The following is a 55101-nucleotide window of genomic DNA, read 5'->3' as shown; positions in this document are numbered from 1 at the left end:
CGCACCAGCGGCTCGCCATCGGGCGAGTGCAGCGTCAGCTGCCCGAGGACCTCGTCGTCGATCCGCGCCAGTGACGCGGCGAGGACATCGGCGTCGGCGGCGACACGCACGGGACGCAGCAGCTCGATGACGACCCGGACCCGGTCGAACGCGGCATCCGCGTCGGCATCCGCATCAGGGCGTTGGGGAAGCACGGCAGCGCGGCCCGAGGCTGCGCCGAGTGCCGCCAACGTGCTGTCCAGAGCGAGGAACCGCTGCCCGGCGCTCGCATCAGACGGCGCGACGACGGCGATGTCGGGGTGCGTCGGACGCAGGCCGCGGCCGGCGGACCCCACGACGGGGATGAGATCGCTCAGTCGGATCGTCTCGGCGTTCCGGCGCGCGACCGCCCCTTCATCGCGCCCGGCCGCATCCGGTCCGTCGTGCCAGGCGACCGCTGCGGGCACGTGGGCGAGCAGCGCACCGTGCAGCCACGCGCGATAGGTCCACTCCCAGTCCTCGCCGCCGTACGTCGTGAAGGTCTCGTCGAAGCCCCCCGTCGCGTCGAACAAGACGCGCGAACACGCGATGACCGCGCCGATGACATGGCGGTAACTGCGGTCGTCGGCGAGCAGGAGGTTCTCGGTGCGGCGATATTCCGCGGCGAGCCAGCCGGGTTCGGGCAACGCCCGCTGCTCCGCCTGCTCGGCGAGTCGGGCGGCATCGACCCCCGACAGGTCGGCGTGCCGCCGCCTCCCGACCGTGACACAGTCGGGTGCGAGTGCGGGCAGGCGGGTCAGCTCGCGCACGAAGGCGGGCTCGGGGGCGGTGTCGGCATCGAGGAACACGAGCACGTCGCCGTGCGCCGCCGCGGCTCCGAGGTTGCGGACGGCGGCGAGCCGGAAGCCCCGGTCCTCGTGGCGCACGAGCTCGACGCCCGCCGGGACGGCGGGAGGCTCGGGCGAGCCGTCGTCGGCGACGATGATCTGCAGCCGGTCGGCCGGATGATCCTGCAACCGCAGGGCGGCGAGAGTACGGGCGAGCTGTTCGGGCTGGCGATAGTGCGCGACGATCACCGACACCGTCGGCGGCTCGTCGGGCCAGCGGCCGTCGAGGAGATCCCACCGGTTACCGGGCAGCGGGGTACCGGCGGGAGTGGCCGCAGTCACCGCGACATCCCCCGCCACCAGGCGAGGTACGACCCGGCCGCATCGGCGAGATCGGGACGCAGCGGGTGGCCGGGTTCGAGGCGCGTCGTGGCCGGGTCCTCCCACGCCGCCGCGAGGAGACCGGCGAGTTCGGCCGGATCGAACAGGATCGACGTGCCGGGCCGCAACCGGTCCATCTCGTCGCTGTACCGCGATCGGACGACGAGTGGTCGGCGTCCCGCCTCGATCCAGTCGAGCATCGACCGAGACGCCGAGACGTGCTCATGCGCGGCGACGGGGATGCCGGGCTCGTGCAACCGAGCGCTGAAGTCGTCGTCGCCGAGGAACCCGGTGATCTCGAATCTGCCGCCGAGGTCGGCGGCGAGGCGGTGAAGAGCCGCGACGTCGTCGTCGTGGCCCGGCGAAGCGGCGCCCAGGGCGCGGACGACGGCGTCGCCGACCGGCCGGCCCGACGCGCGCAGCGCGTCCACCGCCGCGGCGGCGGCGCGGAGGGCGGGCTCGTGGCCCTTTCCGGGGTAGACGAACCCGGCGATGAGGACGACGAGGTCGGCCACGGTGGCCGGAACGTCGACCACCGGAGCTGCACCGACGCGGGTTCCGAGCGGAATCACGTGGGGCCGCAGCCCGTCGCCGAGGTGCTCCGACACGAGCAGACGCTCATGGTCGCTGTTGACGGCCACGGCGGCGGCGGCGTCGAAGAAGCGGCGGTAGGCCGAGACGCGGCGGTCGTACTTCGTGCCGTCGGACGGTTGCGGCAGATCATGCAGCGTGAGACTCAGCCGGCAGACGCGGCTGAGCGCCTCGACCGCGGCGGCGGCGGCCTCGAGGCTCGAGCCGAGCAGTCGATCGGTCGCGTGGAGGTGCACGTGCTCTCTCGGCGCGATCGCCCCCAGCGCGCCGTCGAGATCGGACACAGCGACGCTGCGCAGTCTCGGGTCGAGCCGGGCGGCGGCGGCGACGACGTCGGAGCCGTAATCGGTGACCCCGTGTCCGGCGGGACCCCAGACGAGGCAGAGAGGAGGGGCGGCGGCGGGCATCCGGTCATCGTTACCGGTCGTCTGAGGTTCGCGCAAGTGCGAAGCGCCGTGGGATGCGCTGGGCTAGCGTCCGACTCGGATCGCCTCGTTTCGGCGGTTCCAGCAAGGAGAACCGTGACCATCGTGACCGCGAGCGCGCCTCTGGACGAGATGTCCGGTGCACCCGACGTGCGTGTCGTGGCGGTGCCCGCCGGGCATCCGTATGTGCGGCGTGTGACGGATGCCGCGGGCATCGACCTGTTGCCCGATCCGCCGGTGCCGGGGGCGGCGGAGGGGGTCTGGTGGCCTCCCGTGGCTCTCGACCCCGACTGGATCCGTCGGAACGCCGACCGCGCCGACATCCTGCACGTCCACTTCGGCACCGAGTCGTTCCCGGCCGGGCATCTGACGGCCTGCGTCGAGGAAGCGCACGCGGCGGGATGGGCCGTCGTGTTCACCGTTCATGACCTGACGCATCCGCAGCTCTCGGACCAGAGCACCTACGCCGCGCAGCTCGACGAGCTCGTGCCGCTGGCCGATGCGCTCGTCACCCTGACACCGGGGGCCGCCGCCGAGGTGCGGGATCGCTGGGGGCGCGATGCGCTCGTGCTGCCGCACCCGGCGATCCTCCACGAGGGCGAGAGCCCCTCCGTCGTGGCCGTGAGCGAGGAGCTCCGGGTCGGGATGCACCTGAAGGACCTCCGCCCCGGAACCGATGGACCCACGAGCACCCGGACGCTGGTCGCGGCGATCGAGCGCCTGCGTGCCGAAGGACACCACGCCGTCGCTGAGATCCGCATGCACCGGTCTGTGCGCGACCAGGACGCGCGAGATGAAGTCCGTTCCGCGGTGGCGGGTCACCCTCACGCCGTCCTCGTGGAGCAGGGCCGGCTTCCCGACGCCGCCTTGAACGCTGCGCTCAGCGGGCTCGACGTCTGCGTGCTGCCCTACCGTTACGGCAGCCACTCGGGGTGGCTGGAGCTGTGCTGGGACCTGGGGGTGCCCGTCGCGGTGCCCGACGTCGGTCACTTCGCCGATCAGCACGACGACGCCTCGACCGCGAGCTTCCGTCCGGGCGACGTCGAGACTCTGACGGCGGCGCTGCGGTCACTGCTGTCGTGCGACGACGCGGCACGGCCCGGTTCGATCGCGCGCGCCGAGCTGATCGAACAGCGTCGCACGCGACGCCGGGAGCAGGATGCCGCGACGGCGTCAGCGCACGCCGGACTGTACCGCCGGCTGCGCAGCGAGCGTGCCTCGTGACGGGGCGTCCGCTGCGCATCGCCGTCATCGCCCCGCTGCGTTTCCCGATCCGGAGGCCCCACGCCGGCGGGCTCGAGGCCGCGGTGTGGTCGGAGGTCGAGGCCCTGCGCGCTCGTGGCCATGAGGTGACGGTCGTCGCGGTGACCGGGTCGGACCACGTCGAGCCCGGAAGCGTGTGGGAGATGCCCGAGCTGGGCTGGGATGCCGACGCGGTGCGCACCGACAAGACGTATCCGCCCGCCTACGAGACCCTCAGCGTGCCGAAGCTCCGCCGCGCCCTCGAGACCCTCGGGTCGCGCGCCGCCGATGTCGACGTGATCTCGAACCACTGCTTGCATGCTCTGCCGCTGCAGATGGCCCCGCAGCTCGATGTGCCGATGGTCACGACCCTGCACACTCCGGTGGACGACGATTTCGTGCGCGCGCATCGTGCTGCTGCGGGCCGCGGCAGCACGTTCCTCTCCGTCAGCGAGCACACCCGCCGCGAATGGCAGCACGCGGGAGTCGCCTCGACTCTGCTGGCCAACGGGGTGGACCCCCGAGTGTGGACGATCGGTCCGGGCGGCGACGACCTCGTCTGGTTCGGCCGCATCGTGCCTGAGAAGGCCCCGCACCTGGCGGTGGCCGTCGCCCGCGCGCTCGGGAGACGCCTGACGATCGCGGGTCGCGTGGGTGATCGCGCGTACGCCGACGGGGTGCTCGCCCCGCTGCTCGATGATGACGTGACCCTCGTCGGCGAGCTCACGCCGCGCGAGCTCGCCGTGCTCGTCGGCCGGTCCGCGGTCGCGCTCGCCACACCGGCATGGGCCGAGCCGTTCGGGCTCGTGGGGCCCGAAGCCCTCATGTGCGGAACGCCGGTCGTCGGCTTCGCGGTGGGCGGCGTGCCCGAGATCGCCGCTGCGAGCATCGGTATGCGTCTGGTCGGTGCCGGGGACGTCGCGGCGATGGCGGATGCCGTCGAGGCGATGTGGGGGCACGGCCGTGATCCGCACTTCCGTCGAGCCGTCCGCGCGCGTGCGGTCGATCGGTTCTCCCTCGATGCGCGGACGACCGCCCTGGAGGAGATCTTCGCGTCGCTCAGCACGGAAGCCGCGCCCGCCGAGCTGCCGGCATGACGGGGCGCATCGGCTGGTACGTCCATCATCACGGCCGCGGGCACCTCACGCGGATGCGGGCGATCGCGCCCCATCTCGATGCCCACGTCGTCTGCTTCAGCTCGCTGCCCGCTCCCGACGACCTACCTGCGAACGTCTCGTGGGTCGGCCTCGCGCGCGATGACCAGCCGGCCCCGGCTCTCCCCGGCGACGATCCGACGGCGGGCGGCCTCCTGCACTGGGCGCCCCTGCGCCACGCCGGCCATCGGTCTCGGCTCGCCGTCATCGCGGCGGCGGTCGCGACGGGAGACGTCGATGCCTTCGTCGTCGACGTCTCTGCCGAGGTGACGCTCTTCCTCCGACTCCTCGGCGTCCCGGTGATCGTCGTCACGCAGCCCGGCGACCGCATCGACGAGCCCCACCGGCTGGCCTTCGCGGCGGCACGGCGCGTCATCGCGCCGTGGCCGGTCGAGCTCTACGCGCCCCGGCATCTGACCTCGTTGGGTGACCGTGTCGCGTTCGTGGGCGGGATATCGCGGTTCGCGGGCCGCGCACGCCCGGCCCGCCCACGCGGTGGTGAGGTCGTCCTGCTCGGGGGCGGTGGCGGAGCCGACGTCTCCGCTGACGACATCGCGGCGGCGGAGAGCGCGTCGGGGCGTCCGTGGCGCGTGCTCGGCGCCGGGTCGGGTTCATGGACGGCCGATCCGTGGGAGGCGCTGTCGACGGCATCCGTCGTCGTGTCGTGGTGCGGCCAGAACGCCGTCGCCGACCTCGCTGCGGCGGGCGCGCCCGCCGTCGTCATCCCGCAGGAACGCCCGTTCGCCGAGCAGCACGCGACGGCGTCGGCGCTCGGACGCTCGGGCCTCGCGGTCGCCCTGACCGGGTGGCCCGAGCCGGCGCGGTGGCCGGACCTGCTGGGGCAGGCATCCGCCCGCGGCGGCGAGGCCTGGGCTGCGTGGCGCACCGAAGGAGCGGCGCAGCGCGCTGCCGCGGTCATCAGCGCCGAGCTGCGGACGGGAGAGGCTCGATGAGCGATGTCGCGATCGTGACGCTCTGTTCGGCGCCTCGCCTCGGGCACCTGCGCAATCAGCTGCGTGCGACGGCGGGCCTGGCGCGCGTCGTCGTGTGGATCGGCGACGACGATGCGCCGGACCTCGATGCCGAGCGCGTCGTGCGCGTCGCTCCGGGAGCGGCCGGCCTGCGGCTCGCGGCGGCGCGCAATGCCGGCGCCCGCGCCGCGGAGGCCCTCGGGGCGAGACTGCTCATCTTCCTCGACGCCGATTGCATTCCCGGGCCCGAGCTCGTCGGTCGCTACCGCGATGCGGCGGGTCAGCACCCCGATGCGGTCCTGTGCGGGCCGGTGACGTATCTGCCCGCCGAAGCCGCACTCGATGCGGCTTCCCTCCGCGCGGCCACCGCGCCCCACGCGGCGCGCCCGGCTCCGGCGGCGGGCGCCCTGCAACGCGCCGCCCCGGAGGAGTACCCGCTGTTCTGGTCGCTGTCGTTCGCGACCACGCCCGCCGTGTGGCGGGCCGTCGGCGGCTTCGACGAGAGGTACGAGGGATACGGGGGTGAGGACACCGACTTCGCGTTCTCCCTGCGGCGTGCATCGATCCCGATGATCTGGGTGGGCGGTGCCGACGCGTACCACCAGTATCACGAGACGTCCTCGCCGCCGTGGCAGCACCTCGACGACATCCTGCGCAACGGTGCCCTCTTCGCCCGGAAGTGGGGCGAGTGGCCCATGACGGGCTGGCTGGAAGCCTTCGAGCGGGCCGGAGCGATCGTCAGCGGGGGCGACGGCTGGCGTCGAGCCTCGGCCTGATCGCGCCGGCGAGGAGGTCGGTCGCGGCGCCGATCAGGTCGCGGGCGACGGGGTCGGGGGCGAAGTCGGCGACCTGAGCGCGGGCGTGTTCGGCGAGGGTGCGTGCCCACGCCGGATGGCGCACCGCGACGTCGATGGCGGCGGCGAGGCGTTCGGGATCCGCGGGCGGCACGCTCTGGCAGTCCTGTCCGTCGGTGCAGAATTCGTCGTACCCGCTGCCGGAGGTGACGATGAGCGGGGTTCCGATGGTCTTGACCTCGAGGGCGACATTGCCGAATCCCTCCCAGCGCGAGGGGCAGATGACGACGTCGGCGCGAGCGATGGCCCCGTAGAGCTCGTCACCGGGCACGTGCCCGAGCCAGGTCACGCGGTCGCGCGCCGACGGCGGCAGCATCTCGACGAGCGCGGCACGCGTCGGCTCGTAGCGGGCATCGCCGCCGGCCCCGGCGACGACCAGCCGCGCCCGCGGTAGCTCCTCGTGCACGCGCCGGAAGGCCGAGAATGCGTCTTCGATGCCCTTGCGACGTTCGGACCGTCCGAGGAACAGCACGACCGGCGCCTCATCGTCCGGCCAGCCCTGCGGGACCCCGGCGCGTGCCGCGGCGGCGGCCACGGCGTCGACGTCGATGCAGTTGCGCACGACGCGAGCCGGGGGCAATCCCGGGTAGAGGTCGCTCGTGCGCTCGAGCATCGCGCGGGAGATGGAGATGAGACCCGCGGAGCGATACAGCTGGCGCCGTTCGGCGGCGGCCTGCCGCGCACGCACGACACGCTGCCCGATCGGCAGGTCGGCAGGACGGAACCCGGAGACCTCGTCGGCGAGCCGGACCCCGGTCGCGAGGTTCGTCAATAGCGGCGCCGTGCGGGGGAGCATGGCCGCGAGGCCTCGCCACTCGGGTGCGAAGACGACGTCATGGCGGCGTGATCGGTAGGCGCGCCGCACGCCGCCGCCGATCAGGCGGATGCCGTCGCCCGCGTCGTCGGACACGAGCTCGTCGTTCGTCTCGATCGCGAGATCGACCGCGATCCCCTGGCGCGCGAGGGCCGGAAGGAGGGCAGCGTAGTGGCGGCCGATCCCGCCGGTGTAAGCGGTGACACCGGCGTACTCGGGAGTCGCGACGAGCCAGCGGGCGTCGGCGTGCGACGTCAGGATCCCGGTCATGAGGCCTCGGAAGGCAGCGTGCCGAGCGAAAGCCCGGTGACCGCAGCGGCCTCGGTGATCATTGCCCGCACACGTCGCGGGTCAGTGACGACCGGGTGCGGCGATGCGAAGTCGAATCGGAGCGGGATCGAGCGCTCGAACCACAGCGTGCTCCGCCCCTGTCCGTCGCCGTGTCGCCAGCTCACCGTGAAACCTTCGCCTGCGCCGAGCTTGGCCGTGACCACGAGCTGAAGATGAGCGAGCACATCGTCGGGCATGACGATGGGGATCAGGTCCGACCCGTATCTCAGTACGCCCATCGCGGTGCTCGCCTCCCCTCGTGCCACGACAGGGTGCACCACCCGCTCGCCGTTCCGAGTGGCCCTTGACGAGCCGGTCGTGGGCGAGCTAACGGCGCGAGGGACGCAGGCGTCGTCGCAGCGCGCCCGTCATCCGGCGTGCGGTCGCCGCGAGGCGACGCAGTCCACCTCGCGTCCGCCGGCGGCGGCGCGCCGTCCGGAGGACGCTCGCCCAGCGGCTGCGGATGCGCGCGTCGCTGTAGGCGGATGCCGTCGCTCGCGCGCTCCGCCGCATCGCGGCTCGTCGGGCGGGGTCGAGCGCCGCTGCGGCCCGGATGGCGTCGGCGAGTGCGTCGACGTCGCCGTCGGGCACGAGCCAGCCGTTCTCGCCGTGGCGGATGAGCTCGGCCGGCCCGTAGGCGATGTCGTACGCGATGGGAAGGCAGCCCGCGGCCATCGCTTCGAGCAGGACGAGGCCGAACGCCTCGGACCGGCTCGTGAGCAGGAGCAGGCTCGCCGTGGCCATCGCCGAGGCGGGGTCGTCCGTGTGACCGTGGAAGCGGATGCCGTCGTCGTCGGCAGCCAGCGCGACGAGCTGGTCGGCCTGGGACCCGGTGCCGTAGACGTCGAGGCGCATCGCGGTGCGGCCGCGGGTGTCACCGTGGACCCGGCGCATCGCGGCGATGGCATCCTCGACGCGCTTGATGGGTTCGAGGCGGGCGATGACGACGGCGTCCTCGCGTTCGGACTCCTGCGGCAGCGCGGAGACGTCGACGGGGGCGACCGGGTGGGCGACGCTGGTGAGGAACGGGTGTGGCCCGACGATCGCGCGGACGTCGGCGGCTTGGGCCTCGGTCGCGAACGCGACGGCGTCGAAATCGGTGAGCCGCGAGAACACCGGCTGCCGGGATGCGCGTACCGAGCCGGGTGTCGGGCCGCGGTGCGAGCCGTGCACGACGTGGACGGTCGTGACGCGGCGACGGCGGTAGCCTGCGGCGAAGGGGGCGACGGTCTTGCTGTCGACGATCAGGAACGCTTCGTCCTCGCCCACGATGTGGTCGAGCCAGTCCGCGTAGAAGTCGTATCGCCGACGCCAGGCCCGGATGGGCCGGCCGGCGGCGTCGCGTGCGAGGAGGACGCGGCCGCGCGCCCCGACACGTCGCTCCGACAGCGCGATCGTGCCGTCGGGGCGGAGGTGGTCGATATCGACGGGTTTGCCGTCCTCGCCGAGCCGCAGCCGGCGGAGGAGCACGCCGCCGGCCTCATCGCAGACGATGTCGTCGCCGTCGGGGTCGAGCGGCGCCGGGGCGCCGGGCAGCCCGGAGCCGGTCGGAACCTCACCCGTGCGCGGCCAGTCGTAGAGGTTGCGGATGGTCACGGACGTCTCGACTCCGACGCCCGGGATGGGCGGGAGGGGGAAGGCGCGGTCGTCGAGGGTCAGGACGTCGACCGGTGTTCCCGCGTCGGCGAACAGGCGACTGCGGTCGAGCATCGCGGTCGTCATACCGCCGTAGGGAATGGCGATGCCCCAGGTCAGCGCGAGGTGACGTCCGGGAGGAAGATCGGAGACGGGCACGGCGTGGTCACCGCGGTCCGGGACGCACGGACACGTCCGGAACCTGGGCGTCCCGGGGGAGGTCGAGTGCGGCGAGCACGGTCGTCGCGACCGACTCGGGGTCGATGAACGCGGCGGGGTCGTAGTCGCGGCCCTCCTGACGGTGCACCTCCGCCTGCATCGGGGTGGCGGTCCGCCCCGGGTACACCGTCGTCACCCGGATTCCGTTCGCGGCCTCCTCGCCGCGGAGCGCGTCGGCGAGGGCCTTGAGGCCGTGCTTCGACGCGGCGTACGCGCTCCAGGAGGGGTGCGCCGTGAGGCCTGCGCCGGAATTGACGAACAGGATCTGACCGCGCGCGGCGCGCACCGCGGGCAGGGCGATGCGGGTGAGCTCCGCGGCGGCGATGAGGTTGACGGTGAGCTGGTCGACCCACGCGGTGACCGGCAGGTCGGCGACGGGGCCGAGCTCGACGATGCCCGCGCCGTGGATCACCGTGTCGATCGCGTCGGGCACGCGATCGACGAGAGCCGCCGCGAGCTCGGCGGGCTCGCTCAGGTTTGCCGCGACGCCGACGGCGCCCGGAAAGAGGTCCGCGAGCTCGGACGCTCGGGGTTCGTCGCGGCCGAGGAGCACGAGCCGGTCGCCGCGGTCGGCGAGCCGGCGGGCGATCGCGAGGCCGATGCCCGAACCCGCCCCCGTGATGAGATGCGTCTTCGTCATGCACCCATCGTCCCATCCGCACGCTCCGCGGCCGCGTCCGTTTGCACCCCGCCGCCGAACGTGCGACGATCATCTCGGACATGTGACTGGTCATGCAGGCAGGATCCGAACGTACGTGCATCGCACGACGCTCGGGTCCTTTTTTTGTTGCCTCCGACCGGGTCCGGAGCGGAGCCGCTCCGGCGGCACGGTCCGGGATTCCACAGGAGGAAAACGAAGATGACCACCACGAAGGATGCCGCGGGCGCGATCCTCGAGCATGTCGGCGGACCCGAGAACATCGCCGCGCTGCAGCATTGCTCGACGCGGCTCCGGTTCAATCTCGTCGACGATGCCCGCGCCGACGAGGCGGCCCTGAAAGCGGTGCCCGGCGTCATCGGCGTCGTGCGCGGCCCCCAGACGCAGATCATCGTCGGGTCGAAGGTGAGCGACTACTTCGCCGAGATCGAGCGACTGCGCGGCGGCCGCGCGGCCGGTCGTGCGGCGGGGCGGACCCGGCAGAAGCTGACGTGGAAGCGCGCGGGCTCGGCGATCATGGACTTCGTCGTGGCCGTCTTCACCCCGATCATCCCCGCGATCGCCGGCGCGGGCATCTTCAAGTCGTTCTTGATCCTCGCCTCCGCGCTCGGGTGGATGCAGACCACCGATCCCAGCTATCAGGTACTCTCGGCGATCCCCGACGCGGTGTTCTTCTTCCTGCCGCTGCTGGTGACCTACACCGCCGCGAAGAAGCTCGGCGTCAACATCCCCCTCGCCCTCGGCATCGTCGGTCTGCTGGTGTTCCCGGCCTTCTCCGGGCTGCTGACCCAGGAGGGCGGTGTCGCGCTGTTCGGCCTGCCGATCCCGGCGATCGCCTACAACGCCCAGGTGTTCCCGCCGATCCTCGCTGTGCTGCTGCTGTGGCCCATCGAGAAGCTGGCGACGAAGATCACGCCCGGGCCCATCCGCACCTTCTTCGTGCCGCTCCTGTGCTTCATCGTGGTCTCCCCGATCATGATCTTCGCCCTGGGGCCGCTCGGCTACGGACTCGGGTCGCTGCTGACCGGCGGAATGCTCTGGCTGTACGGCACTCTCGGCTGGGTCGCCATCGCACTGCTCGCCGTCGTGCTGCCCTTCATCATCTCGGTCGGGATGCACAAGGCGTTCATCCCGCCCACGATCGCGACCGTCGCGCAGCAGGGACGTGACCCCTTCTACCTCGTGGCCTCACTCGCCCACAACATCGCCGAGTCGGGCTCGAGCCTGGCCGTCGCGATCCGCACCCGCAACAAGACGCTGCGCGGCACGGCCATCTCGTCGGGCATCTCCGCGTTCTTCGGCATCACCGAGCCCGCGCTCTACGGCGTGACGCTGCAGAACCGCCGAGCACTGTTCGCGGTGATCGCCGGGTCGCTGACCGGCGGCGTCTACCTCGGCATCGCTGCTGTCGGAGCCTTCGCCCTCGTCAGCCCCGGAGCGGCGAGCATCTCGATGTTCATCGACGTGCTGAACCCGTGGAACCTCATCCACGCCGTCATCGGGGCCCTCGTCGCCTTCGCGACCGCCTTCGTCGTCGCGCTCGTCATCTGGACGGACTCCGACTCGGGCACGATCCGCGCGCTCGAGGCTCAGGCCGGCAGCGCGGGCGACATCGCGGCCGAACCGGTCGCCGACGGCAGGCTCGTCGCCCCCGTCGCCGGCGAGGTCGTGCCGCTCGACCGCGTCGACGATCCGGTGTTCGGTGGCGGCATCCTCGGCGACGGCGTCGCGATCCGTCCCAGCGCCGGTTCGGTGTACGCGCCGCTGTCGGGGGTGGTCTCGAGCCTGCTGCCCTCGAAGCACGCCTTCGGTATCACCGGCGACGACGGCGTCGAGGTCCTCGTCCACGTCGGGCTCGACACCGTCAAGCTCGACGGTGCCCCCTTCGTCGCCCACGTCGCGCAGGGCGATCGCGTCGAGCGTGGTCAGCTCGTCCTCGAGGCCGACCTCGAGGCGATCCATCTCGCCGGGTTCGACACGATCACCCCGGTCGTCGTCCTCAACGGCGACGCGTTCGACGTGGTCGAGGCTCTCACCGGCCCCGTCGAGGCGGGCACCGGCATCTTCACCGCACGCACCAAGGAGGCCGCTCGTGGCACTGTCTGAATCGTTCCTGTGGGGCGGCGCGCTCGCCGCCAACCAAGCCGAGGGCGCGTGGCGCGCGGGCGGCCGCGGGCCGGCCGTCTCGGACATCGCGAAGTACCGCCCGAACGTCGATCCTCGCGAGTACGCGATCCATCACGCGCACACAGTCGAGAGCATCACGGCGGCGATGGCCGATGACGACGAGACCTACTACCCCAAGCGCCGCGGGATCGACTTCTACCACCGGTACCCCGAAGACCTCGCGCTGTTCGCCGAGATGGGCTTCACGGTGCTGCGCGTGTCGATCGCCTGGACGCGGCTGTACCCGACGGGTGAGGAGACCGAGCCGAACGAGGCGGGCATCGCCTTCTACGAGGGGCTGTTCACCGAGATGCGGCGGCTGGGCATCGAGCCGCTCGTCACGCTCTCGCACTACGACCCGCCGCTCGCTCTCGCCCTGAAGAACAACTGCTGGGTCGATCGCAGCACGATCGCCCTGTTCGAGCGTTTCGCGCGCACGTGCTTCGAACGCTTCGGGCATCTCGTGAAGCTGTGGCTGTCGTTCAACGAGATCGACGGCATCGTGCGGCACCCCCTCACCTCGGGCGGCATCATCGAGGAGACCGTCGAGGGCAGCGTCCTGCAGGCCTGCTACACGGCCCTCCACCACCAGTTCGTGGCCTCGGCCTCGGTGACCCGGATGCTGCACGAGATGTGGCCGGAGTCGCAGATGGGGTGCATGCTGACGATGCTGAAGACCTACCCGCTGACGTGCCACCCCGACGACATCGCCGCGACGCAGGCGAAGGACCGGCTGCTCTATCTGTGCACGGACGTCCAGGCCGGCGGTGCCTACCCCCGGCTCGCCCTGAACGCGCTCGCGCGACAGGGCGTCGAGATCCCGTTCGCCCCGGGGGATGCCGAGTTGCTGCGCGAGCACCCGGTCGACTTCATCTCGCTGTCGTACTACATGACCCTCGCCGAGTCGGTCGACCCGAATGCCGAGCGGACGCCGGGCAACACGGTGCTCGGGGTCAAGAACCCCTACCTCGAGTCCAGCGAATGGGGGTGGCAGATCGACCCGGTCGGACTGCGGATCTCGCTCATCGATCTGTACGACCGCTACGGCAAGCCGCTGTTCATCGTCGAGAACGGACTCGGCATGCGCGACGAGCTGACCGCAGACGGGCGCATCCACGACCCGTACCGCATCGACTACTTCCGCGCGCACTTCCGCGAGATGATCCGGGCGGTCGATGAGGGCGTCGAGCTGATGGGGTACACCAGCTGGGCACCGATCGACATCATCAGCGCGTCGTCGTCGCAGATCTCCAAGCGATACGGTTTCATTCACGTCGACCTCGACGACCTCGGTCAGGGCAGCGGTGAGCGTCGACGCAAGGATTCGTTCTGGTGGTACCAGCGGGTGATCGCCACGAACGGTGCAGATCTCGGGTGACCCCACTGCTCCACGAGCGTGAGGCCGGGTCGATGAGGACGGGCATGCAGATCATCAAGAAGGTGCTCAACTCGAGCGTCGTGCTCGTCGACGACGAGCGCGGCGTCGAGCGGGTGCTGCTGGGCAAGGGCATCGGCTTCGGTGCCAAGCCCGGCGACGTCGTCGACGAGGGCGCGACCGACCGGGTGTTCGTCGCGCTCGACGACGCGGATCAGCGCAACCTCGTCGAACTGCTCGCGCAGATCCCGGGTGAGTTCGTCGAGCTCACCCGGGAGATCGTGCGAGACGCGGTGGCGTCGGGTCTCGACCTCGACCCGCACATCTACCTCACGCTCACCGACCATCTCCACTTCGCCGTCGAACGGCACCGCCGCGGTCTCGTCGTGGTGAACCGGCTCGCCTGGGAACTGCGCACCGTCTACCCCGACGAGTACGCCGTCGGATCGCGGGGCGTCGACCTGCTCCGGGAGCGCATGCGCGTGGCGGTGCCCGACGAGGAGGCGGCGAACATCGCGTTCCACCTCGCCAACGCGGCCAACGGGCGGGCCGGTGCCGACACGATGCATGTCGTGCGGCTCATCTCGGCGGCGACCACGATCGTGTCGAACTCCACGGGGATCGCCTTCGGCGACGACCTGCATTCGTCGCGCTTCCTCGTGCACCTGCAGTTCTTCGCCGAGCGGGTGTTCTCGGGTCGCATGCTCGAGAGCGACGACGGTTTCCTCTTCGAGAGCATGAGCCGGCGGCATCCGAGAGCGACGGCGACGGCCGAGCGCGTACGCGCGCTCGTGCGGACTCAGCACGACATCGAGATCTCCGACGAGGAAGTGGCCTACCTCGCCCTGCACGTCGCGCGGGCGGTGCCGGGCTGATCGCGCGTCAGTACCCGGCGCGAGCGGTGCGGTCGGCCTCGGGAACCCAGGCCGTGGCGAGCGCTTCCGAGCCGCGGGCCAGCAGCGCCACGTCCGCGCCGACGAGCAGGAAGTCCGCCCCGGCCTCGGCGTAGTCGCGGGCGAGCGCGGGGTCGAAGGCGTTGACGCCCACCGGTGTGCCCGACGCTCGGGCCTGGGTGAAGACCCGTCGGACGGCGGCGACGACGTCGGGATGGGTCTGCTGTCCGAGCAGTCCCATCGAGGCGGCGAGATCGCTCGGGCCGACGAAGACGCCGTCCACTCCGTCGACGGCAGCGATGGCCGCGGCGGCCTCGACCCCCGCGGCGGTTTCGATCTGCACGACGAGCGACACGTGCTGCTCGGCCTCGGCCAGGTAGTCGTCGACGCGGTTCCAGCGGGCCGAACGGGCGAGGGCGGAACCCACACCGCGGATGCCGCGCGGCGGATAGTGCACCGCGCGCACGATCGCCTCTGCTTCGGCGGCCGACGACACCATCGGCACGAGGAGGTTCTGCGCGCCGAGGTCGAGCACCTGCTTGATGATGACCGGGTCGGCGGTCGGGACGCGGACGAGGGTGGTGACCGGCGCCGCGGCAGCGGCGTGCAGCTGCGCGAGGACGGACTCGAGTCCGTTGGGGGAATGCTCCATGTCGATGAGCAGCCAGTCGAGTCCCGCGCCGGCGCAGATCTCGGCGATCAGCGGCGACCCCGAGCACACCCACATGCCCGCGAGCGGGCGATCCGCGCGGGCGAGCGCGTCGCGGAAGGTCGGCTTCAGACGAAACGGCATGCGATCTCTCCCATCGGGCCATAGTCGCAGCGGACCTCGTCGCCGCGCGACACCCACATCGGGCGGGTGAACGATCCGGCGAGGATCAGCTCGCCAGCCTCCAGGCGTGCACCGTGCTGCGAGACCTTGTTGGCGAGCCACGCGACTCCCGTCGCGGGGTGTCCGAGCACGCCCGCCGCCACGCCGGTCTCCTCGATCTCGCCGTTGCGCGAGAGCAGCGCGGGCACCCACCGCAGGTCGATCTCGTCGGGGCGCCGCCGCTCGGCGCCGAGCACCATCGCGCCATAGGCGGCGTTGTCGGCGATCGTGTCGACGATCGTGCGGCCCTCGAGCTCGATGTGCGAGTTCAGGATCTCGAGGGCCGGGACGGCGTAGTCGATCGCATCGAGTGCGTCGTCGAGTGTGCAGTCGGGTCCCGCGAGCGGGCGGGCGAGCGCGAAGGCGAGCTCGACTTCGACGCGAACGTTCGAGAACCTCTCGGTCGCTATCTCGACGCCGGAGTCGAAGACGGTGTCGTCGAACATGACGCCGTAGTCGGGCTCGGTGATGCCGGTCGCCTGCTGCATCGCTCTCGAGGTCAGGCCGATCTTGCGTCCGACCAGGCGTCTGCCTGAAGCGATCATCCGATCGCGCCAGACGCCCTGGATCGCGTACGAGTCCTCGATCGTGGCGCCGGGATAGCGCGCCGTGATGCGCGGGATGACGCCGTGCGTGCGATCGGCTTCGGCCAGTTCGTCCGCGATGGCGGTGACGATGTCGGGGGAGAGCATGGGCGTCCTCTCAGAGCTGGTAGGAGATCAGAGCTGGTGGCCGAGCTTGTACTCGCCCTGCTTGTCCTCGGGCAGCCCGTCGTCGCCGGGCCGGGTGTACGAGAACCCGTCCGCCCCGATCGTCACGGCCATCTCGGAGTCGTCGGTGCGGGCGCGAAGCGGCTGGGGCTTCCCGTCGAGGTCGAGGACGAGGGAGGCCTCGGTGTACCAGGACGGCACGACGGGGTTGCCCCACCAGTCGCGGCGCTGGTTGTCGTGGACGTCCCATGTGATGACGGGATTGTCGGGGTCGCCCGTGTAATAGTCCTGCGTGTAGATCTCGACGCGGTGCCCGTCGGGGTCGCGCAGGTAGAGGTAGAACGCGTTCGAGACGCCGTGACGGCCCGGACCGCGCTCGATGGCGTCCGACCGGCGGAGTGCGCCGAGCTTGTCGCAGATCGCGAGGATGTTGTGCTTCTCGTGGGTCGCGAAAGCCACGTGGTGCATGCGGGGCCCGTCGCCGCCGGTCATCGCGGTGTCGTGGACGGTGGGCTTCCGCCGCATCCACGCCGCATACACGGTGCCCGCGTCGTCTTGGATGTCCTCGGTCACCCGGAACCCGAGCGACTGCATGAACTGCACGGCACGCGGGACGTCGGGCGTCACCTGGTTGAAGTGATCCAGACGAACGAGCTCGCCCGGTGTGTGCAGGTCGTAGCGCCAGGAGAGGCGCTCGACGTGCTCGGTCTGGAAGAAGAACTCGTACGGGAAGCCGAGGGGGTCCTCGACGCGCACTGCGTCGCCGATACCCCGGACGAAGCCGTCCGGCCGCCGTTCGACCCGGCAGCCGAGCTCGGTGTAGAACGCGACGGCGCGGTCGAGGTCTTCGGCTGATCGCACCCGGTACGAGAACGCTGCGACGGCGGCCACCGGCCCCTGACGCAGGATGAGGTTGTGGTGGATGAACTCCTCGGTCGAGCGGAGGTAGATCGCCGCGTCGTCCTCCTCGGTGACGTACAGGCCGAGCACGTCGACGTAGAACTCGCGTGAGGCGGCGAGGTCGGTGACGACGAGCTCCATGTAGGCGCAGCGGAGGATGTCGGGCGCCGGTGCGGCCGGCGTGGGGATCGGGTCGTCGCAGGCGATCGGCGCCTCTGGGCTGACGAAGTATCCCGACGATGTGCGGGTCATCTGTTCGCGGTGGGTCATGACAGCGTCCTTGCTCTCGATGCGGGTGGGGCCGGCGGTTCCGGGCGGCGGCTCAGCTTCTGCCGAAGGTCGGGTTGTGGACCGCGCCGAGGGTGATGTGCACCGCCTGCTGGTTCGTGTAGAAGTCGATCGACCGGTAGCCGCCCTCGTGGCCGAGGCCCGACGCCTTGACACCGCCGAACGGGGTGCGGAGGTCGCGCACGTTGTTGGAGTTGAGCCACACCATCCCCGCCTCCACGGCCTGCGAGAAGGTGTGCGCCCGCTTCAGGTCGTTGGTCCACACGTAGGCGGCCAGCCCGTACTTCGTGTCGTTGGCGAGGGCGAGGGCCTCCGCGTCCGTGTCGAACGGGGTGATCGCGACGACCGGGCCGAAGATCTCCTCCTGGAAGATCCGCGCGGTGGGGGCCACGTCGGCGAATACCGTCGGGGCGACGAACGTGCCGCTCTCGAACCCCTCGGGGCGGCCGCCGCCGGCGACGAGACGGCCCTCGCTCTTTCCGAGCTCGACATACGACATGACCTTGGCGAAGTGCTCGGGGTGCACGAGCGCGCCCACTTCGGTCGCCGGATCATGGGGATAGCCGACTCTGACTCGCTTCGCCTGAGCGGCGTAGCGCTCGACGAACTCGTCGTATACCGAGCGCTCGACCAGGATGCGGCTGCCGGCCGTGCAGCGCTCGCCGTTGAGCGAGAAGACCCCGAAGATCGTGGCGTCGATCGCGGCGTCGAGGTCGGCGTCGGCGAAGACGATCGCCGGGCTCTTGCCGCCCAGCTCCATCGACAGGCCTTTCAGGTGCGGCGCCGCGTTGGCGAAGATCAGCTGCCCCGTCGAGCTCTCGCCGGTGAAGGAGATGAGGGGCACGTCGGGGTGCTTCACGAGGGCGTCGCCCGCGTCTTCGCCGAGGCCGTTGACGAGGTTGAACACTCCGGGCGGCAGTCCCGCCTCCTCGAAGATGCCCGCCCACAGCGATGCGGACAGGGGAGTGAACTCGGCGGGCTTGAGAACGACCGTGTTGCCGGTGGCGAGCGCGGGCGCGAGCTTCCACGACTCGAGCATGAACGGCGTGTTCCACGGCGTGATGAGTCCGGCCACGCCGATCGGCTTGCGGTTGACGTAGTTGATCTGACGCCCGGGCACCTTGTAGGTGTCGTCGGCCTGAGCGACGATCAGGTCGGCGAAGAAGCGGAAGTTCTCGGCCGCGCGCCGGGCCTGCCCGAGCGCCTGGGTGATGGGGAGCCCGGAGTCGAACGACTCGAGCTCGGCGAGGCGGGCGTCGCGCGACTCGACGAGCTCGGCGATGCGGTGCAGCACGCGCGACCGCTCGCGCGGCAGCATCCGCGGCCACGGGCCATCGGCGAATGCGCGCCGGGCTGCTGCGACGGCCGCGTCGACGTCGGCCTTCTTGCCGGCGGCCGCCTGCAGGTACACGCGCCCGGTGACGGGGTCGAGCACGTCGAAGGTGCCGCCGTCGACCGAGTCGACGAGCGACCCGTCGATGTAGTGGCGGATGGCGCCGGGCAGGTCCGCGGGCGTGTGGGGGGCGGTGAGCGTCGTGTCGGTCATCTCGTGCGTCCTTGCAACGGGGGCGGTCAGAAATTGGGCAGGCCGAGCGCCTGATCGGGGTGCTCGTGGGTCATATAGGCGTCGAGAGTCGCGGAGCGGTGGCGTCGTGCGGCGTGCTCGATCTCCGTCAGCGGTGCTCCGCGTTCGATGAGCGCGACGATGTGCTCGTGCTCGCGCACCGACTCCTGCGCGCGGCCCGGCACGAAGCTGAACGTCGAGTCGCGCAGGTGTCCGAGCCGCGCCCACTCGGTCTGCACGAGCTCGAGCATCCGCGGGTTCGCGCACCGCTCGAACAGCACGGCGTGGAACTCCTGGTTCAGGCGCGTGAACGACCGCGGGTCGAAGTGGTCGAGCGATTCGGTCATCAGGTCGTTGATCTCGCGCGCGCGTCGGATGTCGTCGACGTCGAGCGCACGCGCGGCGAGCGCCGTCGCCGCGCCCTCGAGGATCGACAGCGCCTGCATGCTGAACCGGTACTGAGAGTCATCGACCATCGCGACGCGGGCACCGATGTTGCGCTCGAAGGTCACGAGCCCTTCGGCCTCGAGCTGCCGGATCGCTTCGCGCACCGGTACGACGCTCATGTCGAGCTCGCCGGCGATCGTCCCGAGCACGAGCCGGTAACCGGGGGTGAACTCCTGTTCGGCGATGCGCTCGCGGATCCACTGGTACGCACGCTGCGACTTGCTCTGCGTCTCGGGCAGGGGAGGCGTCGACGGTGTCATGCGCCGCGCTCGCCGTCGTACCGGGCTCGCCAGGCCGCGTTCATCGGGAACAGGCCGTCGACGGATGCGCCCTCCGCGACGCGCGCGGCGATCCAGGCGTCCTCGTCCTCTTGGGCGAGCGCGGCATCGACGACCTCGGCCACGAGAGCGGGCGGGATGACGATCACGCCGTCCGCGTCGCCCACGATGACATCGCCGGGCTGGACGGTCGCGCCGCCGCAGGCGATGGTGCCGCCCGCCTCCCACGGGACGTGCCTGCGGCCCAGCACGGCCGGGTGCGGTCCCGCCGTGTAGACCGGGAGTCCGATCTCGGCGACGGCGGCGTAGTCGCGCACGCCGCCGTCGGTCACCACGCCGGCGGCTCCCCGGGTCTGGGCGCGGAGGGCGAGGATGTCGCCGAGCGTGCCCGACCCGGTCTCGCCCCGCGCCTCGATGATGATCACCTCGCCGGGCGAGACCGAGTCGAAGGCCTGCTTCTGCGCGTTGAAGCCACCGCCGTGACGGGCGAAGAGGTCGGCGCGGAAGGGCACGAATCGCAACGTGGCGGCGGTTCCGACGAGCGTGCGGCCCGGGTGCATCGGGTGCACACCGTCGATCGAGACGTCATCGAGACCGCGCTTGCGCAGCTGCTGAGAAAGCGCGGCGACGGGGACGCGCTCGAGCTTGGCGCGGAGGTCCGCGGTGAGAACGGATGCCGGTGCCTCGGGCAGCCCGGCCGCGGCACGCGACCCCCAGGCCTCTTCGCGCTGGACGTCGTCGACAGCGGGCAGCGACCCGAGCGCGGGGTCGAAGCTGACATCGGAGCCGGCGGCGACAGTGGTGACCAGACGCCCGGAGGTGGCGCCGGTGTCGAGCGCGTCGACCTCGACCTCGACGACGTCGCCGGGTCCGATGACCGACGATCCGGCCGGCGTCCCCGTCAGGATGACGTCTCCGGTCTCGAGGGTCAGGTGCTGGGAGAGGTCGGCGACGATCTGCGCCAGGGGGAACAGCATCCTCGCGCTCGTGTCGTCCTGCACGAGGGCGCCGTTGACCCAGGTGCGGACCCGCAGCCGGTACGGGTCGACGGTGCGCGCGTCGATGAGGTCCGGACCGAGGGGCGTGAAGCCGTCGCGGCTCTTCGAGCGGAGGTTCGACCCCTTGTCGGCGGAGCGCAGGTCGTAGACGCCGAGGTCGTTGGCCGCGGTGATCGCGGCGACGTGGTTCCACGCCTCGGCGAGGCCGATACGAAAGGTGTCGCGGCCGATGATCAGCGCGATCTCGCCCTCGAAGGCGAGCAGCTCGGTGCCGGCGGGGCGCTCGACCGTGCCGCCGGTGGTGGTGATCGAGCTCGCCGCCTTCAGGAAGTACGAGGGGGCGGCGGGCGTGCGTCCGCGCTGGGCCGCCCGGGATGCGTAGCTCAGGTGGACCGCGATGATCTTTCCCGGCCGACCGGAGCTTCCTCGCTCTTGTCTCATATTCGAAATCGTATATGATCATCGCCAGCAGAACAACGTCTGCAGACAACGTCGTCGACACCTCGGGAGCACGAAGATGAGCACCCCCACATCCACACCCGGTCCGGCCGCACGCAGCGGATTCACCCCGACCGGGACCATCGCCACCACCGCCGACCGCCGCCGCGTGGTCTTCGCCACCGTCGTCGGGACGACGGTCGAGTGGTACGACTTCTTCATCTATGCCACGGCGGTCGGGCTGGTCTTCGGCCAGCTCTTCTTCGCCCCGCTCGGCGCCAACAGCGCTTTGATCGGATTCGCCACCGTCGGCGTGAGCTTCCTCTTCCGCCCCCTCGGGGCGTTCCTCGCCGGTCACCTCGGCGACCGGCTCGGACGCAAGCTCGTGCTGATGTGGACGCTCATCCTCATGGGGGTCGCCACCGCTCTCATCGGCCTGCTGCCCACGTACGAGACGATCGGTCTCGCCGCGCCCGTCATCCTCGTGCTGCTGCGCATCGTCCAGGGCATCTCAGCGGGCGGGGAATGGGGCGGCGCGGTGCTCATGGCCGTCGAGCACGCCCCGAAGACGCGCCGTGGTGCGTTCGGGGCGTCGCCGCAGATCGGCGTGCCGCTCGGGCTGCTCCTCGCATCGGGAGTCATGGCGCTCATGGCCATGATCGCTCCGGGAGACGCGTTCCTCGCCTGGGGCTGGCGGGTGCCGTTCCTCCTGAGCGTGGTGCTCATCCTCGTCGGCTGGTACGTGCGTCGCCGCGTCGAGGAGAGCCCCGTGTTCACCGAGCTCGCCGAACGCCGCGAGAAGGCGCAGATGCCGATCGTGCAGCTGTTCCGCAAGCACGCCGCCCTTGTGATCATCGCGGCGTTCGTCTTCGCGGGCAACAACGCCGTCGGCTACATGACCACCGGCGGTTACATCCAGAACTACGCCACGAACCCCGACGGCCCCCTCGCCTTCGACCGCGAACCGGTGCTGTGGGCGGTCGCCGGCTCGGCGGTCACCTGGCTCATCACGACCCTCATCGCCGGCTTCCTCTCCGACCGGATCGGTCGCCGGACGACCTACATCGCCGGCTGGATCCTCCAGCTCGCGGGCGTGTTCGCCCTCTTCCCGCTCGTGAACACCGGGAGCATCGGTCTCCTCTTCACCGGGCTGGCGATCCTGACGATCGGGCTGGGCCTGACGTACGGCCCGCAGGCCGCGCTGTACGCCGAGCTCTTCCCGGCATCCATCCGGTTCTCGGGGGTCTCGATCTCATACGCCATCGGCGCCATTCTCGGCGGCGCGTTCGCGCCGACCATCGCCACGGCGCTCGTGCAGGCGACGGGCTCGACGATGTCGGTGACGTGGTACCTGGCCGGGATGACGGTCCTCGGGCTCGTCGCGACGCTGCTCCTGCGCGATCGCAGCGGCATCCCGCTCGACCCCGACCACGAGGCCGAGCAGTCGGTCAGCCCGATCGTCGGCATCGGTCGACGCTGAGCGCGGCGGCGAGGAGGGGGCACGATGCAGTTCCACCATCACGGCTACGTCTCGGGGGATCCCCGCGTGCAGCCCGCTGCCGGTCGCGGGCTGCACCGCTCGGCTGAGCTGCCCGATGAGACCGACGTCCTGATCGTCGGCTCGGGACCGGCGGGGATGCTGCTGGCGGCGCAGCTGTCGCAGTTCCCCGACGTCGACGTCCGCCTGATCGAGCGCCGGGTCGGGCGACTCGAGCTGGGGCAGGCCGACGGCATCCAGCCGCGCAGCGTCGAGACCTTCCAAGCCTTCGGGTTCGCCGAGCGCATCATGGCCGAGGCCTACAACATCGGCTGGATGAACTTCTGGGCGCCCGACCCCGCCGACCCGGTGCGCATCGTGCGCACCATGCGCACCGAGGACTACGCGCTGCGAATGAGCGAGTTCCCGCACCTGATCGTCAATCAAGCGCGCGTGCTCGACTACTTCGCCGAGGCTGCGGCGCAGGGCCCGGGGCGCGTCGTGCCGGACTACGGCGTCGAGTTCCTCGGGCTGACGGTCCGTGACGAGGGCGACTTCCCCGTCGAGGCGCGCGTCCGTCATCTCACGGGAGAGCGGGCGGGGGAGGAGCGCACGATCCGCGCGAAGTACGTCGCGGGGTGCGACGGTGCGCGCAGCCGCGTGCGCGACGCGATCGGGCGGGTCCACGTCGGTGAGGCATCCGCTCACGCGTGGGGCGTCATGGATGTGCTGGTGAACACCGACTTCCCCGACTGGCGGATCAAGTGCGCGATCAACTCGGCCGCCGGCAACATCCTGCACATCCCGCGGGAGGGCGGTTACCTCAGCCGCATGTACATCGATCTCGGCGCGGTGGCCCCCGACGACGACCACCGTGTGCGGCAGACGCCGATCGACGAGATCATCCGGCGAGCTAACGCGATCCTGCATCCGTACTCGATCGACGTGAAGGAAGTCGCCTGGCACAGCGTCTACGAGGTCGGACACCGTGTCACAGACGGCTTCGACGACGTCCCGGCGGGGGCCGAGCGTGCGCCGCGCGTGTTCCTCACCGGTGATGCCTGCCACACCCACAGCGCGAAAGCCGGTCAGGGGATGAACGTCTCGATGCAGGACGGGTTCAACCTCGGGTGGAAGCTCGGTCATGTCCTGACGGGGTTGGCTGCGCCGTCGCTGCTGTCCACGTACTCAGCGGAGCGGCGCCCCGTCGCGCAGCAGCTCATCGACTTCGACCGGGAGTGGTCGGCCCTCATGGCGCGAAAGCCCGAGGAGATCACTGATCCGCAAGACCTCGCGACGCACTACCTGGCGACGGCCGAGTTCCCCTCGGGCTTCCGAACGCGCTACGCACCGTCGGTGATCGTCGCCGACGGTGCCCACCAGGAGCTCGCTTCGGGGTTCCCGATCGGCATGCGCTTCGCCTCGGTCGAGGTCGCGCGCGTCGCCGACGGCAACGCGGTCCACCTCGGTCACCATGCCCGCGCCGACGGGCGGTGGCGCATCTACGCGTTCGCCGACGCCCCGTTGCCTGGCGCGCCCTCGGCCCTCGACGACTTCGCGCGGTGGCTGGCGTCGCCGGTGTCGCCGGTGTCCGTGCACACCCCCGCGGGCGCCGACGTCGATGCGGTGTTCGACGTCAAGGTCGTGTACCAGCAGCGGTACGACGAGATCGAGCTGCCGCTCGTGCCCGACGTCTTCCGTCCGAGCACGGGCCCGCTCGGCCTGACGGACTGGGAGAAGGTGTTCGCCGCGGCGCCGAGCGCGTGGCACGATTCCGACATCTTCGACGAGCGGGGGCTCTCGCGAGACGGGGTCGTCGTGGTCGTCCGCCCCGACCAGTACGTGGCCGCCGTGCTGCCGCTGACCGCGACGGACGAGCTCGCCCGCTTCTTCGCGGCAGCACTGCTGCCGCGCTAGGAGTTCACGCGCAGGATCTCCTCCTGGTACGGCGCGCGGATCTGCGCCGACACCCGCAGGTCGAGCAGGAGGAACGGCCGCTCATCGGCGGGGCGATCGCGCCACCGGGCGAGGGCCTCGAGATCGTCGAGTGCGCGCACGACGACGCCCTCACCGCCGACAGCGCGGCACAGCGCGGCGAAGTCGACCTCGGGGATGAGCATGGGGGCGGGCGCGAGGCCTTGTGCGCCGTAGAGGTGCACCTCGGCGCCGTACGCGCGATCGTTCCACACGACGGCGAGGCCGCGGCCGCCCGCGACCCGCACCGCGGACTCGAGGTCGCTGACGGCCATGAGTCCGCCGCCATCACCGGTCGTCAGCACGATCGTCGCGTCGGGGCGGGCGCGAGCCGCGCCGGGGACGGAGGGGAAGCCGAGTCCGATCGACTGATACGCCGTGCCCACCATCATCATCCGGTCGGGCGACGACACGGGCCAGTACATGTTCGCCCACCCGATGAAGTGTCCGCCGTCCGACACGACGACGCGGTCCTCGGGCAGCAGCTCTCCGATCCGCCGCGCGGCGGACCGGGGGTCGAGGCGCCCATCGGGGGCGAGAGCCTCGCCGGGGTGGTGGTCGCGCAGGTCGGCGATGTCGAGCGATTCGCGCCAGCCGCTCGCGGGAGCACCGATAGCGGTGAGCTCGTCGGCGATCGCCCGGGCGGCGAGGGCCGCGTCGGCGCGCACGTAGAGCCCGACATGCGGATGCGTCGCCGTGGGGGCCGTGTCGATCTGTGCGACGGTCGTCCCGGGTGAGAACAGGGCGCCGAACCGCATCGTGAACTGATTCAGCGACGCGCCCACGACGACCACGACATCGGCTTCGCGGATGAGGTGCATCGCGCCCTCGGCGCCGAAGCCGCCCGTGACTCCGAGGTCGAACTCCGGGCGGGGGAAGAGGCCGCGTCCGAGCGCGGTGGTCGCGGTCACGGCGCCGGTGGCGTCGGCGATGTCTCCGAGTGCTCGTCCCGCTCCCGCGAGCCAGGCGCCCCGGCCGGCCAGGATGAGGGGGCGCTGCGACGTCGCGAGCGCGCGGGCGATCTGTGCGACCGTGCCCGCCGCGAACGGTGTGGTCGGAGCCGGTGCTGCGCTGTGCCGCGGCTCGGGCGTGTCGGTCAGCGGCCCGGCGTCGGCCTTCGCGACGTCGTAGGGGATCGCCAGGACGACGGGGGCGGAGTACGCGAGGGCGTGCTCGATCGCGATGATGGTCGTGGCGGCGGCATCCGTTCGGCCGACCGTGTACGTGCGGACCCCGACCGCCGAGGCGAGGGCGATCTGGTCGACGTCCCACGGGCGCGGTCCCGACGTCGGAGCGTCGCCGACGACCAGTACCAGCGGGGTGCGTGCCTGAGCCGCCTCGGCGAGCGGCGTCAGGGTGTTCGTGAAGCCCGCGCCGTACGTCGCGGTCGCTGCCGCGAGGCCGCCTCCGGCACGGTAGTGGGCATCGGCGGCGACCACGCCGCCGGCTTCATGGCGAAGCGCGGTGAAGGTGACGCCGGGCGAACGCTCGAGTGCATCGAGCAGATGGGCGTTGCCGTTGCCCATCACGCCGAAGACGTGCGATACGTGTCGGGCGAGGACTGCGGAGACATGCGCGGAGACGGAGGGCATGGCGATGCCTTTCGAGACGGGACGGTGATGGAGGCCGTATGTGTCTCACGCGCGGATGCCGCTTCGTGCCCATTTTTCGAGCACCGACGGCAACGCCGCCGCCGGACGTTCCGATTATAGGAACGACCGACGACGGCGTGAAGTGTGCGGTGCGGTGCGGGTCAGGCCGGGACCTTCAGCCGCGGCACTCCGGCGGTCACGGGGCGCAGCTCCCGCTGCGGGGCCTCGGGGATCTCCTGATCGAGAGCCACGATGAGACCGGCGGACGACGTCGCGGCGTTGGCCATGTCGCGGACAGCGGCCGGGTTGAGGACCTCCATGTCGGCGCTTCCGAAGACGAAGCGCAGGGGGATCGACGGCTGCAGCCAGATCGACGAACGACCTCCGTCGCCGGTCCACGACATCATGAAGCTCTCGTTGCGCCGGAGCTTGGTCGCGATGACGACCTTCAGGTGCGCGAGCAGGCGGTCCGGGATCTCGATGCGGGTGTCGGAGTTTCCGTAGTGGAGCTGTCCCATGCTGTCCTCCTGAGATCGTCGATGAGAGAGGAAAGTGTTGGTTCCCTCGTTAAGTATCTAGCCAGACAAGACACTTCCTGTCAATTCTTAGATCTTATGTATCTCACGATCTGTGAAAGACGGAATCTGTCAAGCCGGACTAGTGTTCTAGGATGCTGTTCGTGAGGAGGTGGCAACCCGATGCCTCAGAACGTCGTCCGTCATGAAGGACTTCATCTCTACGCGGACCAACCCCGCGATGAGGTCGGCCGTCGGTTGAGCGATGCCGTGCTGCGCCTGCGGCGCGCCGAGCAGGTGCAGGCGGGTCTCGCCGTGCGGGCGTCCGAGCTGTCGGCGATCGACCTGACGGCGCTGCGGTACCTCGTCCAGGGTCACCGGGACGGCCGCGACCTGGGCCCGAAGGACCTCATCGTCATGCTCGCCACCTCGAGCGCGACCGTGACCAACGTCGTCGAGCGCCTCGCATCGAAGGGCCTGGTCGAACGCGTCCAGCACCCCAGCGACCGCCGCGCGCACTACCTCGTTCCCACGGAGGCGGCGATCGAGCGGGTGGATGCCGCCTTCGCCGCCCATCACCGCGCGATCGTCACCGTCATCGATGAGCTCGACGCCGACCGGGCCGCCATCGCCGCCGAGGTCATGGACCTGCTCGCCGCAGCCCTCGACGACGTCGCCGGACGCAGCGCCTGACGAGCCTGAACATGCCGGGGGCCGGCTCCACCTCGGTGGATGCCGGCCCCCGGCTCATTGCGTTCAGCTGATCTCGTGGTCAGCTGTCTTCGCCCTCGGCCTGCGAGGGGTGTCCCGTCGCCTCCTCCGGGGCTTCGCCCGTGTCGGGGTGTTCGGGGTCGGCACCTTCGGCCTGACTGGGCTTCGCGTCGTGTCGCGACATCGACGGTCTCCTTCCGGGATGGGCTTGTCGTCCCCTGGCTATCACGCTTGCCAGGTCGTCGCCATCCCCTCGCCCCGGTCGGGGCGACGTGCTTACGGTCGGCCCATGTCCGACTCATCTGAACCCCTGACCGACGAGAACGACCGCCGTGAAGAGCTGCTGCGCGCCGGCGGCTCGACCGAGGCCGACGCGGCACCGCGTATCGAGACGAGCGAGCACGATGGTGTGACGCGCATCGACATCGCCGAGACCGCCGCCGTGCGCCCCGGCCCCGGCCCCGGCACGCCCGAAGCCGACGGCGACGGATCGGAGGAGGCGCGATGAAGGCACTCACCTGGCAGGGGCGCCGCAACGTCTCGGTCGAGAACGTGCCCGATCCCGAGATCCTCGAGCCGACGGACGCGATCGTGCGGATCACGTCGACGGCGATCTGCGGGTCGGATCTGCACCTCTACGAGATCTTCGGGCCGTTCATCGACCGCGGCGACGTGCTCGGCCACGAGCCGATGGGCGTCGTCGTCGAGGTCGGCTCGGCGGTGACGAACCTCGCGGTCGGCGACCGGGTCGTGGTGCCGTTCAACATCTCATGCGGCCACTGCTTCATGTGCCGGAGGGGACTGCAGTCCCAGTGCGAGACGACCCAGGTGACGGAGTACGGCAGCGGTGCGTCGCTGTTCGGCTACACGAAGCTGTACGGTCAGGTTGCGGGAGGGCAGGCCGAGTACCTCCGCGTGCCGCTCGCCGACTACAACCACATCCGGGTCGGTTCCGACCTGCCCGACGACCGTTACCTGTTCCTCAGCGACATCCTCCCGACCGCATGGCAGGGCGTCGAGTATGCCGACGTGCCCGACGGCGGGACGCTCGCCGTCATGGGCCTCGGTCCCGTGGGGCAGTTCGTCGCTCGCGTCGGCGCGCATCGCGGCTACCGGGTGCTCGCGGTCGATCCTGTCGCCGAGCGGCGTGCGATGGCCGAACGACACGGCGCGGAGGTGTTCGACCTGACCGACTCGGTGGTCGACGAGCTCCGTGATCTCACCGACGGACGTGGCGCGGACGCCGTCGTCGACGCGGTCGGCATGGAGGCGCACGGCAACCCGGCCGTCTCGACCGTGCACAAGGCGTTGGGCCTGCTGCCCGACGCCCTGGCGCAGAAAGTCATGGAGACCGGCGGACTCGACCGGCTCGCCGCGCTCCACTCGTCGATCGACCTGGTGCGCCGCGGCGGCACCGTGTCGATCAGCGGCGTGTACGCGGGCGAGGCCGACATGATGCCGATGAAGACGATGTTCGACAAGCAGCTGAGCCTGCGGATGGGACAGTGCAACGTCAAGCGCTGGATCGATGACCTGCTGCCCCTCGTGGAAGATCCCGCCGACCCGCTCGGGGTCATGGATCTGACGACCCACCGCGCGCCGCTGGCCGACGCGCCGGACCTCTACGAAACTTTCCAGAAGAAGGAGGACGGCTGCATCAAGGTGGTGCTGCAGCCGTGACCTCGCCCCGGAGAGGAGACCGCCGTGTCGCGTAACGTCCGGCTCATGCACTGTGCACCCGAGGATGTCTTCGCGGTCCTGAACGACGGCTGGCTCTTCCCGGCCTGGGTCGTCGGCGCGTCGCGCATGAGAGACGTCGGCGAAGCGTGGCCGCAGAAGGGCTCGAAGCTGCACCATTCCTTCGGAGTGTGGCCCTTCGTGATCGACGACAGCACCTCGGTGCTCGAGTTCGACCCGCCCCGACGCATGGTGCTCCAGGCGCGAGGGTGGCCGGTCGGCGAGGCCCACATCACCATCGACGTCAAGCCGCGGGCCGACGACTGCGTCGTGCGGCTGCAGGAGGTCGCCGCGGAGGGGCCGGGCTCCCTCATCCCGCAGCCGCTCCTCGATCTGCCCCTCCACGTGCGCAACGCCGAGACGCTCCGGCGGCTCGCGCACCTGGCGGAGGGCGGCGCGGGACGGTGACGACCGAGTACGACGCCGTCATCGTCGGCTCGGGGCCGAACGGACTGGCGGCGGCCGTCACCCTCGCCCGCTCGGGACTGAGGGTGGCCGTCTTCGAAGCGGAGGACCACTTCGGCGGCGGCGCGGCGACGGGTGAGATCACCCTTCCGGGGTACCGGCACGACCTCTGCTCGGCGGTGCACCCGCTCGCGTTCGAATCAGCGTTCTTCCGCGAGTTCGGACTCCGTCGGCGGGTCGAGTTCGTCGTGCCCGAGGTGTCGTACGCGCACCCGCTCGACGGTGGGGCGGCCCTGGCCTATCGCGACCTCGACCGCACCGCCGACGGCCTGGGCGTCGACGGCCGCGCATACGCACGACTGATGGCCCCCCTCGTCGACCGCGTGCGGGGGATCGCCGATTTCACGAGTGGCTCGCTGCTGCGCGTGCCCGGTGATCCGATCGCCGCGGCCTGGTTCGGGGCTCGCACCCTCGAACAGGGGACGGCGGCATGGAACCTGCGGTTCCGCGAGCAGGCCGCACCGGCGCTCGTGTCGGGGGTCGCGGCCCACACGATCCTGGGTCTGCCCACGCTCGCGGCGGCCGGTGGCGGACTCGCGCTCGCGACCTACGGCCACGCTCGGGGGTGGCCGATCCCGGTGGGCGGCAGTGGCGCCATCGTCGCGGCGATGGTCAACGACATCCGCGCCCACGGCGGCCAGCTCTTCGCGAGTCGCCGCATCAGCTCGCTCGACGAGCTGCCCTCCGCGCGTGCGCTTCTGCTGGATGTCACCCCGCGAGCCCTCATCGGGATGTCGGGTGAGCGGATGCCGGCGCGCTACCGCCACCGCCTCGAGCGCTTCCGCTATGGCGACGCCGTCGCGAAGGTCGATTTCGCGCTCTCGGCGCCCGTGCCGTGGCGCGATCCGGACATCGCGCGCAGTGGCACGGTGCACGTGGGCGGCATGCGGTCGGAGATCGCGGCCTCGGAGAACGCGGTGCGGGCGGGTCGCCTGCCCGATGCGCCATACGTGCTGGTCGCCCAGCCATCGCTGTTCGACGAGAGCCGCGCGCCGGCCGGCCACCACACGTTGTGGGCGTACACGCACGTCCCCGCGGGCAGCGACGTCGACCGCACGGAGGCGATCGTGCGTCAGATCGAACGCTTCGCGCCGGGCTTCCGCGACACGATCCTCGGCACACGCTCCGAGACCGCGCGGCAGGTGGCGACCCGTAACCTGAACTACCCTGACGGCGACATCTCCGCCGGTGTGCCGTCGCTCGACCAGCTGATCGCGCGGCCCGTGCTCGCCCGCGACCCGTGGCGGACGCCGATGACGGGGGTGTACCTCTGCTCGTCGTCGACGAGTCCGGGGCCGGGTGTGCACGGCCTGGCGGGGTGGTGGGCGGCGCTGAGCGCGTTGCGGCACGAGTTCGGTGTGCGCACCCGGCCCGACCTGTCGCCGCGTCTCTAGGGTCGCGATGTGTCCGAGTCAAGCGGAAGTGCGTCGATCCGCCGCGCTCTTACAGTGGACGGATCATCGTCGTCTGCGGGAGGTTCCATGGTGAGCGGTTCGTCCGAGCCCGAATCCGTCGCGCGTGCGGTCGAGCGTCTGCGGTTGGCCGAAGCCAGTCTGGCTCGGCGTCGGCAGAGCGACTGCGGTCCGAGTGAGACCGCGCGCGCCGCGATGCGCGTCGTCTACGACAGTGCGGATGCCGGCAAGCGCGTCACTCCGACCGATATCGCGGCGACGCTCGGCATCTCGACGCCGACGGCCACCACGATGCTGAAGCGACTCCACGACGGGGGGCTCGTCGCGTTTCAGCGGAACCCCGACGACGGCCGGAGCAAGTACGTCGTCCCGACCGACCGCAACGCCGACGTCGAGGGCGTCGATCCGCTCACGGTCCGTGTCCGCGACATCGCGCGCGGGCTCGACGAGGAGACCGCCGCCAAGCTGGCGACCCTTCTCGACGCGATCGCGGAGGCCGTCGACGAGGAGTGCCGCTGAGGCACGCGGGTCGTCAGGCGTCGGCGGTCGCCGGCTCCGGGATCACACGGAGGCCGTTCGCCCCGCCCGCCTCGAGCATGAGCGCCTCGACCCAGTGCCGGTTGATCGTCGGCGGTCGGCTGCCGCTGAAGAGGAACACCATCGGCACCGCCGGATGCACCCAGACGCTGAACAGCCCACTGTCGGTCGAGCGATGGAACATGAAGGGCTCGTTGCGTCGCAACTTGTTCATGAAGACCACCCGCAGGTGCGCGAGCAGACGGTCCTCGACGTCGAACGTCCGCCCCTGGCTTCCGTAAACGAGTGTTCCCACGGACGCGAGGCTAATCGCGGGTTCCGGCCTAACTAATTCCGGTTAGTTAGGCGAACTAGTTAGGCCGTGTTGCTCGTGCGTAAACCCCGCGTGAACTTCTGTCAAGCGGCTAGGTGCGGCGGGCCCGGGGCGCGACACTCGGTGAAGAGCGACAGGAGTGGTCATGGTTCTGGATATGTCACCGATCGCCCGCAAGCCCAGCGCGGTGCGCCTGGCCACATCGGGAGCGCTTCGTCAGCTACCCACTCGGCGCCCCGAGCCCGCGAGCGCGCAGGCGGATGTCCGCTGGGAGCTCGTCGACGTCGACCGCTACGAGGTGCGCGAGGGCGAGGTCGTCCTCGGATTCATCGACGTCGTCGGCGCCGTCTTCGTCGCGCTCGGCGGCCCGTGGTACTCGGCCGCGGTCGAATTGCGGCAGACGCTGCGTTTCGACGAAGCGGTGCAGACGCTGCGTTCGACCCGGCGCCACTGACGGCGCTCGGAGCCGAGGCCGCGGCCTTCTAGGCTGAAGGCATGATCCGGATCGCGACCGTCGGCACGAGCGTCATCACCGACGCGTTCATCGGCGCGGCATCCCGCACCCCCGGCATCGAGGTCGCCGCGGTCTCCTCGCGCGACGGTGCGAAGGCGCGCTCGTACGCGGATCGTCTGGGCGTGGCCGGGGCGTTCGCGGGCCTGGACGCGGTCCTGGCCGACCCCGGTATCGACGCGGTCTACATCGGGTCGCCCAACTCGGCGCACGCACCGCAGGTCGCAGCCGCCATCGCAGCCGGAAAGCACGTGCTCGTCGAGAAGCCCGCGGTCGCCTCCGCCGCCGAGTGGGACGACCTCGTCGACCGCGCCCGGCGTGCCGGGGTGGTGCTGATCGAGGCGATGCGCACGGCATATGATCCGGGCATCGGGGCTGTTCGCGAGCAGCTGGGATCGCTCGGAGTCCTCCGTCGCGCTTCGTTCCATTACGCCAAGCGGTCCTCGCGCTACGACGCTGTGCTGGCCGGAGAGACGCCGAACATCTTCGACCCCGCGATGGGCGGAGGTGCGCTCGCCGACCTCGGCGTCTACGGCGTGCATGCGGCCATCTTGCTCTTCGGCGAGCCCGCAGAGGTCTCCGCGTCGGCGGTGACGATCGCCACCGGCGCGGACGGCGCCGGTCTCGCGGTGCTGCGGTACCCGGGACTGATCGTCGACGTCGGATACTCGAAGATCACGACCGCGGTCCGGCCGAGCGAGATCCAGGGCGAGAGCGCGACGCTCCTGATCGATCATCTGGCCAGCCCGCGCCGCGTGACGCGCGTCGGGGCCGGCGGCCCCGAGTCGGAGTGGACGTCCGAGGCGCCCGTCGACACTCTCGACGGTGAGGTCGCTCGTTTCGTGGAGCTCGTCGGCGATGGCGCCGCCCCCGACGACGACCAGGTTCGGACATCGGCTACGTTGCGCACCCTCGAGCGCATTCGTCAGGCGGCCGCCGCCTGACGCATCCGTCGAGCGTGGTGTCAAGGCCCTGGGGTTCCGTGGCCGCTCGACGCAGGCTCGAATCATGCAACACTCGGGACTGCGCTGGGATGAGATCGCTGAGGATGCCTGGCGGGTATGCGATCCCGCTCGCCCGGCCTCGGATGCCGACGCCGTCGTCGCCTACGTCGAACGGCGCCGCGACGGTGTCTACGAGGTCGTGTGGCTCTGCGGGACCGCGGGGACGGAGACGTTCGTCGCGATCGGTGAGGCGGCGTTCGCCATCGCCGCCCGCCATGCCGCGTCGCGCCGGGCGGGATCGCCGCTGGCGACCAAGCCGTTGCCCATCGCGCACCGGCCTCCGCTTTCGCCGGCGTGAGGCGCGACCGCGGTCAATCTCGCATCCGATCGATGAGCAGTCCCACGGCCGCGTTCACGCTGTCGTCGATGACCTGCTCGGGTTCGCCGTCGAGCTCGAGCAGCACGTGCCCGGTGTCGTCGCCGGCGCTCCACCCGAGGTAGACCGTCCCCGGCTCATGTCCGTCGTGGGGCTCCGGTCCGCCGACGCCGGTCGCCGACACTGCGAGGTCGGCTCCCGTGAGCTCGCGGACGGCCCGCGCCAGCTGTTCGGCGCACTCGGGGGAGCAGGGATCGATGCCCTCGGCCAGATCCAGGACCCGGTGCTTCGTCTCGAGTCGGTAGGCGACGACCCCGCCGGCGAACCAGTCGCCGGCGCCCTCGGCGGCGCCGATCGTCGCGGCGAGGTTGCCCGAGGTCAGTGATTCCGCCACGGCGATCACGGTGCCGGTCTCCTGCGCGCGGCGGGCGAGTTCGTCGATGTGTGTCATGTCTCCTCCTGGGGCGACCCTAAGCACCGCGCGGCGCCGGGGGCGCGGGGATTGTCCGGAATCCGGTGCGGTGATACGTGCGCCGCACCTGCATGCAGAGTCGGGACTTTAGTCCTAGTTCGTCGGGGAGCAAACGCGAGATAGTTATGTGGTCAGACCACATACGATGAAGGAGACAGAAATGACCACGCACGCGGTCCACGCAGCCATTCCCCGTACGGAGGCTCGGACCCGCACCCAGGCGATCGCCCGCCAGGACGAGATCGTGACCTCGCTCACCGGACGCCGCACCCTCGCTGCGCTGCGCTATGCGACCGGCTTCATCTTCCTCTGGGCGTTCCTCGACAAGCTGCTCGGCCTCGGTTTCTCGACGCCGTTCGAGCGGGCGTGGATCAACGGCGGCACGCCGGCGCAGGGCTTCCTCAACAGCCCCGCCGTCACCGGCCCGCTCCAGCCGTGGTTCCAGGGCATGGCGAGCCCGCTCGCCGACGTCCTGTTCATGGGCGGCATGCTCGCCATCGGTGTCGCGGTGATGTCCGGGATCGGACTCCGCGTCGCCGCGGTCGCCGGAAGCCTCGTCATGCTCCTGATGTATCTCGCCGAGTGGCCGTTCGCCTGGGGTGCCGCATCCACCAACCCCCTCGTCGACTACCACATCGTCTACGCGCTCGCGCTGATCGTGATCGCCGTGCTCCACGCCGGCGACACCTGGGGCCTCGGCGCCATGTGGAAGAAGCTGCCTCTCGTGCAGCGCTTCCGGTGGCTCGTCTGACATCGAGTCGCCCCAGCGAAGGCACGGACCCCACCCGGGTCCGTGCCTTCGTTCATTCGCGTCCGGGGTGCCTGGCGCGCAGCGCGGCCTGCGTGCGGCTCGTGACACCCAGCGTGCGCATGATGCCGGTCAGGTGGTTCTTGACCGTCTTCTCGGCGACGCCGAGCTCGGCCGCGATCGCGCGATTCGACAGCCCGCGCGCGACCAGCGCCAAGACCTCGCGCTGCCGGCGGGGAAGGGCCTCCCCGGGCGGCACCGGCGCCGCCGCCGTGTGCAGGGTCGCGCTCAGCGGGTGCCCCGAGCCGACGCGGCGCACCGCGTCGATGAGCTCACTCGCCGCGAGGTCTTCGAGGAGGAATGCCGAGGCCCCCGCCGACGCGCTCGCGCTGCGGGCCTCATCGTCGTCGGCGGCGCTCAGGACGATGCACCTCACGCGCGGATTCATCGCCCGGAGTGCGCGACACGCGTCTGCCCCGGTGCCGTCCGCGAGTCGATAGCCGAGGACTGCGACATCCGGTCGTGTCACCTCGGCGCGTGCGGTGGCCTGTCGGGCGGTGGCCGCCTCGGCGACGACCTGCATGCCCGTGGCCGCATCGATCAGGTCGGCGACGCCGCGACGGACCAGGTCGTGGTCGGCCAGGACGAGCACGGCGAGCATGGGCTCCACCGTAGCGTCCGGCTCGTTACGGTGGAGGGATGGAGGAGCATCGCGCCGGTCCGCGCCGCAGCGAGCAGGCTCGTCTGGCGGTGCTCACGGCAGCGGCCGAGCTGATCGCCCGGAGCGGCTACCAGAACCTCACCATCGAGGCCATCGCCCGGCACGCGGCCGTGGGCAAGCAGACGATCTATCGGTGGTGGCCCTCACGCGCCGCCATCCTCAGTGAGGCGCTGCTGGAGGGGATGATCTTCCGGCATCAGCTCGCGGTGCGCGACACCGGCGACCTGCGGGGCGACCTCACGGAGTGGATGTCGCGGGTATGGACGGTGCTCGATGCCCCGCAGGGGCGCCTGCTGCTGCGATCGCTCGTCGCAGCGGCCACCGAGCACCCGCCGATCGGCGAGCTCATGCGTGATCGCCTGAGCGCCGACGGGGGCATTCGGGCGCGCGTGGTCGCTCACGGTGATCCCGCGCTCGCGGCGGTCGAGATCGGCGACGCGGTGGCGGGGTGGATGATGATGCAGGCGCTCCTGGGCGCGGCTCCCACGCCCGACAGCATCCGAGCGATCGTCCACGTCCTCGTGCCGGGTTAGGGTTGACGAGACGTCGCGTCTCGTCAAGGCGTCCGCACCGCGAAGGAGTCGCCGATGGCCGAGCTGCTGTACCGCCTGAGCAAGGGAGCCGCGCGCCGCGCCTGGCTCGTCGTCGTCGCCTGGATCGCGGTGCTGGGGATCGCCGGCGGTGCCTTCGCACTCGGATTCGGCGGGCTGTCGTCGAGCTTCGACATCCCGGGCACCGCCTCGTCGAAGGTCACCGACCAGCTCGCCGACGAGCTGCCCGACTTCGCCGGAGCCGCGGGAACCGTGGTGTTCCACGCCGAGGACGGTGCGCTCACCGACGATCAGCGCGCGGCGATCTCCGACCTCGTCGCCTCGGCCACCGACCTGCCCGACGTCGCGACCGTCAACGATCCGTTCCAGGCGGAGGCACAGCGGGCGACACAGGCTCAGCAGCTGGCCGACGGCCGGGCGCAGCTGTCGGCCGCGCGTGACCAGCTCGACGCCGGACAAGCGCAGCTCGACCAGGGGACGGCCCAGCTCGAGGCGGGGCAGGCCCAGCTCGACGCCGCACGGGCTCAGCTCGAGGCTGCCGGCGCCCCCACTCAGCAGCTCGCCGCGCTCGATGCCCAGCAGGCACAGCTCGACGCCGGCCGCGCCGAGCTGGAACGGCAACAGGCGACCCTCGACTCGGGCCGCGCCGAGCTCGAGGCGCAGGCCGAGACCGCCGACCTCGGCGGTCGTCTGCTCGACCTGGCCGACGGGATCGCGCTGGTCTCGCCCGACGGCTCGACCGCGACGGTCAACGTCGCCTTCACCCTGCCGCGCCTCGAACTGCCGCAGGACGCGAAGGACGCCGTCGTCGAGCACTTCACCGCCGAGCCGATCGACGGTGTCGAGGTGGGCTTCTCGACCGAGATCTCGCAGGGCGTGCCGAAGATCCTCGGTGTCGGCGAGGCCGTCGGCGTCGGCGTCGCCGCCGTCGTCCTGCTCGTCATGCTCGGAAGCCTGATCGCGGCCGCGCTTCCCCTGGTCACCGCCATCGTCGGCGTGGGGGTCGGCGTGCTCGGGGTGCTCTCGCTGTCGGGAGTCGTGCAGATGGCGTCGGTGACCCCCGTGCTCGGCGTGATGCTCGGGCTCGCGGTCGGCATCGACTACGCGCTGTTCGTGCTCAATCGGCACCGCAAGCAGCTGCTGCGCGGCATCGACCTGCACGAGTCGATCGGCCTCGCCGGCGGCACCGCCGGCAACGCCGTGGTCTTCGCCGGCTCGACGGTCGTCGTCGCCCTCCTCGCCCTCAACATCACCGGCATCCCGTTCCTCGGTCTCATGGGAACGGCCGGGGCCGTGTGCGTCGCCATCGCCGTCCTGATCGCGATCACGCTGCTTCCGGCGCTCCTCGGGCTGCTCGGGATGCGCGTGCTCGGCCGCCGGGCGCGCACCCGTGTCGGAGCGCCCGACGCCGTGTCGACGCCGACGCGCGCCATGCCGACCTGGCGCGCCGTCACGACCGCCGTCGTCTCGGTCGGGCTCCTGCTCGTCCTGGCGGTGCCGGCGCTGTCGATGCGGGTCGGCCTTCCCGATGGGGCATCCGAGCCGGAGGGGTCGTACGGACAGCGTGCGTTCCAGCTCACCGAAGACGCTTTCGGTCCCGGCACGAACTCGCCGCTGCTGGTGACCGCGAGCCTCCCGGAAGGCCTCGACGACGCCGGGCGTCTGCAGGCGCAGGTCGCGGTGGCCGAGGCGATCGCCGGCCGGGAGCACGTGAGCGCCGTCGCCCCGATCGCCGTCTCCGACAGCGGTGCCATCGCCGCGTTCCAGGTGATCCCCACCGAAGGCCCGAGCAGCGTCGCGACCGAAGACCTGGTGCGCGACCTGCGCTCACTGCCGCCCGTCGACGGCGAGTACGCGCTCGGTGTCGCCGGTCAGGCCGCCATCAACATCGACATCTCCGAGGGTCTCGTCGGCATCCTGCCGATCTACCTCGCGGTCGTGGTGGGGCTCTCGCTGGTGATCATGATCGTCGTGTTCCGGTCGCTCGTCGTGCCGCTCATCGCCACCGGCGGCTTCATCCTGTCGCTGTTCGCGACCTACGGCGCCGTCGTCGCGGTGTTCCAGTGGGGGTGGGGCGCCGAGCTCATCGGTCTGCATACGACCGGTCCGATCCTGAACTTCCTCCCCGTGATCCTCGTGGGCATCCTGTTCGGGCTCGCCATGGACTACCAGCTGTTCCTCGCATCGGGCATGCGTGAAGCGTTCGTGCACGGCTCCGAAGCGAGGCTCGCCGTCATGCAGGGGTTCCGCGCCGGCCGCTCGGTCGTCGTGGCGGCGGCGCTGATCATGGTGTCCGTCTTCGGCGGCTTCATCTTCGCCGAGGCGACGATCATCCGCTCGATGGGCTTCGGTCTGGCCTTCGGCATCCTGGTCGACGCGCTCGTGGTGCGCATGCTGCTGATGCCGGCGCTCATGCACCTCATCGGCCGCGGCGCGTGGTGGCTGCCCCGGTGGCTCGACCGCATCCTGCCCGATGTCGACGTCGAGGGCGCCAAGCTCGAGCGGACGCACCCGCACGTCTGAGGGGCAGGGTCTCAGAAGGCGTCGAGGTCGGCACGCAGGCCCTGACCGGTGTGCTCGGTGCGCAGGATGCCGCGCCGCCGGAGCACCGGAACGAGCTCGTCGAGCGCTCGGTGCAGTGTGACGGGGTGGAAGTCTCCCGAGAAGATCAGACCGTCGTTGTCGGCGTCGTCGCCGAGCGCCTGGATGACGTCGGCGATCTCCTCCGCGGTCCCCACCGTTCCTCCGGCGCCGTCGGTCACGCGACCGAGCCGTGCCTTGCCGGCGAGGATGTCGCGCAGCGGCGCCTCCGAGAAATCGGAGTATCGGCCGAGCAGGCCCCGGATGGTGCCTTTCGAGACGTGATCGCCGAAGATCGCGGGGTCGAGCGGGCGGTCGAGATCGAGCGTCGTGAGGTCGGTCTCGAGGTCGCTCGACCAGGCCTCGGCGACCTCGACGAGGGTCGCCTCGTCCGGGTGGCGTGACGCCTCGACGATGCGCTCCGCCTCGTCGGCCGAGCTCGCGACGATCGGCTTGAAGACGAAGAAGGTCTTGACGGCGTCGGCATCCCGGCCCGCAGCGCGCGCCGCCTCGCGCACCCGGGCGCGGTAGGCGCGGATGCTCGCGGGATCGAGGTTCGACAGGGCGAGCTGGATCTCGGAGTTCGCACCGGCGAAGCCGATGCCCCGGGGGGAGCCGCCGGGCGAGGCCACGATCGGATCACCGGCGGGCAGCGGCTCGGCATTCAGCGGACCGTCGAACGAGAAGTACTCGCCCCGGTGCCGGACGGCGTGGATCTTCGAGCCGTCGGCGTAGATCTGCGTGTCGGGGTCGGCGATCAGCGCGTCGTCGTCCCAGCTGTGCCAGAGCAGGCGCAGGGCGTCGAGCCATTCCTGGGCGCGGTCGTACGCTGCATCGTGACCGAGGCGCTCGGTGCCGAAGTGGTGCGCCGAGCCGACGTCGGTGACGACGTTGAGTCCGAGCCGGCTGCCGCTGAGGTGCTGCAGCGATGCGAACTGACGGGCCGCGAGGTACGGCGGCCAGGCGGCCGGATTGACGGTGGGGATCACGCCGAGGTGCTGCGTCGCGGCGAACAGGTACGGCGCGAGTGTCCACGGGTCGTGCTTCGGCCCGCCGTAGGCCTTGCGCACCCGCAGATTGAGCGTCTCGGGGGTGATGCCGACCGAGAGCGCGTCTTCGATGAGGACGAAGTCGAACCCCGCCTGCTCGAGCTCGCGCGCCGAGTGCTGGTAGAGGTCGGGCTTCTGCCACGGCCAGTTCCACCACTGGTAGGGCCGCGCCCAGCCGTGGGGACCGAAACCTCGGGAGAGGAACCACCCGAAATGCTGCGTGCGGGTCACGCCGACACCGCCTCCGACACATCGGCGGTCGCGGCCGCGGCCGCGATGAGCCCGCGCTCGAGGTCGGCGATGAGGTCGCCGGTGTCCTCCAGCCCGACCGAGAGCCGCAGGAGCCCCGGTCCGACGCCGATCCGCTCGAGATCGGCGTCGCTGCGGCTGGCGTGGGTGGTGGTCGCGGGATGCAGCACGAGCGACCTCACATCGCCGAGATGGGTCATCGGGGTGAACAGCCGGACGCTGCGGGTGAATGCCTCCGCGGCTGCTCTCCCGCCCGCGAGGGTGAAGGAGAACAGGGCGCCCTGCCCGGCCGGGAGGAGGCGGGCGGCGAGGTCGTGGTCGGGGTGCGAGGCGAGTCCGCTGTAGTCGACGCCGACGACCTCGGGGCGTGTCTCGAGCCAGGCAGCGAGCGCCGCCGCCGTCTGCGATTGGCGAGCCACGCGCAGCGAGAGGGTCTCGATGCCCTGTAGCAGCAGGAACGCGTTGAGGGGCGACGGTGACGGACCGAAGCGCATCGCGACGCGTCGTGCCGTGTCGAGGAAGGCTCTCTCGCCCGAGCGTTCGACGAACGTGCGGCCGTCGGGTCCGGTCTCGGAGGCGATCTGGCGGAAACGTCCTGGTACCGCATCCCACGCGAAGCGTCCGCCGTCGATGATGACGCCGCCGAGGCCGGTGCCGTGGCCCGACAGGAACTTCGACGCGGAGTGGATGACGATGTCGGCACCCAGCTCGAGCGGACGCAGCAGGTACGGGGTCGCGAGGGTCGAGTCGACCACGAGCGGGATGCCGTGGCGGTGCGCGACCTCGGCGACGGTGGGGATGTCGAGCACGCCGCCGCGTGGGTTGGCGATCGACTCGGCCACGAGGGCGCGGGTGCGCGGGCCGATCGCCGACTCCCAGGCGGCGGGGTCGCGCGGGTCGTCGACGAAGTCCGTCGTGATCCCGAGCCGTGCGAACTCCGAGCGCAGCAGCTCGCGCGTGCCTTCGTAGATCGCGGAGGCGGCGACGATGTGATCGCCGGATTCCAGGATCGTCAGCAGCGCCGTCGTCGTTGCCGCCTGGCCGCTGCCGACCAGCAGCGCTCCGACGCCACCCTCGAGATCGGCGATGCGCCGCTCGGCCGCCGCCGCCGTCGGGTTGCCGACGCGCGTGTAGCTGAAGCCCGTGGCGGGGTCGGCGAAGCGGCCCTCGCCGTCGGCGATGTCGTCGAACTCGAACCCGGCGGTCAGATAGATCGGTGTCGCGCGCGAGCCGTACGCGTCGAAACCGCGGGCCCCCGCGTGCAACTGACGCGTCGCGAAGGCGAGGGATTCGGGGTTGTTCTCCAGAGCGGACATGGAGGGAAGAGTACGGCGGGCGACCGAGGCGGCGCTTTCGTCTCGTCATGCGGAGTCACGCGGCGCCTGTCGGCCGCCCTCGTGTGTCGCCCTGTGTTCTCATGTGTCGCCCTGTGTTCTCGTGTTTCTGACTGTTTCGCCGGGGGAGGTGGGCCGGGGGCGGTCGTGGCGAGCATGGGGTCATGTCCCCCCTGGTGAGTGTCGACGACCTCGCCGCCGAACTCGCCGCGGACGCTCCCGTGCGGCTGCTGGATGTCCGGTGGCGGCTGGACCGCGCCGAAGGGCGGCCCGACTACGTGAGCGGGCACCTGCCCGGCGCTGTCTACGTCGACCTGGAGCGCGAGCTCGCTCGCCCCGGTGTTCCCGAGCAGGGGCGGCATCCGCTGCCCGGTCGCGCCGACCTGGAGATCGCGGCTCGACGCTGGGGTGTCACCGGGGGCGACCGGCTCGTCGCCTACGACGACAACGACGGCGTCGCGGCAGCCCGTGCATGGTGGTTGCTGCGCCGTCACGGCCTCGACATCCGCGTGCTCGACGGAGGTTTCCGGGCGTGGGTCGCATCGGGCCGACGTCTCGAGCGCAGTGATCGCGCCGCGGCGGCCGGCGATGTGGAGCTGCCGGAGGGGAGGGGCGGTCTCGCCGGTATCGACGAGGCGGCCGTCGCTCCGGCCCGAGGCGTGCTGCTCGACGTCCGCGCGCCACAGCACTACCGCGGTCAGACGGCCGGGGCCGACCCGGTCAGCGGGCACATCCCGGGCGCGCTCAATCTGCCGACGGTCGTCCACATCGCTCCGGACGGGTTGCTGCGAAGCCCCGACGAGATCCGTGCCTCGCTCGCAACAGTGGGCATCGGTCCCGACACGGATGTCGTCATCACGTGCAGTTCGGGAATCGCCTCGGCTCACACCGCCCTCGCCTTCGCCGTCGCCGGATACGGCCGTGCGCGGGTGTTCGCGGGATCGTGGAGCCAGTGGTCTCGCGACCGCGGCCGTCCGGTCGCGACCGGTCCCAGCCCGGCCGCCGCGATCGGCGTCGTCTCATAGACGACGATCTGATCTGACGACGATCAGTCGCGGAGGGCGGAGCCCTCGCTGAGGCGGTGCCACGTGCGGTTGTGGTAGACCAGTGCGTCGCCGTGACCGCCCGGCTCGACGTCGCGTTCGACGTGAGACTGCAGGGCGTGGCCGGCGATGACGATGGAGCCGCCCGCATCCATGCGCGACACGACCGCGCAACGGACCCACGCACGCACGCCGCGGTACACGGGCTCTCCCGTAGTCAGCCGTGACCAGGTCGAGGTGTCGGCGAAGCGATCGATGCCGCTCGTCGCGCCGAGCTTCGCGAGCGGAAGGTCGTCGGCGTCGAGGAGATGCACCACGACGGTCTCGGCCGTCGACAGCACCGCCGAGGCGGACGACTGCGCCGACACCGAGAACACCAGCAGCGGCGGGTCGGCGCTCACCGACGACACCGAGGTCGCCGTCAGCGCGACCGGGCCGTCGCCTGCGTCAGCCGTGATGACGGCGACACCGCCGGGGTGCCCGCGGAAGAGCGTCTTGAAGTCATCGGCGGACAGCGAGCCGCCCAGATGACGGGAGGGGTGCTCCGCGGACGGGTCGATGTTCGGCTGAGACATGATCACGACGTTAGTAACCACGAAGGCTCACCACATGTTCCGTGAACGTCGGAGACGATCGATGACGCCATGTAACGTTCCCCGCGTGACGACGAAACCCCACGACGGATGGTCGCGCCGGTACGGCTCGGCTGCGCCCCACGACGACCTTCCGCGCAACGACGTGCTCGACCTGCTCTACCGTCACCGTTCCGTGCGCCGGTTCGCGCCCGGCGAGATCGACGATGCGACACTGACCGCGATCGTCGCCGCGGCGCAGTCGGCGTCGACGAGCTCGAACCTGCAGGCGTGGTCGGTCATCGAGGTGCGCGACCCCGAGCGGCTCGACGCGCTCGCGACGCTCGCCGGCGACCAGGACTTCATCCGCCGGGGCGGCGTCTTCCTCGTCTTCGTCGCGGACTGGGCCCGCGCGCGCGAGCTCGCACACCGAGCGGGGGAGAGGTCGGACGCCGTCGAGTACATCGAGAGCACGATCGTCGGCTTCATCGACGCGGCGCTCGCCGCCCAGAACGCCGTCGTCGCGGCGGAGTCGCTGGGGCTCGGCGCCGTCTACGTCGGAGCCGTCCGAAACCACCCCGAGCAGATCGCCGACCTGCTCGAGCTTCCCGTGGGCGCCTTCCCCGCGTTCGGTCTCGTGCTCGGTCGCCCCGACCCGGACGATCGCGCCGGGGTGAAGCCGCGATTGCCGCAGCGGGTCGTCCGTCACCGCGAGACCTACCGCATGCCGGTCGACGCCGACATCGCCGCATACGAGGAGGCCGTCACGGCGTACTACCGCGCGCAGGGCGAGCCGCGGGGCTGGCTGCGCGCCGCGATCGCGCGGGTGCGGGATGCCGCCAGCCTGCACGGGCGTCACACGCTGCGCAGCTCTCTCGAGCGGCGCGGGCTGTCGTCGCGCTGAGCTCGACGGGCGGAACCCTCGACAGCGCCCCGGCCCTGGCCTAGGGTGGACGCGTGCAGACCTGTCGTTGTTGTCGCTGAGCGCCGCCGCGCTCACCTCAGACGACCCCGACAGCACCCGCGCCTCTGAGCGCGCGGACACCGTGAGGACACCCTCGTGCGCTACGCAGAGAACATCGCCGAACTCGTCGGCAACACACCCCTGGTCCGGCTGAACCGTGTCGCCGCGTCGACGCGGGCGACCGTGCTCGCCAAGATCGAGTACTTCAACCCGGGCAGTTCGGCGAAGGACCGCATCGCCGCGAGGATCATCGAGGCCGCCGAGCGCGACGGCTCGCTGCGGCCGGGGGGAACGATCGTCGAACCCACGAGCGGCAACACCGGTGTCGGCCTCGCTCTCGTCGCGCAGCAACGGGGATATCGGATGGTCTTCGTCGTTCCCGACAAGTTCGCGGGCGAGAAGGTCGCGGTGCTGAAGGCCTACGGAGCCGAGATCGTCATGACTCCCACGAGCGTGCCGCCCGAGCATCCGGATTCGTACTACAGCGTCTCAGACCGGCTCGCGCGGGAGATCCCCGGCGCGTTCAAGCCCAACCAGTTCGCCAACGCCGCAGGACCCCGCGCGCACTACGAGACGACTGGACCCGAGATCTGGCGCGACACGGACGGGCGCGTGACGCACTTCGTCGCCGGTGTCGGCACGGGCGGCACGATCACGGGCACCGGCCGGTACCTCCGCGAGGCCTCTTCCGGAGCCGTCACGATCGTCGGCGCCGACCCCGACGGCTCGATCTACAGCGGCGACGTCGGCCGGTACCTCGTCGAAGGCGTCGGTGAGGACTTCTGGCCCGAGACCTTCGACCCTTCGATGGTCGACCGTTACGAGCGGGTGGGCGATCGCGAGTCGTTCGCGATGACGCGTCGCCTGGCGCGCGAGGAGGGTCTGCTCGTCGGCGGCTCGTCGGGCATGGCGGTGGTCGCCGCGCTTCGCACCGCCCGCGACCTCGGGTCCGACGACATCGTCGTCGTTCTGCTCCCCGACCACGGCCGCGGATATCTCTCGAAGATCTACGACGACGACTGGATGCGCGCCCACGGCTTCGCCGACCTCGTCGACGATCCCCACACCACCCCCGACACCAGGAGCGACGCATGACCACGCACGATTCCGCCCGCGGCCTCGCCAGCCTCGCGGTCCACGCCGGCCAGGAGTTCGACCCCACGACCGGCGCCGTCATCCCGCCGGTGCACTTCTCCACCACCTTCACCCAGGACGGGATCGGGGGCCTCCGCGGCGGGTACGAGTACGGCCGTTCGGGCAACCCGACGCGCACGGCGCTCCAGGTGCAGCTCGCCGCGCTCGAGGGCGGAGCTCACGGCTTCTCGTTCGCGTCGGGGCTCGCCGCTGAGGACGTGCTGCTGCGTGCCGCGCTGACGCCCGGCGACGAGGTGCTGCTCGGCAACGACGTCTACGGGGGCACACATCGTCTCATCGCGCGTGTCCTGGCTCCCTGGGGTGTCAAGCTGCGCGTGGTCGACATGAGCGACCTCGCCGCCGTGCGGGCCGCGGTCGCCGAGCGCGCGCCCCGCGTGCTGTGGGTCGAGACGCCGTCCAACCCGCTGCTGCGCATCACCGATATCGCCGGGCTCGCAGCCATCGGTCATGAGGCCGGCTCGCTCGTCGTCGTCGACAACACCTTCGCGACACCGGCGCTGCAGCGCCCTCTCGAACTCGGCGCCGATGTGGTCGTGCACTCGACGACGAAATACCTCGGCGGACACTCGGATGTCGTCGGCGGCGCACTCGTGCTCGACGATGACGCGCTCGCCGAGAAGATCGGCTTCCTGCAGTACGCCGCCGGCGCGGTGTCGGGGCCGATGGATGCCTGGCTCACCACGCGCGGCATCAAGACGCTCGACGTCCGTATGCAGCGCCACAGCGAGAACGCGGGCGCGATCGCAGCGTTCCTCGAGGGACACGAGCGCGTGGCTCGCGTGTTCTATCCCGGTCTCGCCTCGCACCCGGGGCACGAGCTCGCGGCATCGCAGATGATCCGTTTCGGCGGCATGCTCTCGCTCGCGCTCGAGTCGGGTGAGGCGGCACGTCGCTTCGCCGAGTCCACGCGGCTGTTCCAGCTCGCCGAGTCGCTCGGCGGGGTCGAGTCGCTCGTGAACTACCCCGATGCGATGACCCACGCGTCGGTCCGCGGCACCGAGGCCGCCGTGCCGGTCGAGGTCGTCCGGCTCTCGGTGGGCATCGAGTCGGTGGACGATCTGCTGGCCGACGTGGAGCAGGCGCTGCGCTGAACCCGCTGAGTGACCCGCTGTGCGGCGGGGCGCTCAGCGCCGGAACAGCCGCCGGCGCCGGCGGGGTTCGGGCGGGGGAGCGGCGGATGCCGCGGCAGCCGCATCCCTGCGGCGCTGACGCCAGGCCGCGACCTCGCTCTCGACGTCGCGCGTCGGCGTCACGACGGGCGGTCCGCCCTGCAACTGGCGCCGGGCCTCGACGACGCGCCGGTTGAAATCGGCGACGTACTCGCGCACGTCGTCCTCGCGGGCGAGGGCGTCGGCGCGTTCGTCGAACTCCGCGTGCTCGATCCGCAGGGTCAGTGCCGGCGGACCGAGGCCGGTGAGCTGCTCGTCGCGGATCTTGCGTTTGATCCACCAGTCGGGATCGTGGCTCGGCCCGAGGTCGGCGATGGGCTTACCGGCCCCCGGCAGATCGTCGAAGTCGCCGCGGCGGATGGCCTGCTGGATCGCCGTCTCGATGTAGGCGGCGCGTTCGCGTGCGCCGGGCGCAGGCGTGTCCGGCGTCGGGGAGGCGGGGGAATCGTCGCTCATATCGTTCTCCTCCTCCAGCGTAGATGTGCTCGCCTGGTCGATGCCGATGTCGCGAGACAATGGGGTAATGCCGCTCTCGCCCGGACCGACGCCCGACAGTTCCGGCCGGTGGCGGCGCGAAGCGGGTGAGCTGGGGCGCAGTCTCGCCCGGTTCGGCCCGTCGCCCGGGCCGCGCTGGCACCTGGGGCTGCAGGCAGCGATCGCGATGGCGCTGCCCGTCGTGGCGCTCTCGGCGCTGGGGCTCGAGAGCGTCGCGCTGCTCGCCGCGACCGGCGCGTTCGCGACGCTCTACGGCGGGCGACTGACTCCCCGCGAGCGCGCGGGATTCGTGCCCATCGTCGCGGCGGTGCTGTGGGCGTGTGCAGCCCTCGGGGTCCTGGCGGCAGCGGTCGGTCCGGTCGCGGTGGCCGTCGGCCTCGTCGTGGTCGCCGTCGCGGCATCCGTTCTGGTCTTCGGGCGCTCGGTGGGGCCCCCGGGCCCGCTGTTCGCGGTGCTCATCTACGGTCTGTCCGCACATGTCACGGCTCCGCAGGCGGCGCATGCGGTGCACCCGGCGCTGTACCTCGGCGTCCTCGCGGCGTCGCTCGCATTCGGGTGGCTGGTCACCGCGGCGCCGCTCGTGCGGCGCTCGCACCGAGGCGCCCAGCCTCGAGCGCTGCGCTCCCTCTTCCCGGCCGCGCTCGGGACGGCGACGACGCGGACGCTGGTCGCGCGCACGGCGGCGGTCGCGGTCGTCGGCACCCTGATCGCGGTGATCGTCGATCCGGAGCGCGCCTATTGGATCGTCGGGGCGGGCATCGCCGTGCTCGGGGTCAGCGCGAGCCGCCGCGTCGCGCTGTCGCGCGGCATCCACCGGGCGCTCGGCACCGCGGCCGGCGGCGCCGTCTTCCTCGCCGTCAGCATCGTGCCGCTCGGCGGTGTCGTGCTCGGCCTCGTGCTCGGGGCGCTGCAGTTCGTCATCGAGCTGGTGGTCGTGCGCCATTACGCTCTCGCGCTCGTCTTCATCACCCCGCTCGTGCTCCTCATCCTCAGCTCAGCGGGAAGTGGCGGTCCGGAGCTCGCCGTCGAGCGGGTGGTCGATACGGCGGTGGGCGTCGGGCTCGGCATCCTCAGCAGCCTGATCGTGGTGGGACCGCGTCGGTAGCTCGTTCGATACTCGGTATGCATATACTCGCAAATTACATACCCGGTATGCGAAAGGATGACCGTGTCGGTTCGACTCAGCCTTCTGGCGATCCTCGATCAGGGCCCGTGCTACGGCTATCAGCTGCGGGCGGAGTTCGATCGTCGCACCGGCTCGACGTGGCCGCTCAACGTCGGTCAGATCTACAACACGCTCGACCGGCTCGAGCGAGACGGGCTCGTCGAGAAGGGGGCCGTCGACGGTCAGGGGCATGTCTACTGGCAGATCACGGATGCCGGCCGAGCCGAGGTCGCGTCGTGGTTGGGGTCTCCCGTCGAGCGGCCCGCGGGCACGCGCGATGAGCTCGCGATCAAGCTCGCCGTCGCGGCGACGCTGCCCGGGATCGATGTGGGTGAGGTGATCCACGCCCAACGGCGGGCGTCGCTTGCGCAGCTGCAGGCACTCACTGGTGCCGAGTACGCCGGCGCGAACCCCGACGGACCCGAGCAGCTCGCCTGGTCGCTCGTCGTCGACTCGATGATCTTCGCCGCCGAGGCCGAGGTGCGCTGGCTCGATCACACCGAGCAGCGCCTCGCGCAGCATCCCGGCCGCGCCATGGCGATCGAGCTGTCGACGGAGAAGCCCAAGCGCGGGCGGCCGGTCAAAGCCTGATTTCAGCCGAGCCCACACCCGGTAGCCCAGAAATCGGGGCGGACCTCGGCGATGGGGGCGAGCTCGTCGCGCAGGCGGCGCCAGATCGCCAGGCCGGTCTCGAACGAGTCGGCGGGGACCGGGCCGTCGGGTCCCGCGTCCTGGATCGCGCCGTCCCAGGCGAGGAGATCCCGGGTCAGGTCATCGCTGATTCCGAGACTGCGCGGGTCGACGACGTACTCGTCCGTGAAGCTCTCCCACAGCGGGCTCGAGGCCCATCCCGAGAACATGCGGATGACGCGCCGTCCGTCGGGCAGCACGAGCGGCTCGCCTCGACGGGAACGCGCCATCAGGTAGCGATCCTGCATCTCGCGACGACGTTGCCATTCGACGCCGTCGGTCGGGGTGTCGTCGTAGTCGTAACCCGACAGCCAGACCAGACCCCGTTGCGCTCCCTCCCCACGGACCAGAGCGACCGACCAGAGGTGGCGATCGTCGTCGGAGAGGATGCGCATCTCGCGGAACACGGTGTCGATCGAGACGTCGACGATGTCGATGATCCGCGTGTCTTCTGCGTCGCAGGGGTAGACGAACACCCGGAATCTCGGGCCGAGATCCTCCCAGGTCGTGTCACGGCGATCGGCGAGCTCTGCGCGCATGACGCAGAGCCTACGGGGCCGGATGCCGCGCTCTCAGGCGACTGCCAGGAAACCGCCGCGATCTGCATGAGGGCGCGGATCGCCGTCGCTCCAAACGGGGGCGGATGCACGGTTTTCGCTCGAGGTGTCCAATCCGCCCCGGTGCCCGTCTCGGATAGCCCCACGTGCCGCAATCCAGCGGACGTGACGGAAGGAAGAGACATGCGTACGAACCTGAAGCGAGCAGCAATCTTCGGCACGGCGGGCCTCGGTGCAGCCGCGATCGCCACCGCCGGATTCGCTCTGCCCGCGTCGGCTGACGACACCACCGCGGTCGACTCGTCCACCACAGACACGACCACCACCACGGATGTCACGTCGTCCTTCGACGCGCTGTCGACGTGGATCGACAGCGTCCTCGAGGCCAACGGCACCGGAGTCGGCGAGGGTGCGAACATCGGCAACCTCGGGCTCGAGGGCGGCCTCGTCAACGGCCCGCTGATCAGCGACGTCGGCAACGGCGCACTGCTGTCGGGTAACGACACCCCGATCGCCTCGGGCAACGACACCGCCGTGGAGGCCCCGATCGACGCCCCCGTCGTCTCCGGCAACGAGACCGGCAACGGCAACGAGGTCGGCACCGGCAACGAGGTGGGCAACGGCAACGAGGTCGGCACCGACCTCGGCAACGGCACGGACGTCGGCACCGGTGATGTCAGCACGGGCGACGTCACGAGCGGCATCGGCAGCACCGTCGACAACCTCGTCGGCGGCATCACCTCGGATGTGACCTCCGACGTCGACGACCTGGTCGGCGGCATCCTCGGCGACCGCTGATCCTCAGGACCGGATCCGACCGAGAGATCTCGAGGGGCGGCACGCGGCTTCGGCCGGTGCCGCCCTTCGGCGTGCCCGCTAGCCTGGCGCAGTGAGCGAAGCGATGCCCGGGCGGGCGCGAGTGGGTGTGCGGGATGTCGCGGCCGCTGCGGGCGTGTCGACGCAGACGGTCTCGCGTGTCATCAACGACCACCCCCACATCCGGCCCGAGACGCGCGAGCGCGTGATCACGGCGATGTCCGAGCTGGGCTACCGCGTCAACAACGCAGCCCGTGCCCTCGGCACCGCGACGACGCGGACGATCGGGGTGATCGCCTCCGACACCGACCTGTACGGCCCCGCGGCGGGCATCGGCGCCCTCGAGCGTGCGGCGCGCTCAGCAGGCCGGTGGATTGCCACGGCTTACGCCGACGGCTCCGACGCGGGCAGCGTCTCCGCTGCCGCCGATCATCTGCTCGCCCAGGGCGTGGACGGCATCGTCGTCGTGGCTCCGCATACCGCCGCCCTCGCGGTCCTCGCTGCGGCTTCCCTCGGAGTTCCCGTCGTGCCCCTGCATGCGCGGGTGGATGCAGCGGGGGAGCGCGCGAGCGGGGGCGATCGCGGCGCCGAGGGAGCGGCGCTGGCCGTCGACCACCTGCTGGATGCCGGGCACCGCCGCATCGCCCACCTGTCGGGCCCGGCTGCCTGGCTCGAGGCCGTCGCCCGCGACACCGGCGCGGAGTCTGCCCTCGCGCGCCGGGGACTGCAGATCGCGGGCCGGTGGCGCGGCGACTGGTCCGCCGGCTCGGGCGCTGCCCTGGCTCCCGAGATCGCGGGCGCGATCGGCGCCGCGGCAGGGCCGACCGCGGTCGTCGTCGCGAATGACCAGATGGCGCTCGGCTTGATCTCCGGGCTGGCTCGCCTCGGGCTGGATGTGCCCGCGGACGTCAGCGTGGTGGGTTTCGACGACCATCCCGACGCTGCGTTCTACCGGCCGGCCCTGACCACGGTGCGGCTCGACATCGCGGGGGAGGCGTGGAGATGCGTCCGTATCCTGCTGGGCGATGTCTCGCCCGCCGAGCCCACTCCGCCTCGACTCGTCGTGCGCGAATCGACTCGCGGGGTATGAGGCCGGGTGACCAGGTCTTCGACGCTCGCACGAAGCAGGTGTTACCGGTAACATGATCCCACCGCGGCACGACCAATGGAGGCATCCGTGACCCACACCGCCACGCGCGATCGATCCGCCGATCGCGACGACATCCTCGCCGGTCGCACCAGCCTGGGCATCGAGTTCGGCTCGACGCGCATCAAGGCGTGCCTCATCGGCCCGGATCCGGCACACGTCCTCGCGACCGGATCGCACGCGTGGGAGAACCGGTTCGAAGAGCGTCGCTGGACCTACGCCCTCGACGACGTGTGGTCAGGTCTCCAAGCCGCCTACGCCGACCTGACGGCCGCGGTCGAGTCCGCGTACGGCGTCGTGCCCGAGACTCTCGGGGCGATCGGGGTCTCGGCGATGATGCACGGCTACCTCGCCTTCGACGCTGACGACGAGCTGCTGGTGCCCTTCCGCACCTGGCGCAACACCAGCACCGGCCCGGCCGCCGCCGAGCTCACCGAGCTGCTCGGCATCAACATCCCGCTCCGCTGGTCGATCGCCCACCTGCACCAGGCGGTGCTCGACGGCGAGGCGCACGTCGACGACATCCGTCACGTGACCACCCTCGCCGGCTACGTGCACGCGCGACTGACCGGCGAGAAGGTGCTCGGCGTCGGTGACGCGTCGGGGATGTTCCCCATCGATCCGGCCACGCGCGACTACGACCAGCGCCGCGTCGACCTCTTCGACGCCCACTTGGCGGGCCGTCTTCCCGCCGGCGTTCGCTCGTTGCTGCCGGAGATCCGTGTCGCCGGGCAGGCCGCCGGTGCGCTCACCGACGCCGGCGCCGCACTGCTCGACCCGTCGGGGGCGCTGCACCCCGGCATCCCGTTCTGCCCTCCCGAGGGCGACGCCGGGACCGGCATGGTCGCCACCGCTGCGGTCGCGCCGCGCACGGGCAACGTCAGCGCCGGCACGAGCATCTTCGCCATGGTCGTCCTCGAGCGGCCGCTGCAGAGCACTCACCATGAGATCGACGTCGTCACGACGCCCGCGGGCGATCTCGTCGCGATGGTCCACTGCAACAACGGAGCGAGCGAGCTCGCGGCGTGGGTCGGGATGTTCGAGCGGTTCGCCGCAGCGTCGGGTTCGGAGCTCGGTGCGGACGGCGTCTACGACATCCTGTTCCGCGAGGCCCTCTCGGGCGAGCCGGACGCGGGCGGCCTGATCGCCTACAACCACCTCGCGGGCGAACCCATCGCCGGTACCGACGAGGGGCGTCCGCTCTTCGTCCGCACCCCCGACAGCCGCTTCACGCTCGCGAACGCGATCCGCGCGCAGCTGTACGGCGTCTTCGGCACCCTCGCGCTCGGTATGCGGGTGCTCGACCGCGAGGGTGTGCAGCTCGACCGGATGTTCGCCCACGGTGGCATGTTCCGCACCGCCGGCGTCGCCCAGCGGTTCCTCGCCGCCGCTCTCGGTGCCCCGGTGGCTGTCGGCGACACCGCCTCCGAGGGAGGCGCGTGGGGCATCGCCGTCCTCGCCGATTATCTCGTCCACGGCGACGGGCTCGATCTCGACGATTACCTCCGCGAGCGCGTCTTCGCGGCTGCGTCGATCGACGTCGCCGAGCCCGACGAGGCGGATGCCGCCGGCTTCGCCGCCTACCTCGATCGTTACGACGCGGGGCTCGCCGTCGAGCGTGCCGCCGTCGCCGCCCTCTCCTGACCCGTCCGACACCACCGGAAGAAGAACAATGACCCTCTCCACCTCTCTCGAGCAGTACACCGTCTGGTTCGTGACGGGCAGTCAGAACCTCTACGGCGAGGAGACCCTCCGCCAGGTCGCCGAGCAGTCGCAGCAGGTCGTCGCCGGCCTCGCCGGGCTGCCGGTGCGTGTCGAGTGGAAGCCCGTCCTGAAGGACTCCGAGTCGATCCGCCGGCTCGCGCTCGACTCGAACGCCGACGACTCGGTGATCGGCGTCATCGCGTGGATGCACACGTTCAGCCCGGCCAAGATGTGGATCACGGGTCTCGACGCCCTGCGCAAGCCGCTGCTGCACCTGCACACGCAGGCCAACGTCGAGCTGCCGTGGGCCGACATCGACTTCGACTTCATGAACCTCAACCAGGCCGCCCACGGCGACCGCGAGTTCGGCTACATCCAGACGCGTCTCGGCGTCTCGCGCAAGACCGTCGTCGGGCACGTCTCCAACCCCGAGGTCACCCGCCAGATCGAGGACTGGCAGCGGGCCGCGGCCGGTTGGCAGGCCGCCCGCACGCTCAAGCTCGCGCGCTTCGGCGACAACATGCGCTACGTCGCGGTGACCGAGGGTGACAAGACCGAGGCCGAGCTGCAGTTCGGCGTGCAGGTCAACACGTGGGGCGTGAACGAGCTGGCGGAGGCCGTGGCCGCGGCATCCGACGCCGACGTCGATGCGCTGGTCGAGGTCTATCTCGCGCAGTACGACGTCGCCGACGAACTGCTCCCGGGAGCCGAGCGGCACCAGTCGCTGCGCGACGGCGCGGCGATCGAGATCGGGCTGCGCTCGTTCCTAGAGAGCGGCGGCTTCGGGGCGTTCACCACATCGTTCGAAGATCTCGGCGACCTGAAGCAGCTGCCCGGCCTCGCCGTCCAGCGCCTCATGGCCGAGGGGTACGGCTTCGGCGCCGAGGGCGACTGGAAGACCGCGATCCTCGTGCGCGTCGCCAATGTCATGGGTTCGGGTCTGCCCGGTGGGGCGAGCCTCATGGAGGACTACACCTACGACCTCGTTCCCGGTTCTGAGCGCATCCTCGGGGCGCACATGCTCGAGGTGTCGCCGTCGCTGACGACCGCGAAGCCCCGTCTGGAGATCCACCCGCTGGGCATCGGCGGCAAGGACGACCCGGTGCGCCTCGTCTTCACCGCCGACCCGGGTCCCGCGCTCGTCGTGGCGATGAGCGACATGCGCGACCGGTTCCGTCTGACGGCGAACGTCGTCGAGAACGTCGAGGCTCCCGACCTGCCGAAGCTGCCCGTAGGACGCGCGATCTGGAAGCCGGCGCCCGACTTCGCCACGTCCGCCGCGTGCTGGCTCGCAGCCGGTGCCGCCCACCACACGGTCATGACGACGGCGGTCGGCATCGAGGTGTTCCGCGACTTCGCCGAGATCGCCGGGACGGAGCTCGTGGTCATCGACGACGACACGACGGTGCGAGGATTCCAGAAGGAGCTCCGCTGGAACCAGGCCTACTACCGCCTGGCCCGCGGACTGTGAGCTCTGAGAACCAGAATCGAGAGGGGACGCCCGTGGCGGCATCCGGAACGTCGTTCGTGTTGCGATTCGGCGACGCCGAGGCGATCGTGGCGAGCGTGGGAGCGTCGCTGCGCTCCTTCCAGGTCGCCGGACGCGACCTCGTCGTGCCCTACGGCGAGGACGAGGTGCGTCCGGGTTACCGCGGCGCGACGCTCGCGCCGTGGCCGAACCGGGTCGTCGACGGCCAGTACGAGGTGGACGGCACGCGCTACCGCCTCGCCCTGACCGAACCCGAGCGGCACCATGCGCTGCACGGCCTGGTGGCCTGGCTCGACTTCGAGCCCGTGGTCGTCGCCGCCGATCACGTGACGCTCGGCGCCACGATCGTCGCGCAGACGGCCTACCCGTGGACGGTGCGCGTAGAGACGACCTACCGGCTCGGCGCCGACGGATTGACGCAGACGGTGCGCGCGACGAACGAGAGTACGGATGCCGCGCCTTTCGGCACGGGGCCGCATCCCTATCTCGTCGCCGGGTCGTCGCCGCTCGACGAGTGGACGCTCGAGCTTCCCGCCGCACGCGTGCTCGAGGTGACGCCCGATCGGTTGTCGCCGGTCGCGCTGGCCGATGTCTCGGATATCGCCGAGTTCGACTTCCGAGAGCCGCGGGCGCTGGGCGCCGTCGAGATCGACCATGCGTTCACGGGGCTCTCGCGTACCGATGACAGCGTGGCAACCGTGCGGGTGACCGATCCGTCGGGCACCGGCGTCGCGATCTCGTGGGATTCCGCGTGTCCCTGGGTGCAGGTGCACACCGCCGACCTTCCCGGGGGACCGGCGCAGCCGGGGCACCGTGCGGGTCTCGCGGTCGAGCCGATGACGTGCGCGCCGGATGCGTT

General features: G+C 71.0%; 55 protein-coding genes (2 of these 55 running past the window's edge). 32 read left to right on the top strand and 23 right to left on the bottom strand.

Going from position 1 to position 55101, the window contains the following annotated elements; genetic code table 11:
• Both DEU36_RS06480 and DEU36_RS06475 read right to left on the bottom strand, forming a co-directional pair.
• Positions 1–1148, bottom strand: partial view of a glycosyltransferase gene (locus DEU36_RS06480; protein WP_120264397.1) — the 5' portion only. It extends 142 nt beyond the left edge of the window; the window shows 1148 of its 1290 coding nt (coding positions 1–1148); it begins with the start codon at positions 1146–1148; its stop codon lies beyond the left edge, outside the window.
• A complete protein-coding gene (locus tag DEU36_RS06475; RefSeq protein WP_120263436.1) occupies positions 1145–2185 on the bottom strand; it encodes a hypothetical protein in 1041 nt (346 codons plus the stop codon). Before DEU36_RS06475 ends, DEU36_RS06480 begins: the two co-directional genes overlap by 4 nt.
• Positions 2186–2299: 114 nt before the next feature.
• On the opposite strand from DEU36_RS06475, the gene DEU36_RS06470 reads away from it, so the two are divergent.
• From DEU36_RS06470 to DEU36_RS06455, 4 genes are read left to right on the top strand one after another with little or no spacing between them, the layout of a single operon-like run.
• Complete coding sequence (locus tag DEU36_RS06470; protein WP_259455243.1) at positions 2300–3427, top strand: hypothetical protein; 1128 nt, start codon at positions 2300–2302, stop codon at positions 3425–3427.
• Entirely contained in the window at positions 3424–4542 is a 1119-nt protein-coding gene (locus DEU36_RS06465; RefSeq protein ID WP_120263435.1) for a glycosyltransferase, read from the top strand. The genes DEU36_RS06470 and DEU36_RS06465 overlap by 4 nt, the downstream gene beginning before the upstream one ends.
• Complete coding sequence (locus DEU36_RS06460; protein WP_120263434.1) at positions 4539–5552, top strand: glycosyltransferase; 1014 nt, start codon at positions 4539–4541, stop codon at positions 5550–5552. The genes DEU36_RS06465 and DEU36_RS06460 overlap by 4 nt, the downstream gene beginning before the upstream one ends.
• Positions 5549–6346, top strand: coding sequence for a glycosyltransferase (locus DEU36_RS06455; RefSeq protein ID WP_120263433.1), 798 nt, complete (start codon positions 5549–5551; stop codon positions 6344–6346). Before DEU36_RS06460 ends, DEU36_RS06455 begins: the two co-directional genes overlap by 4 nt.
• Here DEU36_RS06455 and DEU36_RS06450 read toward each other — a convergent pair.
• The 4 genes from DEU36_RS06450 to DEU36_RS06435 form a co-directional block, all read right to left on the bottom strand.
• A complete protein-coding gene (locus DEU36_RS06450) occupies positions 6309–7508 on the bottom strand; it encodes a glycosyltransferase family 4 protein (RefSeq protein ID WP_120263432.1) in 1200 nt (399 codons plus the stop codon). The genes DEU36_RS06455 and DEU36_RS06450 overlap by 38 nt on opposite strands.
• Entirely contained in the window at positions 7505–7807 is a 303-nt protein-coding gene (locus DEU36_RS06445; protein ID WP_120263431.1) for a hypothetical protein, read from the bottom strand. Before DEU36_RS06445 ends, DEU36_RS06450 begins: the two co-directional genes overlap by 4 nt.
• An 88-nt stretch (positions 7808–7895) precedes the next feature.
• Positions 7896–9362 carry a glycosyltransferase gene (locus tag DEU36_RS06440; RefSeq protein WP_120263430.1) on the bottom strand — a complete coding sequence of 489 codons (1467 nt, stop codon included), beginning with the start codon at positions 9360–9362 and terminating at the stop codon, positions 7896–7898.
• 7 nt (positions 9363–9369) lie between these two features.
• Positions 9370–10062 carry an SDR family oxidoreductase gene (locus DEU36_RS06435; RefSeq protein WP_120263429.1) on the bottom strand — a complete coding sequence of 231 codons (693 nt, stop codon included), beginning with the start codon at positions 10060–10062 and terminating at the stop codon, positions 9370–9372.
• Positions 10063–10281: 219 nt separating this feature from the next.
• On the opposite strand from DEU36_RS06435, the gene DEU36_RS06430 reads away from it, so the two are divergent.
• The 3 genes from DEU36_RS06430 to DEU36_RS06420 are packed head-to-tail and all read left to right on the top strand — an operon-like array spanning position 10282 to position 14496.
• A complete protein-coding gene (locus DEU36_RS06430) occupies positions 10282–12186 on the top strand; it encodes a beta-glucoside-specific PTS transporter subunit IIABC (protein WP_120263428.1) in 1905 nt (634 codons plus the stop codon).
• Positions 12173–13624, top strand: coding sequence for a family 1 glycosylhydrolase (locus DEU36_RS06425; protein ID WP_120263427.1), 1452 nt, complete (start codon positions 12173–12175; stop codon positions 13622–13624). Before DEU36_RS06430 ends, DEU36_RS06425 begins: the two co-directional genes overlap by 14 nt.
• 44 nt (positions 13625–13668) lie before the next feature.
• The gene (locus tag DEU36_RS06420) at positions 13669–14496 is read left to right on the top strand and encodes a PRD domain-containing protein (protein ID WP_120263426.1); all 828 of its coding nucleotides are present in this window, start codon (positions 13669–13671) and stop codon (positions 14494–14496) included.
• A gap of 7 nt (positions 14497–14503) precedes the next feature.
• On the opposite strand, the gene DEU36_RS06415 is transcribed toward DEU36_RS06420, so the two are convergent.
• Genes DEU36_RS06415 through DEU36_RS06390 form a run of 6 tightly spaced genes read right to left on the bottom strand, consistent with a single transcriptional unit; the run spans position 14504 to position 21011 of the window.
• A complete protein-coding gene (locus DEU36_RS06415) occupies positions 14504–15307 on the bottom strand; it encodes an HpcH/HpaI aldolase/citrate lyase family protein (protein WP_120263425.1) in 804 nt (267 codons plus the stop codon).
• Positions 15292–16077, bottom strand: a complete 786-nt coding sequence (locus DEU36_RS06410; RefSeq protein ID WP_120263424.1) for a 2-keto-4-pentenoate hydratase — start codon at positions 16075–16077, stop codon at positions 15292–15294. Before DEU36_RS06410 ends, DEU36_RS06415 begins: the two co-directional genes overlap by 16 nt.
• 27 nt (positions 16078–16104) lie before the next feature.
• Positions 16105–17265 (bottom strand): 3,4-dihydroxyphenylacetate 2,3-dioxygenase, encoded by a 1161-nt coding sequence (gene hpaD, locus DEU36_RS06405; RefSeq protein WP_120263423.1) that lies wholly within the window; start codon positions 17263–17265, stop codon positions 16105–16107.
• Between the two features lie 52 nt (positions 17266–17317).
• Positions 17318–18829, bottom strand: coding sequence for a 5-carboxymethyl-2-hydroxymuconate semialdehyde dehydrogenase (gene hpaE / locus DEU36_RS06400; protein WP_120263422.1), 1512 nt, complete (start codon positions 18827–18829; stop codon positions 17318–17320).
• Positions 18830–18855: 26 nt separating this feature from the next.
• Positions 18856–19554: a GntR family transcriptional regulator gene (locus DEU36_RS06395; RefSeq protein WP_120263421.1), complete on the bottom strand. Its 699-nt coding sequence runs from the start codon at positions 19552–19554 to the stop codon at positions 18856–18858.
• The gene (locus DEU36_RS06390) at positions 19551–21011 is read right to left on the bottom strand and encodes a fumarylacetoacetate hydrolase family protein (protein WP_120263420.1); all 1461 of its coding nucleotides are present in this window, start codon (positions 21009–21011) and stop codon (positions 19551–19553) included. Before DEU36_RS06390 ends, DEU36_RS06395 begins: the two co-directional genes overlap by 4 nt.
• 76 nt (positions 21012–21087) lie before the next feature.
• Between DEU36_RS06390 and DEU36_RS06385 the strand changes: the two genes are divergently transcribed.
• Positions 21088–22488, top strand: coding sequence for an MFS transporter (locus DEU36_RS06385; RefSeq protein ID WP_120263419.1), 1401 nt, complete (start codon positions 21088–21090; stop codon positions 22486–22488).
• A gap of 24 nt (positions 22489–22512) precedes the next feature.
• The gene (locus DEU36_RS06380; RefSeq protein ID WP_120263418.1) at positions 22513–24402 is read left to right on the top strand and encodes an FAD-dependent monooxygenase; all 1890 of its coding nucleotides are present in this window, start codon (positions 22513–22515) and stop codon (positions 24400–24402) included.
• Here DEU36_RS06380 and DEU36_RS06375 read toward each other — a convergent pair.
• Both DEU36_RS06375 and DEU36_RS06370 read right to left on the bottom strand, forming a co-directional pair.
• Positions 24399–26051 carry a thiamine pyrophosphate-binding protein gene (locus DEU36_RS06375; RefSeq protein ID WP_120263417.1) on the bottom strand — a complete coding sequence of 551 codons (1653 nt, stop codon included), beginning with the start codon at positions 26049–26051 and terminating at the stop codon, positions 24399–24401. The two genes, DEU36_RS06380 and DEU36_RS06375, sit on opposite strands and share 4 nt — an antisense overlap.
• Before the next feature lie 161 nt (positions 26052–26212).
• Positions 26213–26569 (bottom strand): hypothetical protein, encoded by a 357-nt coding sequence (locus DEU36_RS06370; RefSeq protein WP_120263416.1) that lies wholly within the window; start codon positions 26567–26569, stop codon positions 26213–26215.
• Between the two features lie 180 nt (positions 26570–26749).
• On the opposite strand from DEU36_RS06370, the gene DEU36_RS06365 reads away from it, so the two are divergent.
• Entirely contained in the window at positions 26750–27259 is a 510-nt protein-coding gene (locus tag DEU36_RS06365) for a MarR family winged helix-turn-helix transcriptional regulator (protein WP_120263415.1), read from the top strand.
• A 79-nt stretch (positions 27260–27338) separates the two neighbouring features.
• Here the strand turns inward: DEU36_RS06365 and DEU36_RS16305 are convergent, their stop codons facing one another.
• Positions 27339–27461, bottom strand: coding sequence for a hypothetical protein (locus DEU36_RS16305; protein ID WP_259455242.1), 123 nt, complete (start codon positions 27459–27461; stop codon positions 27339–27341).
• Positions 27462–27566: 105 nt separating this feature from the next.
• Here DEU36_RS16305 and DEU36_RS06360 point away from each other — a divergent pair, with 105 nt between their 5' ends.
• From DEU36_RS06360 to DEU36_RS06340, 5 genes are all read left to right on the top strand, one after another.
• Positions 27567–27785 carry a multidrug transporter gene (locus tag DEU36_RS06360; RefSeq protein ID WP_120263414.1) on the top strand — a complete coding sequence of 73 codons (219 nt, stop codon included), beginning with the start codon at positions 27567–27569 and terminating at the stop codon, positions 27783–27785.
• A complete protein-coding gene (locus DEU36_RS06355) occupies positions 27782–28957 on the top strand; it encodes a zinc-dependent alcohol dehydrogenase (RefSeq protein WP_120263413.1) in 1176 nt (391 codons plus the stop codon). The genes DEU36_RS06360 and DEU36_RS06355 overlap by 4 nt, the downstream gene beginning before the upstream one ends.
• Before the next feature lie 24 nt (positions 28958–28981).
• Positions 28982–29422: an SRPBCC family protein gene (locus tag DEU36_RS06350; protein ID WP_120263412.1), complete on the top strand. Its 441-nt coding sequence runs from the start codon at positions 28982–28984 to the stop codon at positions 29420–29422.
• On the top strand, positions 29419–30873 hold the full coding sequence (locus DEU36_RS06345; protein ID WP_120263411.1) for an NAD(P)/FAD-dependent oxidoreductase: 1455 nt from the start codon (positions 29419–29421) through the stop codon (positions 30871–30873). Before DEU36_RS06350 ends, DEU36_RS06345 begins: the two co-directional genes overlap by 4 nt.
• 90 nt (positions 30874–30963) lie before the next feature.
• Positions 30964–31410: a MarR family winged helix-turn-helix transcriptional regulator gene (locus DEU36_RS06340; RefSeq protein ID WP_183045307.1), complete on the top strand. Its 447-nt coding sequence runs from the start codon at positions 30964–30966 to the stop codon at positions 31408–31410.
• A gap of 13 nt (positions 31411–31423) precedes the next feature.
• Here the strand turns inward: DEU36_RS06340 and DEU36_RS06335 are convergent, their stop codons facing one another.
• Positions 31424–31723, bottom strand: a complete 300-nt coding sequence (locus DEU36_RS06335) for an ATP-dependent DNA ligase (RefSeq protein ID WP_120263409.1) — start codon at positions 31721–31723, stop codon at positions 31424–31426.
• A 163-nt stretch (positions 31724–31886) separates the two neighbouring features.
• Between DEU36_RS06335 and DEU36_RS06330 the strand changes: the two genes are divergently transcribed.
• The 3 genes from DEU36_RS06330 to DEU36_RS06320 all read left to right on the top strand — a co-directional run bounded on the left by DEU36_RS06330 (position 31887) and on the right by DEU36_RS06320 (position 33554).
• A complete protein-coding gene (locus DEU36_RS06330) occupies positions 31887–32195 on the top strand; it encodes a hypothetical protein (protein WP_259455241.1) in 309 nt (102 codons plus the stop codon).
• A 41-nt stretch (positions 32196–32236) separates the two neighbouring features.
• Positions 32237–33196, top strand: a complete 960-nt coding sequence (locus tag DEU36_RS06325; RefSeq protein ID WP_120263407.1) for a Gfo/Idh/MocA family protein — start codon at positions 32237–32239, stop codon at positions 33194–33196.
• A 64-nt stretch (positions 33197–33260) separates the two neighbouring features.
• Positions 33261–33554, top strand: coding sequence for a hypothetical protein (locus DEU36_RS06320; protein WP_120263406.1), 294 nt, complete (start codon positions 33261–33263; stop codon positions 33552–33554).
• Positions 33555–33567: 13 nt separating this feature from the next.
• Here the strand turns inward: DEU36_RS06320 and DEU36_RS06315 are convergent, their stop codons facing one another.
• Positions 33568–34023 (bottom strand): CinA family protein, encoded by a 456-nt coding sequence (locus DEU36_RS06315; protein ID WP_120263405.1) that lies wholly within the window; start codon positions 34021–34023, stop codon positions 33568–33570.
• 181 nt (positions 34024–34204) lie between these two features.
• On the opposite strand from DEU36_RS06315, the gene DEU36_RS06310 reads away from it, so the two are divergent.
• On the top strand, positions 34205–34795 hold the full coding sequence (locus tag DEU36_RS06310) for a DoxX family protein (protein WP_220700897.1): 591 nt from the start codon (positions 34205–34207) through the stop codon (positions 34793–34795).
• A 52-nt stretch (positions 34796–34847) separates the two neighbouring features.
• Here DEU36_RS06310 and DEU36_RS06305 read toward each other — a convergent pair whose 3' ends face one another.
• Positions 34848–35453: a response regulator transcription factor gene (locus DEU36_RS06305; protein WP_120263404.1), complete on the bottom strand. Its 606-nt coding sequence runs from the start codon at positions 35451–35453 to the stop codon at positions 34848–34850.
• A 38-nt stretch (positions 35454–35491) separates the two neighbouring features.
• Here DEU36_RS06305 and DEU36_RS06300 point away from each other — a divergent pair, with 38 nt between their 5' ends.
• Both DEU36_RS06300 and DEU36_RS06295 read left to right on the top strand, forming a co-directional pair.
• Positions 35492–36046: a TetR/AcrR family transcriptional regulator gene (locus DEU36_RS06300; RefSeq protein ID WP_120263403.1), complete on the top strand. Its 555-nt coding sequence runs from the start codon at positions 35492–35494 to the stop codon at positions 36044–36046.
• Between the two features lie 54 nt (positions 36047–36100).
• On the top strand, positions 36101–38587 hold the full coding sequence (locus DEU36_RS06295) for an MMPL family transporter (protein ID WP_120263402.1): 2487 nt from the start codon (positions 36101–36103) through the stop codon (positions 38585–38587).
• An 11-nt stretch (positions 38588–38598) separates the two neighbouring features.
• Here the strand turns inward: DEU36_RS06295 and DEU36_RS06290 are convergent, their stop codons facing one another.
• Together DEU36_RS06290 and DEU36_RS06285 are read right to left on the bottom strand one after the other, a co-directional pair.
• Positions 38599–39924 (bottom strand): NtaA/DmoA family FMN-dependent monooxygenase, encoded by a 1326-nt coding sequence (locus tag DEU36_RS06290; RefSeq protein WP_120263401.1) that lies wholly within the window; start codon positions 39922–39924, stop codon positions 38599–38601.
• Positions 39921–41258, bottom strand: coding sequence for an O-acetylhomoserine aminocarboxypropyltransferase/cysteine synthase family protein (locus DEU36_RS06285; protein ID WP_120263400.1), 1338 nt, complete (start codon positions 41256–41258; stop codon positions 39921–39923). Before DEU36_RS06285 ends, DEU36_RS06290 begins: the two co-directional genes overlap by 4 nt.
• A gap of 182 nt (positions 41259–41440) precedes the next feature.
• Here DEU36_RS06285 and DEU36_RS06280 point away from each other — a divergent pair, with 182 nt between their 5' ends.
• Positions 41441–42301, top strand: a complete 861-nt coding sequence (locus DEU36_RS06280) for a sulfurtransferase (RefSeq protein ID WP_120263399.1) — start codon at positions 41441–41443, stop codon at positions 42299–42301.
• A 23-nt stretch (positions 42302–42324) separates the two neighbouring features.
• Here DEU36_RS06280 and DEU36_RS06275 read toward each other — a convergent pair whose 3' ends face one another.
• Positions 42325–42894 carry a flavin reductase family protein gene (locus DEU36_RS06275; protein WP_120264394.1) on the bottom strand — a complete coding sequence of 190 codons (570 nt, stop codon included), beginning with the start codon at positions 42892–42894 and terminating at the stop codon, positions 42325–42327.
• A gap of 85 nt (positions 42895–42979) precedes the next feature.
• Here DEU36_RS06275 and DEU36_RS06270 point away from each other — a divergent pair, with 85 nt between their 5' ends.
• The 3 genes from DEU36_RS06270 (at position 42980) to DEU36_RS06260 (ending at position 46101) form a co-directional block, all read left to right on the top strand.
• Positions 42980–43795 (top strand): NADPH-dependent oxidoreductase, encoded by an 816-nt coding sequence (locus tag DEU36_RS06270; protein WP_220700896.1) that lies wholly within the window; start codon positions 42980–42982, stop codon positions 43793–43795.
• A 156-nt stretch (positions 43796–43951) separates the two neighbouring features.
• The gene (locus DEU36_RS06265; protein WP_120263397.1) at positions 43952–44950 is read left to right on the top strand and encodes a pyridoxal-phosphate dependent enzyme; all 999 of its coding nucleotides are present in this window, start codon (positions 43952–43954) and stop codon (positions 44948–44950) included.
• Positions 44947–46101, top strand: coding sequence for a cystathionine gamma-synthase (locus tag DEU36_RS06260; protein WP_120263396.1), 1155 nt, complete (start codon positions 44947–44949; stop codon positions 46099–46101). Before DEU36_RS06265 ends, DEU36_RS06260 begins: the two co-directional genes overlap by 4 nt.
• A gap of 33 nt (positions 46102–46134) precedes the next feature.
• Here the strand turns inward: DEU36_RS06260 and DEU36_RS06255 are convergent, their stop codons facing one another.
• Positions 46135–46635, bottom strand: coding sequence for a DUF1992 domain-containing protein (locus tag DEU36_RS06255; RefSeq protein WP_120263395.1), 501 nt, complete (start codon positions 46633–46635; stop codon positions 46135–46137).
• A 67-nt stretch (positions 46636–46702) separates the two neighbouring features.
• Here DEU36_RS06255 and DEU36_RS06250 point away from each other — a divergent pair, with 67 nt between their 5' ends.
• Together DEU36_RS06250 and DEU36_RS06245 are read left to right on the top strand one after the other, a co-directional pair.
• Positions 46703–47779 carry an FUSC family protein gene (locus DEU36_RS06250; RefSeq protein ID WP_183045306.1) on the top strand — a complete coding sequence of 359 codons (1077 nt, stop codon included), beginning with the start codon at positions 46703–46705 and terminating at the stop codon, positions 47777–47779.
• A 63-nt stretch (positions 47780–47842) separates the two neighbouring features.
• Positions 47843–48430: a PadR family transcriptional regulator gene (locus tag DEU36_RS06245; RefSeq protein ID WP_120264393.1), complete on the top strand. Its 588-nt coding sequence runs from the start codon at positions 47843–47845 to the stop codon at positions 48428–48430.
• A gap of 2 nt (positions 48431–48432) precedes the next feature.
• Here DEU36_RS06245 and DEU36_RS06240 read toward each other — a convergent pair whose 3' ends face one another.
• Positions 48433–49068: a hypothetical protein gene (locus DEU36_RS06240; protein ID WP_120263393.1), complete on the bottom strand. Its 636-nt coding sequence runs from the start codon at positions 49066–49068 to the stop codon at positions 48433–48435.
• A gap of 201 nt (positions 49069–49269) precedes the next feature.
• Between DEU36_RS06240 and DEU36_RS06235 the strand changes: the two genes are divergently transcribed.
• The 5 genes from DEU36_RS06235 to DEU36_RS06215 all read left to right on the top strand — a co-directional run.
• A complete protein-coding gene (locus DEU36_RS06235; protein ID WP_120263392.1) occupies positions 49270–49884 on the top strand; it encodes a hypothetical protein in 615 nt (204 codons plus the stop codon).
• A 91-nt stretch (positions 49885–49975) separates the two neighbouring features.
• Positions 49976–50992: a LacI family DNA-binding transcriptional regulator gene (locus tag DEU36_RS06230; protein WP_259455240.1), complete on the top strand. Its 1017-nt coding sequence runs from the start codon at positions 49976–49978 to the stop codon at positions 50990–50992.
• 87 nt (positions 50993–51079) lie between these two features.
• Positions 51080–52693 (top strand): xylulokinase, encoded by a 1614-nt coding sequence (locus DEU36_RS06225; protein WP_259455239.1) that lies wholly within the window; start codon positions 51080–51082, stop codon positions 52691–52693.
• 28 nt (positions 52694–52721) lie between these two features.
• Positions 52722–54224, top strand: a complete 1503-nt coding sequence (gene araA / locus DEU36_RS06220; RefSeq protein ID WP_120263389.1) for an L-arabinose isomerase — start codon at positions 52722–52724, stop codon at positions 54222–54224.
• 32 nt (positions 54225–54256) lie between these two features.
• Positions 54257–55101 carry the 5' portion of an aldose 1-epimerase family protein gene (locus DEU36_RS06215; protein WP_183045305.1) on the top strand. Its footprint extends 91 nt past the window's final position, so the window shows 845 of its 936 coding nt (coding positions 1–845); the start codon lies at positions 54257–54259; its stop codon lies beyond the right edge, outside the window.

Origin of the sequence: Microbacterium sp. AG238 (assembly GCF_003610405.1) — a bacterium.
GTDB lineage: Bacteria > Actinomycetota > Actinomycetes > Actinomycetales > Microbacteriaceae > Microbacterium.
This window is presented reverse-complemented; position numbering and strand designations above follow the sequence as displayed.

What these genes read in the sequence shown, in the direction of transcription:
- DEU36_RS06475 (WP_120263436.1), bottom strand. Translation starts at nt 2,185, where the DNA reads ATGCCCGCCGCCGCCCCTCCTCTCTGCCTCGTCTGGGGTCCCGCCGGA.
- DEU36_RS06460 (WP_120263434.1), top strand. Translation starts at nt 4,539, where the DNA reads ATGACGGGGCGCATCGGCTGGTACGTCCATCATCACGGCCGCGGGCAC.
- DEU36_RS06455 (WP_120263433.1), top strand. Translation starts at nt 5,549, where the DNA reads ATGAGCGATGTCGCGATCGTGACGCTCTGTTCGGCGCCTCGCCTCGGG.
- DEU36_RS06450 (WP_120263432.1), bottom strand. Translation starts at nt 7,508, where the DNA reads ATGACCGGGATCCTGACGTCGCACGCCGACGCCCGCTGGCTCGTCGCG.
- DEU36_RS06445 (WP_120263431.1), bottom strand. Translation starts at nt 7,807, where the DNA reads ATGGGCGTACTGAGATACGGGTCGGACCTGATCCCCATCGTCATGCCC.
- DEU36_RS06435 (WP_120263429.1), bottom strand. Translation starts at nt 10,062, where the DNA reads ATGACGAAGACGCATCTCATCACGGGGGCGGGTTCGGGCATCGGCCTC.
- DEU36_RS06430 (WP_120263428.1), top strand. Translation starts at nt 10,282, where the DNA reads ATGACCACCACGAAGGATGCCGCGGGCGCGATCCTCGAGCATGTCGGC.
- DEU36_RS06420 (WP_120263426.1), top strand. Translation starts at nt 13,669, where the DNA reads ATGCAGATCATCAAGAAGGTGCTCAACTCGAGCGTCGTGCTCGTCGAC.
- DEU36_RS06415 (WP_120263425.1), bottom strand. Translation starts at nt 15,307, where the DNA reads ATGCCGTTTCGTCTGAAGCCGACCTTCCGCGACGCGCTCGCCCGCGCG.
- DEU36_RS06410 (WP_120263424.1), bottom strand. Translation starts at nt 16,077, where the DNA reads ATGCTCTCCCCCGACATCGTCACCGCCATCGCGGACGAACTGGCCGAA.
- hpaD (WP_120263423.1), bottom strand. Translation starts at nt 17,265, where the DNA reads ATGACCCACCGCGAACAGATGACCCGCACATCGTCGGGATACTTCGTC.
- hpaE (WP_120263422.1), bottom strand. Translation starts at nt 18,829, where the DNA reads ATGACCGACACGACGCTCACCGCCCCCCACACGCCCGCGGACCTGCCC.
- DEU36_RS06395 (WP_120263421.1), bottom strand. Translation starts at nt 19,554, where the DNA reads ATGACACCGTCGACGCCTCCCCTGCCCGAGACGCAGAGCAAGTCGCAG.
- DEU36_RS06390 (WP_120263420.1), bottom strand. Translation starts at nt 21,011, where the DNA reads ATGAGACAAGAGCGAGGAAGCTCCGGTCGGCCGGGAAAGATCATCGCG.
- DEU36_RS06385 (WP_120263419.1), top strand. Translation starts at nt 21,088, where the DNA reads ATGAGCACCCCCACATCCACACCCGGTCCGGCCGCACGCAGCGGATTC.
- DEU36_RS06380 (WP_120263418.1), top strand. Translation starts at nt 22,513, where the DNA reads ATGCAGTTCCACCATCACGGCTACGTCTCGGGGGATCCCCGCGTGCAG.
- DEU36_RS06375 (WP_120263417.1), bottom strand. Translation starts at nt 26,051, where the DNA reads ATGCCCTCCGTCTCCGCGCATGTCTCCGCAGTCCTCGCCCGACACGTA.
- DEU36_RS06370 (WP_120263416.1), bottom strand. Translation starts at nt 26,569, where the DNA reads ATGGGACAGCTCCACTACGGAAACTCCGACACCCGCATCGAGATCCCG.
- DEU36_RS06365 (WP_120263415.1), top strand. Translation starts at nt 26,750, where the DNA reads ATGCCTCAGAACGTCGTCCGTCATGAAGGACTTCATCTCTACGCGGAC.
- DEU36_RS16305 (WP_259455242.1), bottom strand. Translation starts at nt 27,461, where the DNA reads ATGTCGCGACACGACGCGAAGCCCAGTCAGGCCGAAGGTGCCGACCCC.
- DEU36_RS06360 (WP_120263414.1), top strand. Translation starts at nt 27,567, where the DNA reads ATGTCCGACTCATCTGAACCCCTGACCGACGAGAACGACCGCCGTGAA.
- DEU36_RS06355 (WP_120263413.1), top strand. Translation starts at nt 27,782, where the DNA reads ATGAAGGCACTCACCTGGCAGGGGCGCCGCAACGTCTCGGTCGAGAAC.
- DEU36_RS06330 (WP_259455241.1), top strand. Translation starts at nt 31,887, where the DNA reads ATGGTTCTGGATATGTCACCGATCGCCCGCAAGCCCAGCGCGGTGCGC.
- DEU36_RS06325 (WP_120263407.1), top strand. Translation starts at nt 32,237, where the DNA reads ATGATCCGGATCGCGACCGTCGGCACGAGCGTCATCACCGACGCGTTC.
- DEU36_RS06320 (WP_120263406.1), top strand. Translation starts at nt 33,261, where the DNA reads ATGCAACACTCGGGACTGCGCTGGGATGAGATCGCTGAGGATGCCTGG.
- DEU36_RS06315 (WP_120263405.1), bottom strand. Translation starts at nt 34,023, where the DNA reads ATGACACACATCGACGAACTCGCCCGCCGCGCGCAGGAGACCGGCACC.
- DEU36_RS06310 (WP_220700897.1), top strand. Translation starts at nt 34,205, where the DNA reads ATGACCACGCACGCGGTCCACGCAGCCATTCCCCGTACGGAGGCTCGG.
- DEU36_RS06305 (WP_120263404.1), bottom strand. Translation starts at nt 35,453, where the DNA reads ATGCTCGCCGTGCTCGTCCTGGCCGACCACGACCTGGTCCGTCGCGGC.
- DEU36_RS06300 (WP_120263403.1), top strand. Translation starts at nt 35,492, where the DNA reads ATGGAGGAGCATCGCGCCGGTCCGCGCCGCAGCGAGCAGGCTCGTCTG.
- DEU36_RS06295 (WP_120263402.1), top strand. Translation starts at nt 36,101, where the DNA reads ATGGCCGAGCTGCTGTACCGCCTGAGCAAGGGAGCCGCGCGCCGCGCC.
- DEU36_RS06285 (WP_120263400.1), bottom strand. Translation starts at nt 41,258, where the DNA reads ATGTCCGCTCTGGAGAACAACCCCGAATCCCTCGCCTTCGCGACGCGT.
- DEU36_RS06280 (WP_120263399.1), top strand. Translation starts at nt 41,441, where the DNA reads ATGTCCCCCCTGGTGAGTGTCGACGACCTCGCCGCCGAACTCGCCGCG.
- DEU36_RS06275 (WP_120264394.1), bottom strand. Translation starts at nt 42,894, where the DNA reads ATGTCTCAGCCGAACATCGACCCGTCCGCGGAGCACCCCTCCCGTCAT.
- DEU36_RS06260 (WP_120263396.1), top strand. Translation starts at nt 44,947, where the DNA reads ATGACCACGCACGATTCCGCCCGCGGCCTCGCCAGCCTCGCGGTCCAC.
- DEU36_RS06255 (WP_120263395.1), bottom strand. Translation starts at nt 46,635, where the DNA reads ATGAGCGACGATTCCCCCGCCTCCCCGACGCCGGACACGCCTGCGCCC.
- DEU36_RS06250 (WP_183045306.1), top strand. Translation starts at nt 46,703, where the DNA reads ATGCCGCTCTCGCCCGGACCGACGCCCGACAGTTCCGGCCGGTGGCGG.
- DEU36_RS06240 (WP_120263393.1), bottom strand. Translation starts at nt 49,068, where the DNA reads ATGCGCGCAGAGCTCGCCGATCGCCGTGACACGACCTGGGAGGATCTC.
- DEU36_RS06235 (WP_120263392.1), top strand. Translation starts at nt 49,270, where the DNA reads ATGCGTACGAACCTGAAGCGAGCAGCAATCTTCGGCACGGCGGGCCTC.
- araA (WP_120263389.1), top strand. Translation starts at nt 52,722, where the DNA reads ATGACCCTCTCCACCTCTCTCGAGCAGTACACCGTCTGGTTCGTGACG.